This window comes from Streptomyces sp. NPDC048277 (assembly GCF_040652235.1).
Taxonomy (GTDB): domain Bacteria; phylum Actinomycetota; class Actinomycetes; order Streptomycetales; family Streptomycetaceae; genus Streptomyces.
On sequence record NZ_JBEZLQ010000013.1, the window covers coordinates 1 to 57,671 of the forward strand.

The 57,671-nt window shown below is 72.0% G+C and carries 41 protein-coding genes (1 of these 41 running past the window's edge); 10 read left to right on the plus strand and 31 right to left on the minus strand.

Going from position 1 to position 57,671, the window contains the following annotated elements:
- Nucleotides 1-561: 561 nt before the first annotated feature.
- Complete coding sequence (locus AB0D85_RS26770) at nucleotides 562-4,263, plus strand: SCO5717 family growth-regulating ATPase (protein ID WP_362325092.1); 3,702 nt, start codon at nucleotides 562-564, stop codon at nucleotides 4,261-4,263.
- A gap of 68 nt (nucleotides 4,264-4,331) precedes the next feature.
- Here the strand turns inward: AB0D85_RS26770 and AB0D85_RS26775 are convergent, their stop codons facing one another.
- The 9 genes from AB0D85_RS26775 to rimP all read right to left on the minus strand — a co-directional run bounded on the left by AB0D85_RS26775 (nucleotide 4,332) and on the right by rimP (nucleotide 16,424).
- On the minus strand, nucleotides 4,332-5,282 hold the full coding sequence (locus AB0D85_RS26775) for a bifunctional riboflavin kinase/FAD synthetase (protein WP_362325094.1): 951 nt from the start codon (nucleotides 5,280-5,282) through the stop codon (nucleotides 4,332-4,334).
- 120 nt (nucleotides 5,283-5,402) lie between these two features.
- Complete coding sequence (locus AB0D85_RS26780; protein ID WP_362325097.1) at nucleotides 5,403-9,053, minus strand: trypsin-like peptidase domain-containing protein; 3,651 nt, start codon at nucleotides 9,051-9,053, stop codon at nucleotides 5,403-5,405.
- 247 nt (nucleotides 9,054-9,300) lie between these two features.
- A complete protein-coding gene (truB, locus tag AB0D85_RS26785; RefSeq protein WP_362325100.1) occupies nucleotides 9,301-10,206 on the minus strand; it encodes a tRNA pseudouridine(55) synthase TruB in 906 nt (301 codons plus the stop codon).
- Entirely contained in the window at nucleotides 10,203-10,661 is a 459-nt protein-coding gene (gene rbfA, locus AB0D85_RS26790; protein ID WP_362325103.1) for a 30S ribosome-binding factor RbfA, read from the minus strand. Before rbfA ends, truB begins: the two co-directional genes overlap by 4 nt.
- 46 nt (nucleotides 10,662-10,707) lie before the next feature.
- The gene (locus AB0D85_RS26795; RefSeq protein ID WP_046732584.1) at nucleotides 10,708-11,001 is read right to left on the minus strand and encodes a DUF503 domain-containing protein; all 294 of its coding nucleotides are present in this window, start codon (nucleotides 10,999-11,001) and stop codon (nucleotides 10,708-10,710) included.
- A gap of 230 nt (nucleotides 11,002-11,231) precedes the next feature.
- Nucleotides 11,232-14,360 carry a translation initiation factor IF-2 gene (infB, locus tag AB0D85_RS26800; RefSeq protein ID WP_362325107.1) on the minus strand — a complete coding sequence of 1,043 codons (3,129 nt, stop codon included), beginning with the start codon at nucleotides 14,358-14,360 and terminating at the stop codon, nucleotides 11,232-11,234.
- A 154-nt stretch (nucleotides 14,361-14,514) separates the two neighbouring features.
- Entirely contained in the window at nucleotides 14,515-14,784 is a 270-nt protein-coding gene (locus AB0D85_RS26805) for a YlxR family protein (protein ID WP_234536009.1), read from the minus strand.
- A gap of 147 nt (nucleotides 14,785-14,931) precedes the next feature.
- On the minus strand, nucleotides 14,932-15,918 hold the full coding sequence (nusA, locus tag AB0D85_RS26810) for a transcription termination factor NusA (protein ID WP_362325111.1): 987 nt from the start codon (nucleotides 15,916-15,918) through the stop codon (nucleotides 14,932-14,934).
- 2 nt (nucleotides 15,919-15,920) lie between these two features.
- Entirely contained in the window at nucleotides 15,921-16,424 is a 504-nt protein-coding gene (rimP, locus tag AB0D85_RS26815) for a ribosome maturation factor RimP (RefSeq protein WP_362325114.1), read from the minus strand.
- Between the two features lie 228 nt (nucleotides 16,425-16,652).
- Between rimP and AB0D85_RS26820 the strand changes: the two genes are divergently transcribed.
- Genes AB0D85_RS26820 through AB0D85_RS26830 form a run of 3 tightly spaced genes read left to right on the plus strand, consistent with a single transcriptional unit; the run spans nucleotide 16,653 to nucleotide 18,618 of the window.
- Nucleotides 16,653-17,192, plus strand: coding sequence for a hypothetical protein (locus tag AB0D85_RS26820; protein WP_362325117.1), 540 nt, complete (start codon nucleotides 16,653-16,655; stop codon nucleotides 17,190-17,192).
- A complete protein-coding gene (locus AB0D85_RS26825; RefSeq protein WP_362325120.1) occupies nucleotides 17,189-17,686 on the plus strand; it encodes a ferritin-like domain-containing protein in 498 nt (165 codons plus the stop codon). The genes AB0D85_RS26820 and AB0D85_RS26825 overlap by 4 nt, the downstream gene beginning before the upstream one ends.
- Nucleotides 17,687-17,721: 35 nt before the next feature.
- The gene (locus AB0D85_RS26830; RefSeq protein WP_362325123.1) at nucleotides 17,722-18,618 is read left to right on the plus strand and encodes an aminoglycoside phosphotransferase family protein; all 897 of its coding nucleotides are present in this window, start codon (nucleotides 17,722-17,724) and stop codon (nucleotides 18,616-18,618) included.
- Between the two features lie 62 nt (nucleotides 18,619-18,680).
- Here AB0D85_RS26830 and AB0D85_RS26835 read toward each other — a convergent pair whose 3' ends face one another.
- The 4 genes from AB0D85_RS26835 to AB0D85_RS26850 are packed head-to-tail and all read right to left on the minus strand — an operon-like array spanning nucleotide 18,681 to nucleotide 21,640.
- Complete coding sequence (locus tag AB0D85_RS26835) at nucleotides 18,681-18,881, minus strand: ferredoxin (RefSeq protein ID WP_362325126.1); 201 nt, start codon at nucleotides 18,879-18,881, stop codon at nucleotides 18,681-18,683.
- Nucleotide 18,882: 1 nt separating this feature from the next.
- A complete protein-coding gene (locus AB0D85_RS26840; protein ID WP_362325129.1) occupies nucleotides 18,883-20,100 on the minus strand; it encodes an NADH-ubiquinone oxidoreductase-F iron-sulfur binding region domain-containing protein in 1,218 nt (405 codons plus the stop codon).
- Nucleotides 20,100-20,675, minus strand: a complete 576-nt coding sequence (locus AB0D85_RS26845; protein WP_362325132.1) for a ferric reductase-like transmembrane domain-containing protein — start codon at nucleotides 20,673-20,675, stop codon at nucleotides 20,100-20,102. The genes AB0D85_RS26840 and AB0D85_RS26845 overlap by 1 nt, the downstream gene beginning before the upstream one ends.
- A complete protein-coding gene (locus tag AB0D85_RS26850) occupies nucleotides 20,672-21,640 on the minus strand; it encodes an FAD:protein FMN transferase (protein ID WP_362325135.1) in 969 nt (322 codons plus the stop codon). Before AB0D85_RS26850 ends, AB0D85_RS26845 begins: the two co-directional genes overlap by 4 nt.
- Nucleotides 21,641-21,679: 39 nt before the next feature.
- On the opposite strand from AB0D85_RS26850, the gene AB0D85_RS26855 reads away from it, so the two are divergent.
- Complete coding sequence (locus AB0D85_RS26855; protein ID WP_362325138.1) at nucleotides 21,680-22,168, plus strand: hypothetical protein; 489 nt, start codon at nucleotides 21,680-21,682, stop codon at nucleotides 22,166-22,168.
- Nucleotides 22,169-22,265: 97 nt separating this feature from the next.
- On the opposite strand, the gene AB0D85_RS26860 is transcribed toward AB0D85_RS26855, so the two are convergent.
- The 6 genes from AB0D85_RS26860 to dxr form a co-directional block, all read right to left on the minus strand.
- A complete protein-coding gene (locus tag AB0D85_RS26860) occupies nucleotides 22,266-23,972 on the minus strand; it encodes a proline--tRNA ligase (RefSeq protein ID WP_362325141.1) in 1,707 nt (568 codons plus the stop codon).
- A gap of 88 nt (nucleotides 23,973-24,060) precedes the next feature.
- The gene (locus tag AB0D85_RS26865; RefSeq protein ID WP_362325144.1) at nucleotides 24,061-24,591 is read right to left on the minus strand and encodes a GNAT family N-acetyltransferase; all 531 of its coding nucleotides are present in this window, start codon (nucleotides 24,589-24,591) and stop codon (nucleotides 24,061-24,063) included.
- A 42-nt stretch (nucleotides 24,592-24,633) separates the two neighbouring features.
- Nucleotides 24,634-25,482, minus strand: coding sequence for a GNAT family N-acetyltransferase (locus AB0D85_RS26870; protein ID WP_362325147.1), 849 nt, complete (start codon nucleotides 25,480-25,482; stop codon nucleotides 24,634-24,636).
- Nucleotides 25,483-25,926: 444 nt separating this feature from the next.
- On the minus strand, nucleotides 25,927-27,084 hold the full coding sequence (gene ispG, locus AB0D85_RS26875; RefSeq protein ID WP_362325151.1) for a flavodoxin-dependent (E)-4-hydroxy-3-methylbut-2-enyl-diphosphate synthase: 1,158 nt from the start codon (nucleotides 27,082-27,084) through the stop codon (nucleotides 25,927-25,929).
- 170 nt (nucleotides 27,085-27,254) lie between these two features.
- Nucleotides 27,255-28,547 (minus strand): site-2 protease family protein, encoded by a 1,293-nt coding sequence (locus AB0D85_RS26880; protein ID WP_362325860.1) that lies wholly within the window; start codon nucleotides 28,545-28,547, stop codon nucleotides 27,255-27,257.
- Between the two features lie 8 nt (nucleotides 28,548-28,555).
- On the minus strand, nucleotides 28,556-29,827 hold the full coding sequence (dxr, locus tag AB0D85_RS26885) for a 1-deoxy-D-xylulose-5-phosphate reductoisomerase (RefSeq protein WP_362325154.1): 1,272 nt from the start codon (nucleotides 29,825-29,827) through the stop codon (nucleotides 28,556-28,558).
- A 184-nt stretch (nucleotides 29,828-30,011) separates the two neighbouring features.
- On the opposite strand from dxr, the gene AB0D85_RS26890 reads away from it, so the two are divergent.
- Entirely contained in the window at nucleotides 30,012-30,470 is a 459-nt protein-coding gene (locus tag AB0D85_RS26890) for a lamin tail domain-containing protein (protein WP_362325157.1), read from the plus strand.
- 20 nt (nucleotides 30,471-30,490) lie between these two features.
- Here the strand turns inward: AB0D85_RS26890 and AB0D85_RS26895 are convergent, their stop codons facing one another.
- Complete coding sequence (locus AB0D85_RS26895) at nucleotides 30,491-32,425, minus strand: acyl-CoA dehydrogenase family protein (protein WP_362325160.1); 1,935 nt, start codon at nucleotides 32,423-32,425, stop codon at nucleotides 30,491-30,493.
- 146 nt (nucleotides 32,426-32,571) lie between these two features.
- A complete protein-coding gene (locus AB0D85_RS26900; protein ID WP_362325163.1) occupies nucleotides 32,572-33,381 on the minus strand; it encodes an endo-1,4-beta-glucanase in 810 nt (269 codons plus the stop codon).
- A gap of 233 nt (nucleotides 33,382-33,614) precedes the next feature.
- Between AB0D85_RS26900 and AB0D85_RS26905 the strand changes: the two genes are divergently transcribed.
- From AB0D85_RS26905 to AB0D85_RS26915, 3 genes are all read left to right on the plus strand, one after another.
- Nucleotides 33,615-34,628: a LacI family DNA-binding transcriptional regulator gene (locus tag AB0D85_RS26905; RefSeq protein WP_362325166.1), complete on the plus strand. Its 1,014-nt coding sequence runs from the start codon at nucleotides 33,615-33,617 to the stop codon at nucleotides 34,626-34,628.
- 76 nt (nucleotides 34,629-34,704) lie between these two features.
- A complete protein-coding gene (locus AB0D85_RS26910; protein WP_362325169.1) occupies nucleotides 34,705-36,762 on the plus strand; it encodes a glycoside hydrolase family 31 protein in 2,058 nt (685 codons plus the stop codon).
- A 115-nt stretch (nucleotides 36,763-36,877) separates the two neighbouring features.
- Nucleotides 36,878-38,065: a sulfotransferase gene (locus AB0D85_RS26915; RefSeq protein ID WP_362325172.1), complete on the plus strand. Its 1,188-nt coding sequence runs from the start codon at nucleotides 36,878-36,880 to the stop codon at nucleotides 38,063-38,065.
- Between the two features lie 47 nt (nucleotides 38,066-38,112).
- Here the strand turns inward: AB0D85_RS26915 and AB0D85_RS26920 are convergent, their stop codons facing one another.
- From AB0D85_RS26920 to AB0D85_RS26950, 7 genes are all read right to left on the minus strand, one after another.
- Nucleotides 38,113-38,826, minus strand: a complete 714-nt coding sequence (locus tag AB0D85_RS26920) for a hypothetical protein (RefSeq protein WP_362325175.1) — start codon at nucleotides 38,824-38,826, stop codon at nucleotides 38,113-38,115.
- 35 nt (nucleotides 38,827-38,861) lie between these two features.
- Complete coding sequence (locus AB0D85_RS26925) at nucleotides 38,862-41,084, minus strand: glycoside hydrolase N-terminal domain-containing protein (protein ID WP_362325178.1); 2,223 nt, start codon at nucleotides 41,082-41,084, stop codon at nucleotides 38,862-38,864.
- Complete coding sequence (locus tag AB0D85_RS26930) at nucleotides 41,081-43,066, minus strand: beta-galactosidase (protein WP_362325180.1); 1,986 nt, start codon at nucleotides 43,064-43,066, stop codon at nucleotides 41,081-41,083. Before AB0D85_RS26930 ends, AB0D85_RS26925 begins: the two co-directional genes overlap by 4 nt.
- The gene (locus AB0D85_RS26935; RefSeq protein WP_362325183.1) at nucleotides 43,063-45,258 is read right to left on the minus strand and encodes a 1,4-beta-glucanase; all 2,196 of its coding nucleotides are present in this window, start codon (nucleotides 45,256-45,258) and stop codon (nucleotides 43,063-43,065) included. Before AB0D85_RS26935 ends, AB0D85_RS26930 begins: the two co-directional genes overlap by 4 nt.
- Before the next feature lie 276 nt (nucleotides 45,259-45,534).
- Nucleotides 45,535-46,473 (minus strand): carbohydrate ABC transporter permease, encoded by a 939-nt coding sequence (locus AB0D85_RS26940; RefSeq protein WP_362325186.1) that lies wholly within the window; start codon nucleotides 46,471-46,473, stop codon nucleotides 45,535-45,537.
- Nucleotides 46,470-47,507 carry an ABC transporter permease subunit gene (locus AB0D85_RS26945; protein ID WP_362325189.1) on the minus strand — a complete coding sequence of 346 codons (1,038 nt, stop codon included), beginning with the start codon at nucleotides 47,505-47,507 and terminating at the stop codon, nucleotides 46,470-46,472. The genes AB0D85_RS26940 and AB0D85_RS26945 overlap by 4 nt, the downstream gene beginning before the upstream one ends.
- 27 nt (nucleotides 47,508-47,534) lie before the next feature.
- Nucleotides 47,535-49,223, minus strand: a complete 1,689-nt coding sequence (locus tag AB0D85_RS26950) for an extracellular solute-binding protein (RefSeq protein ID WP_362325192.1) — start codon at nucleotides 49,221-49,223, stop codon at nucleotides 47,535-47,537.
- 349 nt (nucleotides 49,224-49,572) lie between these two features.
- Here AB0D85_RS26950 and AB0D85_RS26955 point away from each other — a divergent pair, with 349 nt between their 5' ends.
- Nucleotides 49,573-52,413, plus strand: a complete 2,841-nt coding sequence (locus tag AB0D85_RS26955; protein ID WP_362325195.1) for a glycoside hydrolase family 3 C-terminal domain-containing protein — start codon at nucleotides 49,573-49,575, stop codon at nucleotides 52,411-52,413.
- A 90-nt stretch (nucleotides 52,414-52,503) separates the two neighbouring features.
- Here AB0D85_RS26955 and AB0D85_RS26960 read toward each other — a convergent pair whose 3' ends face one another.
- The 3 genes from AB0D85_RS26960 to AB0D85_RS26970 all read right to left on the minus strand — a co-directional run.
- Entirely contained in the window at nucleotides 52,504-53,952 is a 1,449-nt protein-coding gene (locus AB0D85_RS26960) for an aldehyde dehydrogenase family protein (protein ID WP_362325198.1), read from the minus strand.
- A gap of 142 nt (nucleotides 53,953-54,094) precedes the next feature.
- Nucleotides 54,095-55,660, minus strand: coding sequence for a PucR family transcriptional regulator (locus AB0D85_RS26965; RefSeq protein ID WP_362325201.1), 1,566 nt, complete (start codon nucleotides 55,658-55,660; stop codon nucleotides 54,095-54,097).
- Nucleotides 55,661-55,766: 106 nt separating this feature from the next.
- Nucleotides 55,767-57,671 carry the 3' portion of an ATP-binding protein gene (locus tag AB0D85_RS26970; protein ID WP_362325204.1) on the minus strand. 255 nt of this gene lie beyond the right edge of the window, so 1,905 of the gene's 2,160 nt are visible here — the last part of the coding sequence; its start codon lies off the right edge, out of view; the stop codon is at nucleotides 55,767-55,769.

A 57,671-nucleotide genomic window follows, 5' to 3' on the forward strand; every position in this document is an offset into this window, starting at 1 on the left:
GGACCTGACGAACCAGCCGCAGCGGGGGGCGCGGCCCCGCGGGGCGGCGGGGGCCGCCCCCCCCCGCGCGGGGGGGCGGGCCGCCCCCCCCCCGCCCCCCCCCCCCCCCCCCCACATCCGCACCCCCCTGCGCCCGCCCCGCGCGGGTCAGCTCTTCACGCCGAACGGTCCCTTCCTTGTCTGCTGCACGCCGCGCGTACGGCCGAACTTCCGGGAAGGGTGCGGCGTTTGCCGTGCACACCTGGACCGGGGCCCGAACTGACGTTTCTTGCCTGTTTTATTCACCGATTGTTCGACAACACGAAGGTCGTGCACACCACTTCCGGGCAGGGTGTGACCAGGTGGGCGTCCACCGAGAGCGGACGGGCCTGCCGAGGTGCGGCTCACGGTGATTAGGCTGGGAGGGGGACGCGACGTCAGGACCGTGAACACGGCGTCGGAGTCCCGAGGGGGAGAGCCGGTGGATCGGACTACCTCAAACGAATACGGATGCTGAGAACGACACGACATGGTCGTCGCGCCGGCACGGCATGAGGGTGCTCGACCACACCAGGAGGAACTGTGAGCAGCGATCGGGACGGGATCCGCGGGGGCTGGGCCACACCCGGCGATGACCAGCCCGACGCGGAGTCCCTCAACGAGATCACGGGCGAGTTCACGATCGACTACGCGCCGCCCGCCTGGTACACGCAGAACGCGGCGGGCGGTCCGGGTGCGGCCGACGGTTCCGAGGATCCCGGCGCCTCGGGGCCCGCGGGTGCGTCCGGTCCGGCGGGCGGGCCGGGGGCGGGCGCCGGTGCCCCGGGCTCCGGTACGACGCCTGCGGCCCAGCCGCGTTCACCGTTCCCGCCGGGTGCGCCGATCCCCGGGCTGACTCCCCCTCCGCACGCCCAGCAGGGGCAGCGGGGCGGAACGGCGGGGCCTGGTGCTCCGTTCACTCCGCCGCCCGTGTCCTCTCCGGGGGCGCCGTTCACACCTCCGCCCGCATCGAATCCCGGAGCGCCGTTCACACCTCCGGCTGCGTCAACTCCCGGCGCACCCTTCACACCTCCGGCTGCGTCAACTCCCGGCGCACCCTTCACACCTCCGGCTGCGTCAACTCCCGGCGCACCCTTCACACCTCCGCCCGCGCCGAGTCCCGGTGCACCGTTCACGCCTCCGGCTGCGGCGACGCCGAGTGCTCCGGCGACGGCTGCGCCCGCTTCGACGCCCGGGGCTCCCTTCACTCCGCCTCCGGCGTCAACTCCCGGAGCACCGTTCACTCCTGCGCCCGCGTCAACACCGGGGGCCCCTTTCCCCCCGCCGCCGACCGCGACGCCCGGAGCGCCCTTCCCGCCGCCGCCCGCCTCGACGCCGGGGGCGCCGTTCACGCCGCCGGCTCCGAGCGCGGACGCGGGGGCGCCGGCCGCTCCACCCGCGCCGCCCACTGCGCCGCCGGCTGCGCCTGCCGCGCCGCCCGTGGGCAGCCCGGGCGCCGTGCCCAAGCTGCCGGTCGGTTTCGAGCCGCAGGGTTCTGCCGCCGAGGAGCAGGCGCCGGAGCCCGAGCCGGAGTTGGAGGCGGACAACGGTGACCTGGAGAGCGGGGCGACGATGCGTTTCTCCGCCGTCGCCATGAAGCGGGAGATGACCGAGGCCGCCGAGCAGGCTGTCGCCGACCGGGGCGAGGCCACGGAGCAGGGCCCCGCTGAAGAAGAGGACACGGATGCCGACGTCGTCGCGCTCCCGGTGACCTCCGAGGTCGAGGAAGCGGCGGAGTCGTCCGCACCGGCCGACGTGGACGACTCGGTCCACGTCTCCATCGACGTGATCGGCTCCGAGGACGACGAGAACGGCGGGGCCGAGGGTCCGCGCGACGAGTCCCGCTCCGCCGAAGCCGACGGTGAGGACGAGCCCGACCAGGAAGCCGCCCCGGTGGACGACACCGAGGAGGACCAGCCCCAGGACACGGTCGCCGGCACCGACACCGACAGCGCGGACGACGAGGCGGGCGCCGAGACCGGCGACGCCCTCGGCGCCGTAGCCGACGAGGACACCGCCGCGCCCGAGGACGCGCCCCCCGCGCCCCAGGACGTCGTACCCTCCGCACCACCCGCCCCGCAGGACGCGCCCCCGGCTCCCGAGGACCTCGTGCCCACCGCCTGGGCGCCCCCGCCGACTCCGCCGGCCGCGGTGCCGCCGTTGCCGCCGTCCTACCAGCCCGCGGCGCCCGCACCGGCCGCCCAGTGGCCGGCCCAGTCCGCGCCGCAGGAGCCGGCGCCCGGTCAGCCGCAGCCGACGCACCCGCAGGGCCCGGCCGGTGTGCCCGGGCAGCAGCCGCCGTTCCAGCCGCAGGCGCCGCAGCCCGCGCCCGCCGCCTGGAACCAGCCCGCGCCCCCGCCGCCCGGCCGGCCGTACGCCCCGCAGCAGCCCCCGGCGCCACAGCCCCCCACGCCCGACGCACAGGGCGGCTACGGCTTCCCGCAGCCCGGCGCGCCGGTCCCGCCGCAGGCACCGGACGGTTACGGCTTCCCGCACCCCGGTGCCCAGCCCCCGGCCCCCGACGTACAGGGCGGTTACGGCTATCCCGGCGCCCCCGTGCCCCAGGCGCCCGCGCCCAGTGGCTACGGCTTCCCGCAGCCCGGTGCGCAGCCCCCGGTGCCCCCGGCCCAGCCCGGTGGCTACGGCTTCCCGCAGCCCGGTGCCGCCGTCCCGCCGCAGGCCCCGCAGCCGCAGGCTCCCCAGGACCCGCGCGCCGCCCAGCCCGCCCAGGCCCCTCAGCCCGAGCAGGCACCGCAGCAGGCGCCGCAGGCCCCCCAGCCCCCGGTCGACCCGCGTGCCGGTGCCGCCTGGCCGCAGCCGATCCAGCACGACCAGCGGCAGATGACCAACCCCGGTGCCGCACCGCTGGGTTACACCGCCGCCGTGGAGCTGTCCTCCGACCGGCTGCTCAACAACAAGAAGCAGAAGGCGAAGAGCGGCCGGCCCGCCGCCGCGTCCTCCCGGTTCAAGATCGGCGGTAAGAAGGAGGAGGCCGAGCGGCAGCGGAAGCTGGAGCTGATCCGCACGCCGGTGCTCTCCTGCTACCGGATAGCGGTGATCAGCCTCAAGGGCGGTGTCGGCAAGACGACCACGACCACCGCGCTCGGCTCCACGCTCGCCACCGAGCGCCAGGACAAGATCCTCGCCATCGACGCCAACCCGGACGCCGGCACGCTCGGCCGCCGGGTGCGCCGGGAGACCGGGGCCACCATCCGTGACCTCGTCCAGGCGATCCCGTACCTCAACTCCTACATGGACATCCGGCGGTTCACGTCCCAGGCGCCCTCCGGCCTGGAGATCATCGCCAACGACGTCGACCCGGCCGTCTCGACCACGTTCAACGACGAGGACTACCGGCGCGCGATCGACGTCCTCGGCAAGCAGTACCCGATCATCCTCACCGACTCCGGCACCGGTCTCCTCTACAGCGCCATGCGCGGGGTGCTCGACCTCGCCGACCAGCTGATCATCATCTCGACGCCGTCGGTGGACGGTGCGAGCAGCGCGAGTACGACGCTGGACTGGCTGTCCGCGCACGGGTACTCCGACCTGGTGTCGCGGTCCATCACCGTGATCTCCGGGGTCCGCGAGACCGGCAAGATGATCAAGGTCGAGGACATCGTGCAGCACTTCGAGACGCGCTGCCGGGGTGTCGTGGTCGTCCCCTTCGACGAGCACCTGTCCGCCGGTGCCGAGGTGGACCTCGACATGATGCGGCCGAAGGTGCGCGAGGCGTACTTCAACCTCGCCGCGATGGTCGCCGAGGACTTCGTACGGCACCAGCAGATGCACGGCCTGTGGACGAGCGACGGCAACCCGCCGCCGGTCGCCGCCCCGCCGATGCCGGGCCAGCCGCTGCCCGGCCCGCAGCCCTACGCGCCCGGACAGCCGCAGCCGTACGCACCCGGGCAGCCGTACCCGCAGCAGCCGTATCCGCCCCAGCAGGGACAGCCCCCGCAGCAGGACCTGTACGGCCACCAGGGTCAGCCGCAGCCCGCCGCCCAACCGCCCTACCCGCCGCAGCCGGGACAGCCGTATCCCGCACAGCCGCAGCCACAGCCGGGCTACGGCTATCCGCAGGCCGACGCCGGCGCGCAGCCCCCCGCCGCTCCCCCGGCCCCGCCCGGCGGCGGCTACGGCTTCCCGCAGGCCCCGCAGCCGCCCCACCCCCAGGCACCGGAGCAGGCACCGGGGCAGGCACCTCAGCAGCCGCAGCCCCCGCAGGGACAGCCACCGCAGCAGTGACCGAAACGCCGAAGGGCGGCCGGTGCCTCACCGCACCGGCCGCCCTTCGGCGTATCAAGCTCTGTGGATCAGGCTTCTTCCGCCGCCACCAGCTCCCGGCAGCGCTTGACGTCCTCGGCCATCTGCTCCAGCAGGGCGTCGAGGGAGTCGAACCTGGCCTGGCCGCGGACGTAGGCCAGGAAGTCGACGGCGACGTGCAGGCCGTACAGGTCGAGGCCGACGCGGTCGATGGCGTATGCCTCCACCGTGCGCTCGGTGCCGTCGAACTGGGGGTTCGTGCCGACGGAGATCGCGGCCGGCATCGTCTCGCCCTGGGCGTGCAGGAAACCGGCGTAGACGCCGTCGGCGGGGATGGCGGTGTGCGGGAGCGTCTCGACGTTGGCTGTCGGGAAGCCGAGTTCGCGGCCGCGCTGGGCGCCGCGGACGACCACGCCCTCCACCCGGTGCGGGCGGCCCAGGATCTCGCGGGCGCCCGCCATGTCGCCCTCGGCGACCAGGCGGCGGGTCAGGGTCGAGGAGAACGGCTCGCCGCCGCCCGCCTCGCCGCGCACGTACAGGTCGACGACCTCGACCTCGAAGTCGTACACCTTGCCCTGCTCGGTGAGGAACTCGACGTTGCCCGCGGCCTTGTGGCCGAAGCGGAAGTTCGGGCCCTCGACGACGGCCTTGGCGTGCAGCTTGTCGACCAGGACCTTCACCACGAAGTCGGCGGCCGACAGCTTCGAGAACTCGGTGGTGAAGGGGAGGATCAGCACCGCGTCCACGCCCAGGTCCGCCATCAGCTCGGCGCGGGTGTGGTGCGGGGCGAGCAGCGGCGGGTGGCTGCCGGGGCGGACGACCTCGCTGGGATGCGGGTCGAAGGTGACGACGACGGCCGGGATGCCCAGCTCACGGGCGCGGTCCACGGCATGCCGGATGATCAGCTGGTGACCGCGGTGCACCCCGTCATAGGAACCGATGGTGACGACGCTGCGCCCCCAGTCCTCGGGGATGTCCTCCAAGCCACGCCAGCGCTGCACTGTGTCCGCTCCTCGAACCCGTGTCGGTTGTCCCTCTTACGCAGGTCTAAGGGTGCCATGTTTGCTGCACTCGGCTCACACCGGCACGGTCGCTGTGACCGGGCGCACGCACCCGCCCCCTCATGCGGGCACCCGGACGCCCGCCAGGTTCCCCAGCATCCGCCGGGTGCTCGGCCCCACCACCGCGGCCCATTCCTCCGGGGTGTCGGTGAGCCAGCGGGCCATCAGGGCGGCGAATCCGGGCACATGCCGGCCGAGATCGACCAGTCCGCGGTCGAAACGGGTCGCGCCGTCCGGGGTGCGGACCAGCAGCAGCCCGGTGCGCCGGACCAGCTCACGCATCCCGTCGCCGTCGTCCTCGCGCTGGACGGCGGCCGCGTGCAGCAGCGCGTCGAGGACGCCCGGGTCCCGTTCATGGGCGAGCAGGAACTCCAGCAGTTCCCGGCGCAGCGGGCGTGAGGCGGGGGTGCCGGCCGCGCCGAGCACGGTCGCCAGGGCCGCCCGCACCGGCTCGGGGCCGTTGTCGAGCAGCCCGGTGACCAGCGGCAGGAGGCCGGCGCGGGCCTCGGCTCCCTGGTCGAGACGGCGCTCGACGAACCCGGCCACCTGCCCGGCGAGCTCGGGCCGCAGTGCGGCGGCCTCCAGGACCAGTGCGGTGACCCGCTGGGCGAGGGTGAACGTGGTGACGTCGGCGAGGCTGCGCAGCACCTGTCCGGCGTCCGGTCCGCGCAGCCGGGCGCGGTAGGCCGCCAGGACCTCCTCGGGGTGGGTGGCCAGGGCGGGGACCAGGGCGGCGGGTGCCAGCTGGGGATCGCCGGTGGTGAAGTGCCGTAGTGCCTGCGGGAGATGGCGGGCGCGGGTCGCCGGGTCCCGGACCAGGAGGGCGAGGGCGCCGCCGTGCAGGCTGCAGTCGGCGGGACGGGCGAGCAGGGCGAGCGCGGCGTAACGGAGCAGTTGGCGGTCGGGCTCGCTGCGGACGTGCGGGGCAGCGCGCAGTCCGTGGGCCACGGCGGCCACCCGGCGGGCCGGGCGGTCGTCGTGCGCCCAGCGGTCGACGGCCCGGCACACCGCGGACGGCTCGTCCTCGGCGAGTACGGCGAGCAGTTCGTCGCCCCGGCGGTGCGCGGAGTCGACCAGCACCTCGGTCAGGTCGTCCAGTGCCCGGTGCCGATGGGTGTGCAGCAGCGCCTGCGCCGCGGTCGCCACGGTGGCGTGCGGCATCGCGGGCAACGGCCGCTCGTCGTCGAACCACCGGGTCAGGTACGGCTGTACGGCGGTGGGGTCGGCGGCGAGCAGCCGGGCGACGGCGTCCAGGTAGCGCGGGAGCGTGCCGTCGGCCTTCTCGGCCCCCGCTGGCGTCGGCCGGGCTCCGAAGCGCCCGGGGCCCGTGGTCTCCGGCAGGGGCTCGTCCGTGAGCACCAACCGCCGCAGCAGGTCGAAGCGTTCGGTCTCGGGCAGGGCGAGGGCGGTCCAGAAGTCCGGCCCGAACTCGGCGGGTGCGGTGCGCCGCCGCCCGACGACCCGGTCGGCGAGCAGTCGCAGCACGTCGGTGTACCGAGTGGCGTCGGGCAGCCGCAGCAGGGTCTGGGCGAGCAGCCGCGCGGCCCACCAGGAACCGGGGTCGAGGTCGAGGGCGTGCGCCAACTCCAGGAGCCGTGGGGCGAGTCGGGCCGGTCCGTGCTGGCGGTCGAGGAGCAGCAGGGCCTGGACGACCGGGCCGATCCTGTGGTGCGGGACGGGCGGGGGGTGGGCACCCCGGGGAACGCGGGGGCGGTGGACGAGGGCGTCCAGTGCCTCGTCCAGGTCCAGGTGCATGCCCTGGATCCAGTCGGCGAGCTCCTCGTGGGCGAAGCGGTAGCCGCTGCCGGCGGGCACCAGCAGGCCCTCGGTGAGTACGGCGGAGGCCCAGCCGGAGCCGGCGCCGAGGTGGGCCGGGACGGAGCCCCAGGGGAACACCGACTCGAACGACTCCCGGTCCAGCTCCCCCTGCCCGGGCCCGAGGCTGCGCCGGGCGGCCTCGTGCACCTGGCCGGAGACGCGGGCGGCGAGCCGTCGTACGGCCGTACCGCGCAGGCCGTTCTCGGCGGCCAGCCGGACCGCGATGCGCAGGCACATCAGGTCGAGGTGGGCGGCGAAGACGTCGTGCCGGTCGATCGGGGGCCCGGCCGGGGTGCCCGGGAGGGCGGCGCGGATCTCGGCGAGCAGGCGCAGGGTGAGGGGGTGGCGGGCGTCGCGGTCGGTGAGGACGCCGTCGGGGATGCCGTGGCGGGAGCGGGCGCGGCGGGCTTCGTCGGGGGTGAGGTCGGTCAGCCGGACGCAGGGCGGTTCGCCGGCCCCGTGGAGCAGGTCGGGCGGGAACTCGGTGCCGGCGTGCTCCCAGTACTCCTCGCGGCAGGCCACGAGGAGGCGGGCGCCGGTGTCGCGGAGCCAGTCCGCGGTGCCCGCGGTCCAGGCCGGCAGTCGGTGGGCGAGGACCGGGGGCATCTCCTCGGGGCCGTCCAGCAGGAGGAGGAGCGGGCGTCCGGCTCGGGCGGCGACGCGGGCCAGCCGTTCGACGGTGAGTTCGCCGAGGTCGCCGGGGAGTTGGGAGCGGGAGGCGGCGACGATCCGCACCGCGCGTTCCAGGGTGCGGCGGGCCGCGTCGGCCACGGAGGCGTCGGCGTCCTTGAGGTCGGCGCCGCGTAGCCAGAGGGTGGGAGCGGGGTTCGCTTCGCGGGTGCGGCGGGCGGCCAGGGCGGCGAGTTCTGTGGTGCGGCCGGTGCCGGGGGTGCCGACGAGGGCCAGGACCGTTCCGGGGGTGTTGTCGGTGCGGGTGCCTTCGGCGAAGGCCGACAGCTCCCTTGAGGTTGCTGCTCGTTCCACGGGTTGCACGGGGTCGGTGTGTTCCGCCGAGAGTGCGGCTGCAGGTGCCACTGGGGCTGCGGGTGCGTTGTGGCTGGTCGCGCAGTTCCCCGCGCCCCTTTGGGGCGCTCCAGTGCGGGGCGTTGACATGCGGCCCGCGTAGCCGACCAGGGCACCCTGGGGGCCGTCCTGGGCTACCGATGTGGCTGTCAGTTCCAGGATGCCTGCCAGGTTGAGGTCGATGCCGTAGGACGGGACCGTTGCCGCGTTGCGGGTCAGCAGGGCGGTCAGGGGGGCGCTGTCGGGGTGGTGGAGGGGGACCGCGAAGCCCGCGTCGCGTTGGCCGGACCGGAGGGCCGTGCCGAGGACGGCCAGGACCGCGCCGGTCTCCGCGTCCAGTACCGGGCCGCCGGCCGCTCCGCCGCCCAGGCGCAGGGCGTCGCGGCCCGCCGTGCCGATCGCCAACTCCAGCGCGTCGTCGATGAGATGGAAGCGGTCGGTGGCGGTGTACGTCACCTGGGTCGCGGCCAGTACCCGGGCCTCGCGCCAGCGGTCGGCGGCGATGCGTACATAGGCGCCGGCCGGGATGCGCTCTCGTACGGTGATCGGGAGCGGGTCCACGCCGAGGCCCTCGGTGCGGATCAGGGCCAGGTCGAGGGCCGGCAGCGGGGTGACCGCGTCCGGGCCGACCACACAGGTACGGTCCCCGGCCGCCTGCAGCACGATCCGGGCCAGGCCGTCGACGGCCTCGTGGCTGGTGATGAGCGTCCCGTGGTGGTCGGCCAGGAAGCCGGTGCCGCGCGGGCGTCCGGCGAGGTCGCGGACCCGGACCAGCCGCTCGTCCGGCTCCGGTCCCGTCTCCTGCCGCGCCTCCCGCGTACCGTCCGCCGTTCGGCGACCGCTCCCGGTCCGCGGGCCCCGTCCCGCCATGTTCGAACCTCCCCGCCCGTGCACCCGTGCCCTGTTGTCGACGGTAGGCGCGAAATGATCAGCGGGACAGAGTGGGCTGCGAACGCGCCCCCTTCCGCTCCCCCGGTTCACTCCGAGCGCCTGCTCGGTCGGGTGAATAGCCCGGAGCGGGTGGATACACCCTAGGGGTGGGGGAACCGAGGGGGGACCGTGGAGCGGCGGCGGCGCCAGACCCCGTGGTCGCCGCTCCACGGGCACACCGTGCGGCTCAGCCGAACACGGCGAGGCTCTTGGCCTTGCCCTTCTGCTCCTCGACGAGCGCGAGGAGGCGTCCCTCGGGGTCGAACACCGCGACGGAACCGGCGCCCGCGTACTCCTCGGGCATCTCCAGGCGTACGCCGTTGAGGAGCAGCCGGGCCCGCTTGGCGTCGACGTCCCAGCGCCGGAAGGCGGCATCGGCCGCCTCGGCGATCGGCATCACGGTCAGTTCCCGCTGGAGCTGGTCGAGGGTGCGCGCGGAGTCCAGCTTGTACGGTCCGACGCGCGTCCGGCGCAGTGCGGTGAGGTGGCCGCCGACGCCCAGGTCCGCGCCCAGGTCGCGGGCGAGGGCGCGGATGTAGGTGCCGGAGGAGCAGACGACCGAGACGACCAGGTCGAGGACGGGGGTGCCGTCCTCGGCGACGGCGTCCCGGACGTCGTACACGGCGAAGGAGGAGACGGTCACCGGGCGGGCCGGGATCTCGAACTCCTCGCCCTCGCGGGCGCGCTTGTACGACCGTACGCCGTCGATCTTGATGGCGCTGACCTTGGACGGCACCTGCATGATGGTGCCGGTCAGTTTGGCGATGCCGGTGTCGATGGCCTCGCGGGTGACCTTGGAGGCGTCGGTGGACGAGGCGATCTCGCCCTCGGCGTCGTCCGTGAGCGTGTTCTGCCCGAGGCGGACGGTCCCCAGGTACTCCTTCTCCGTGAGGGCGAGGTGCCCGAGGAGCTTGGTCGCCCGCTCGATGCCGAGGACGAGGACGCCCGTGGCCATGGGGTCGAGGGTGCCGGCGTGCCCGACGCGCCGGGTGCGGGCGATGCCCCGCATCTTGGCGACGACGTCGTGCGAGGTGAAGCCCGACGGCTTGTCGACGATGACAAGGCCGTCGGGCGGGGTGGGCTTGCTGGTCATTCGGTGGCGTCGTCCGTCTCGTCGGCGGTGTCTTCGCCCGGCTTCTTGTACGGGTCGGCGTCGCCGGCGTAGTCGGCGCCCGCGGAGGCCTCACGGACCTTCGCGTCGGACTGGCGCGCCCGGTCGAGGAGGTCCTCGATGTTCCGGGCGGTGTCCGGGAGGGCGTCCGCGACGAAGGCGAGGGTCGGCGTGAACTTCACGCCGGCGGCCCGGCCGACCTCGGACCGGAGAATGCCCTTGGCGCTCTCCAGACCGGCGGCGGCCGCCTTCCGCTCCTCCTCGTCGCCGTACACCGTGTAGAAGACGGTCGCCTCCCTGAGGTCACCCGTGACCCGGGTGTCCGTGATGGTGACGTGGGTGCCGAGCCGCGGGTCCTTGATCCCGCGCTGCAGCTTCTGGGCCACCACCTCTCGGATGAGGTCCGCCAGCCTTTTCGCCCGCGCGTTGTCGGCCACTGCTCCGTCTCCCGTTCTTTCCTCTTGTCGTTCTCAAGTCTCAGGTCTAGTCGTCGTCGCCGTGGAAGCGCCGTCGGACGGACAGCAGTTCCACCTCGGGGCGGCCGGCGACCAGCCGTTCGCACCGGTCGAGCACGTCCGTCAGGTGCGCGGCGTCGCCGGAGACCATGGCAAGGCCGATACCGGCCCTGCGGTGAAGGTCCAGGTGGTCCACCTCGGCCGCGCTCACGGCGTACTTCCGCTGGAGTTCGGCGACGATCGGGCGGACGACGGAGCGCTTCTCCTTGAGCGAGTGGATGTCGCCGAGGAGGAGGTCGAAGGACAGGGTCCCCACGTACATGTATGTATCCGGTTAACCCGCCGGTACGGGATCGATGGCCTTGCCAAGACCGTACCCCGACCCGGCCGGAGGCTCGACGGGGTTTTACCCCGCCGTGCACCGCGGTGCCTGGCACGGGGCGCCACCCCGGACCCCGCCAGGGGCGGAGCCCATGGCGGTTCCTGTCGGCCGGCGGGAAAAGTGCCGGCCGACGGTACCGAAGTACCGTCGGCCGGCACCCACCGCAGGGCTTACACCCGCGGCTTCTCGCGCATCTCGTACGTCGCGATGACGTCGTCGATCTTGATGTCGTTGAAGTTTCCGAGGTTGATACCACCCTCGTAGCCTTCGCGGATCTCGGTGACGTCGTCCTTGAAGCGGCGCAGGCCCTCGATGTTGAGGTTCTCCGCGATGACCTTGCCGTCGCGGACGAGGCGGGCCTTCGTGTTGCGCTTGACCTCGCCCGAGCGGATGAGGACACCGGCGATGTTGCCCAGCTTGGACGACTTGAAGACCTCGCGGATCTCCGCCGTACCGAGCTCGACCTCCTCGTACTCCGGCTTGAGCATGCCCTTCAGGGCCGCCTCGATCTCCTCGATCGCCTGGTAGATGACCGAGTAGTACCGGACGTCCACACCCTCGCGCTCGGCCATCTGCGCCGCGCGGCCGGCCGCGCGGACGTTGAAGCCGATCACGATGGCGTCGGAGCCCATCGCCAGGTCGATGTCGGACTCCGTGACCGCACCGACGCCGCGGTGCAGGACGCGGATGTCGACCTCTTCGCCGACGTCCAGCTGGAGCAGGGAGGACTCCAGGGCCTCGACGGAACCAGAAGCGTCACCCTTGATGATGAGGTTGAGCTGCTGGATCTCGCCGGCCTTGAGCACCTTGTCCAGGTCCTCCAGGGACACGCGGCGCGTGCGCTTCGCGAAGGCCGCGTTGCGCTCGCGCGCCGCACGCTTCTCCGCGATCTGGCGGGCCGTACGGTCCTCCTCGACCACGAGGAAGTTGTCGCCGGCGCCCGGGACGTTGGTCAGACCCAGGACCTGGACCGGCGTGGAGGGGCCGGCCTCGGCGACGTTGTTGCCGTTGTCGTCGAGCATGGCGCGGACGCGACCGTAGGCGTCGCCCACGACCATCGTGTCGCCGACCCGCAGCGTGCCTCGCTGGACGAGGACCGTCGCCACGGCACCGCGGCCGCGGTCGAGGCGGGACTCGATGGAGATACCCTGCGCGTCCTGGTGCGGGTTGGCCCGCAGGTCGAGCGAGGCGTCCGCGGTGAGGACCACGGCCTCCAGCAGCGAGTCGATGTGCAGACCCTGCTTGGCGGAGATGTCGACGAACATCGTGTCGCCGCCGTACTCCTCGGCCACCAGGCCGTACTCGGTCAGCTGACCGCGCACCTTGGTCGGGTCGGCGCCCTCGACGTCGATCTTGTTGACCGCGACGACGATCGGGACGTCGGCCGCCTTGGCGTGGTTGAGCGCCTCGACCGTCTGCGGCATGACGCCGTCGTTGGCCGCGACGACCAGGATCGCGATGTCCGTCGACCGGGCACCACGGGCACGCATGGCGGTGAACGCCTCGTGACCCGGGGTGTCGATGAAGGTGATCGCGCGGTCCTCGTCGTTGACCTGCGTCGAGACCTGGTAGGCACCGATGTGCTGGGTGATGCCGCCGGCCTCGCCCGCGATGACGTTCGTCTTGCGGATGGCGTCGAGCAGTCGGGTCTTACCGTGGTCGACGTGACCCATGACGGTGACGACCGGCGGGCGGACCACCAGGTCCTCCTCGTCGCCCTCGTCCTCGCCGAACTCGATGTCGAAGGACTCGAGCAGCTCGCGGTCCTCCTCCTCCGGGCTGACGATCTGAACCTGGTAGTTCATCTCGCCGGCGAGGAGCTGGAGCGTCTCGTCGGAGACGGACTGCGTGGCCGTGACCATCTCGCCGAGGTTCATCATGACCGCGACGAGGGACGCCGGGTTGGCGTTGATCTTCTCCGCGAAGTCGGTGAGCGACGCGCCGCGGGAGAGACGGATGGTCTCGCCGCCGCCGCGCGGCAGCATCACGCCGCCGACGCTCGGGGCCTGCATGGCCTCGTACTCCTGGCGACGCTGCCGCTTCGACTTGCGACCGCGACGCGCCGGACCGCCGGGACGGCCGAAGGCGCCCTGCGTGCCACCACGGCCGCCGGGACCGCCGGGACGACCGCCGAAGCCGGGACGACCGCCGCCGCCACCACCGGGACCGCCGCCGAAGCCGCCGCCACCGCCGCCGGGGCCACCGCCACCGGGACGACCGGCGAAGCCGCCGCCACCACCGGGACGGGCGCCGCCACCGGCACCGCCGGGACGACCGGCGAAGCCGCCGCCACCACCGGGACGACCGGCGCCGCCACCGGGACGACCCGCACCGCCGGGACCGCGACCGCCGCCACCGGGGCCGGGACGCGGGCCGGCAGCGGGACGCTGCGGCATCATGCCGGGGTTCGGGCGCGGACCCGCGGAGCCGCCACCGGGACGCGGACCGCCCTGCGGGCGGGGCATGCCGGACGGGCTCGGACGGGAACCGCCGGGAGCCTGGGGACGCGGACCGCCGCCCTGGGCGCCGGGCGCCTGCGGACGGGGACCGGCGCCGGGGGCACCGGGGCCACCCGGGCGCGGACCGCCCTGCGGGCGCGGGGCCTGCGGACGGGCCATGCCGGTGGAGCCACCGGACGTGAAGGGGTTGTTGCCCGGACGCGGACCGGCCGGACGGGCACCGCCCGGACGCTGGCCCTGGCCACCGGGGCGCGGGGCACCCTGACCCGGACGGGCATCACGCTGACCGGGGGCCGGACGGCCACCGGGGCGCGGGGCACCCTGACCCGGACGCGGACCCTGGCCACCGGGACGCGGACCCTGCGCGGCGGCCGGGCTCGGCGCCGCGGCGGCCGGAGGCGCCGGCGGGGCCGTGAACTCGGGCGCGGCCGGAGCCGGACGCGGGGCGGGCCGGGGACCCGGACGCGGGCCGGAGGCGGCCGGCGCGGGGGTGACCGGAGCCGGGGCGGCGGGTGCCGCGGCGGCGGGCGCCACCGGAGCCGCGGGCGCGGCCGGGGCGGCAGGCTGCGGGGCAGCCGGACGAGGGGCACCCGGCTTCGGGGCACCCGGACGGGCCGACTGCGCCGGAGAGGGCGCGCCGGGCTTGGGGGCCGCCTTGCGCGGGGCGGGCTTGCCGCTGCCGCCGCCCTGGAGGGCGTCGGTCAGCTTGCGTACAACGGGCGCTTCGATGGTCGAAGACGCCGAACGGACGAATTCACCGAGTTCCTGGAGCTTGGCCATGACGACCTTGCTCTCAACCCCGAACTCCTTGGCGAGTTCGTATACCCGGACCTTAGCCACTTCGCTCCTTTTAGGTCCGGGTGCGTCCGGACCGTCGCTACTTCATGGGCGTACTCATCGCGTGCTCATCGAGTGCTCATCGCAATCTCGACCTACTTCCAACTCGCGGGGTACCAGAGCCGCACGGACGTTCCGCGCGACGCTTCTTACGGTGTTACTGCTCGACGTACCGGCGCAACGCCTTTACGTCGAGCGGGCCCGGGGCGCGCAGCGCCCGCGGGAGTGCCCGGCGGCGTACCGCCTGGTCCAGACAGACCTGGACGGGGTGTACATATGCACCCCGGCCGGGCAGCGTACCGCGAGGATCGGGGACACATTCGTCCTCGACCGCCACGATCCGCAGCAGTTCGGTCTTGGCCGCTCGCTGCCTGCACCCCACACAGGTGCGCTCAGGGCATGCGCGGGCACGCGTCCGGCCAGACACCGCTAAGTCTACCTCCCCGCACCGACCTCACCCCTTCGGGGCAAAGATCGAACGGCCGTTGTCGTAATCCAAGCGACCTGCGGCTTGGAACTATTCCCCTCGTCCGAGTGAACCCGGGACGAGGAGCGGCGTCATCCGCCCGGTGATCTACTCGGACACCTGTTCGGTGTCCGGTCGGATGTCGATGCGCCAGCCGGTGAGCCGGGCGGCGAGACGGGCGTTCTGTCCCTCTTTGCCGATCGCCAGCGACAGCTGGTAGTCCGGCACGGTCACCCGGGCGGAGCGGGACGCCAGGTCCACGACCTCGACCTTGGAGACGCGGGCCGGGGACAGCGCGTTCGCCACCATCTCGGCCGGGTCGTCCGACCAGTCGACGATGTCGATCTTCTCGCCGTTCAGCTCGCCCATGACGTTGCGGACCCGGCCGCCCATGGGGCCGATACAGGCGCCCTTGGCGTTCAGACCCGAACGGGTGGAGCGGACCGCGATCTTCGTCCGGTGACCGGCCTCGCGGGCGATGGCGGCGATCTCGACCGACCCGTCGGCGATCTCCGGCACCTCCAGCGCGAAGAGCTTCTTCACTAGGTTCGGGTGCGTGCGGGACAGCGTCACGGACGGCCCGCGGACACCCTTCGCCACCCGGACGACGTACGACCGCAGCCGCAGACCGTGCTGGTACGTCTCGCCGGGCACCTGCTCCTGCACCGGCAGGATGGCCTCCAGCTTGCCGATGTCGACGAGCACGTTCTTCGGGTCGCGGCCCTGCTGGACCACACCGGTGACGATGTCGCCCTCGCGCCCGGCGTACTCACCGAGCGTGGCGTCGTCCTCGGCGTCCCGCAGCCGCTGCAGGATCACCTGCTTGGCGGTGGTGGCGGCGATCCGCCCGAAGCCCGACGGGGTGTCGTCGAACTCGCGCGGCTCCTGCCCCTCCTCCAGGTCCTCGGGGTCCTCCTTCGCCCACACGGTCACATGCCCGGTCTCCCGGTTGAGCTCCACGCGCGCGTGTCGGCGGCTTCCCTCGGTGCGGTGGTAGGCGATGAGGAGGGCCGACTCGATCGCCTCGACCAGCAGGTCGAAGGAGATCTCCTTCTCCCGAACCAAGCCCCGCAGGGCACTCATGTCGATGTCCACGGCTACGCCTCCTCTTCCTTCTCGTTCTTGTCCTTGCGGTTGAACTCGACCTGGACGCGCGCCCTGTCGATGTCGGCGAAGGCGAGTCTGCGGGTGGTGGCCTTGCGGCCCTTGACGCCGGGCACCTCCAGGTCGAGGCCCTCGTCGTCGACGTCCAGGATTCTCGCGACCAGTTCCCCGCCCTCGGTCAGCTGGAACCTCACCAGGCGCTCCACGGCCCGCACATAGTGCCGGTGCTCCTTGAGGGGTCGCTCCGCGCCCGGGGTGCCGACCTCGAGGGTGTACTCCGCCTCGCCCATCGCGTCGGTCTCGTCGAGCTTCGCCGAGAGCTCACGGCTCACATCGGCGATCTGGTCCAGGTCCGCTCCGGCGTCGGAGTCGACGACGACGCGCAGCACTCGCTTGCGTCCGACGGAGTCCACGGCGATCTCTTCCAGATCCAGGCCCTGGGAGGTGACGAGCGGTTCCAGGAGCTCTCGCAGCCTCTCGCTCTGGGTGGTGCTCATCCGGGTGACTCCTCGGCCGCGTGTGCTGTTGTGGGATGGGTCGCGTGTCTGGTCAAAGGGTATCGGGTCGTGAGGTGTGTTGCCGTCCACCTGGGTACGGGCGGTGCCGATGAGTGGCGTCGGACAGGTGCGCGGGTACGGTGATCACGGGCGGGTCCGTCCCTGCCCTTTTCCTTGCGCTTTCCCTTTCGTTTTTCTTCGTATCCAGCCCCCCCGAGGACGTCTGCAGTGTCGTTCCCCCCGCCGTCGCGTACCCCCTCGGGAGTACGCAGAAGGAGCCTGATCGTTTCGGCGGCCTCGGTCGCCGTGCTGGCGGGCTGCTCCACCCGCCCCGACTCCGCCGGCAGCGGCGGCAGCCCGTCGGTCTCCGCACGGGCACGCGCGCGTGCGGCCCGGGACAGCCGGGGCCTGCTCCGGCAGTACGACGCCGTCCTCGCCGCCCATCCGACGCTCGCGGAGCGGCTGCGGCCGCTGCGGGCACAGGTGGCGGCGCACGCCGCGGCGTTCGAGGAGGGCGCGGCTTCGCCCACACCGACAGGGTCCGCAACGGGATCGGCGACCGCCTCGCCGTCCGTGTCGGCCTCCTCCCCCGCGGTCCCGGCCGACGAGAAGTCCGCGCTCGCCTCCCTGGCCACCGCCGAGCGGACCCTCGCCGACCAGCGGGCCAAGGCGCTGCTGGACGTACCGGGCGAGCTGGCGCGGCTGCTGGCCGGGGTGGCGGCGGCCGGGGCCGGACACGCGTACCTGCTGACGGAGGGTGGCAAGTGAGCGACAAGGCCGAGGCCGGGGTGCTGACCGCGCTCCAGGCGGCGCTGGCGGCGGAGCACGCGGCGGTGTACGGGTACGGCGTCGTCGGCGGCCGGATCGGTGCGCAGCGGCAGGCCGAGGCACGCTCGGCGTACGACGCGCACCGGGCCCGCCGGGACGCGCTGGTCCGCGAGGTACGGGACCTGGGCGGTCGGCCCGTGGCCGCGAGTGCCGCGTACGCGCTGCCGTTCGCGGTGACCGACTCGGCGACGGCCGTACGGCTCGCCGCCGAGTTGGAGGAGCGGGTGGCCGACGTCTACTCCGACCTGGTCCGGGCGTCCTCCGGCGAGCGGCGCGGGTCGGCGGCCGGGGCGCTGCGGGAGGCCGCGGTGCGGGCGGTGCGGTGGAGCGGGGAGAGCGTAGCCTTCCCTGGGCTCGCCGAACGGGCGGCCGCGACGGCGGGGGCGGGAGTGGCCGGTGGGTCGGCCTCGCCTTCGGCTTCGGCAACTCCCTAGAGCAGGATTCAGAGCAGGAAGGGAACGACTCGCGTATGGCTTTCGAACCGCCGCGGCGCCTGGTGAAGGCGCTCGGTGAGACGGCGCCGGACGGTGACGAGTGGCTGGCGAAGCTGCCGGGAGCGGTGGAACAGGCCGTCGCGCTACGCGAGTTGACCGTGGAGCGGGTTCAGGTGCCGGGCGGCCGCAGCAGTGTCGTCCTGTTGGTACGGCGGGTGGACGGCACACCGGCCGTACTGAAGCTGGCCCCTCGACGGGCCCGGCCGGAGAGCGAGGCCGCCGCACTGGCGCACTGGGGCGGGCTGGGCGCGGTGCAGCTGCTGGAGGCCGACGCGGCCGCCGGGGTGCTGCTGCTGGAGCGGCTGCATCCGGAGGTCTCGGTACGGTCGCTGCCCGAGGCGAAGGCGCTCCTGGAGGCGGCGGGGACGCTGCGACGGCTCTGGGTGGAGCCGCCGCAGGGGCCGGTCTTCGAGACCGTGGCGGAGCGCACGGGCCGGCAGGCGGCGGCGATGGCCCGGGCGGCCGGCGACGCCGACGTGGCGCCGTTGGTGGAGGCGGCGATCGCGGCTCGGGAGGAGTTGCTGGTCTCACCGCCCGAGCGGCGGCTGCTGCACGGCACGTTCCGGCAGAGCAAGGTGCTGGCCGGGGAGCGGCTGCCGTGGCTGGCCGTGGGGCCGGATCCCGTGGTCGGGGAGTGTGCGTTCGATCTGGCGCGGCTCGTACGGGACCGGGTCGAGGATCTGATCGCGTCCCCCTCCGGGGCGTCCATCACGCGGCGGCGGATCAAGCGGCTCGCGGAGTCCCTGGAGGTCGACCAGGAGCGGCTGCGGGGGTGGACGCTGTTCCGTGCGGTCGAGTCGGGTGTGCGGGCGCGGCGTGTGGGGCGGCCGAGGGATGCGGAGCTGTTGCTCGAATTCGCCGGGTGGGTCTGACGGTTTTGGGTGCGGGTGCGTGGGGGCTGGGCGCGCAGTTCCCCGCGCCCCTGAAGGGGCGCTCAGCCCTCCCTCAGTTTCAAGGCCAGGACCGGGCAGTCCGCCGCCGCTCTGCGCGCCCGTTTCCTTGTGCGGGGTGGGATGGGGCGGCCGTCGACCAGTGGGTAGCCCCATTCGTCCAGGGTGATGTGTTCCGGGAGGAGTTCCGCGCACAGGCCGTGGCCCTGGCAGGACGTCCAGTCGATGTCTATGTGCTGTTCCATGTCAGATCCTCTCGGTCGGTACGGGGAGCAGCGGGGTGCGGTCGGTCGCGGTGCAGTGGCCGTGCGCGTGGGCGTCGAGTTCCGTCGTGAACGTCGTGAGGGCGCTGCGGACCAGGCGGATCGTGCCGTCGGGGTGGTGGCAGGCGCCTCTGCCCTCCACCAGGCCCGCCCAGCGGGAGATGTCCGTGCGGGTGGTGCCCTGGGGGCCCGGCGTGGCCAGGGTCTGGAAGGCCGCGGCCATGCGCGGGAGGCCGTTGAGGCAGGGGCCGCACTGGCCCGCCGACTGCAGCGCCAGGTAGCGCAGGACGCGGGCGGTTTCGGTCAGGCCGCAGCGGTCGGCGGGGAGGGCGGCCAGGACGCCCGCTCCCAGGTACGCGGAGGACAGGGGGACCCGGGCGGCCTCCGCGGCCGGGATCCAGGTGCCGTGGTAGCCGCCGATCAGGGCGGCGGACGCGCCCTCCAGCGGGAGGAGCCGGCCGACCGTCATGCCGAACGGGGCTTCCACGACCCGGGCTTCGCGGCCCGGGACATGCAGGGTGCACAGGATGCTGCCGGGTTCGGCGGGGGTACCCGCCGAGCGGAACCACTCCGCGCCGTAGCGGGCTATCAGGGCCAGGTGGGCCAGGGTCTCGACGTTCTGGACCAGGGTGGGGGCGCGGCGCACCCCGCGTTCGCGGACCGGCGGGTTCGGGTGGGTGGGGCGGGCCGGGCCGCCGGAGAGGTACTGGACGAGGGCCGAGGCCTGGCCGGAGAGGAAGCGGGCGGGCAGTCGTACGACCTGCACCCGTACCGGATCACGGCGCTGGGCGATGGCCGACTCCAGGTAGGAGGCGCCGTCCTCGACGGCGAGGTAGGCCTCCTCCGCGCCGATCGCCTCGGCCGCCAACTGCAGCCCGTCCAGGACCAGATGGGGTGAGAGGTGCAGAAGGGTCTTGTCCTTGTGGCTGGCCGGTTCGCTCTCCGCGCCGTTCGCGACGACGACCGGTGCGCGCTCGGTGCGGCGGGCCGCGTCGGCGACCGCGACGAACTTGCGGTACGCCGGGAAGCCCGCCCCGCCCCGTCCGGTGAGGCCGGATTCGGCGAGCGTGCGCAGGAGGGCGGCCGGAGCGCCGTACGCGAGGGGGCCGTAGCGCTGTTCGTGCGTGGCGAGGTCGGCCGGGGTGCCGCCGGGGGCCAGCAGGCGTGGGGACATGTAGACATCCGTGAAGAGCGTGGTCATCAGTGGGCCCCTTCGGTGTGCAGGAGTGCGGCGGGGGTCTGGCGGGAGGTACGGACGGCCTGCGCGGTGCGCAGGGCGAAGGCGGTGATCACCGTCGCCACGCAGGCCACGGTCAGCCAGGTCATCCAGTCGGTGCCGGCGTCCGTGCCGATGCCGATGCCGTGGACGAGGGCGACCGGCCAGGAGGCGTACGCCAGCCAGTGCACGGCCCGCCAGGCGCGGTGGCCGAGTCGGTCGCGCAGGAGGCTGGTGACCAGGACCGCGAGCATCAGGTCGAAGGCGACCGTGCCCAGGCCGAGCCAGAGCGGCTGGTAGTCGGAGACGAAGGGGACGAGGGCGTCGAGGACCGTGATGTTGACGTAGCTGTCGATGACCGCCACCGCGATGTGCAGGGCCAGGAAGGCGGTCGCGGACAGGGAGAGGGTGCGGTGGAGGGTGACCGTGCCGAAGCGGGGCAGACCGGGGAGGCGGGTGCGCAGGCGGACGGCGATGCCGAGCAGGACGACGACCGTGAAGAGGACCAGGCAGACGGCGCCGGTGGCCCGGTTGGCGTACCAGAGGGTCTCGGAGGTCATGCCGCCGCCTCCAGGGCCGCGAGGGGGGCGGGCCAGCCGGGGGTCGTGACGACCGTGCCGTTGTGCGCCACCAGGCGGGCGGGGAGGCCGAGGCGGGTCAGCCAGCGTTCCGCGCCCGCGCCCTTGACCAGGGCCGCCGTGGTCGCCGCGTTGGCGTCGGCGCAGCTCACTGCGGCCACCGAGACCGTGCGCCACGGGGAGCGGACCGGCAGGCCGGTGCGCGGATCGACGATGTGGTGGAGGTCGTAGCCGCCGCGCTGCCAGCGGCGGGCGGTGGTACCGGAGGTGGCGAGGCCGCCGGAGCGCAGCCCGACGGTGTCGTACGACCCCTGCGCGGGCGTCTCCCCGACCGGCCCGGTGATGTCCTGGACGCGGATCTGCCAGCCGCCCGCCGGGGGCTCGCCGGCGACTGCCGTGTCGCCGCCGAGGCTCACCAGCACGCCGCAGCCGGCCGCGTCGGCCAGCATCTTCGCGGCCCGGTCGGCGGCCCAGGCCTTGGCGGTGGCGCCCAGGTCGAGGCGGACGCCCTCGGGGACGGTGACCGTGCCGGTCTCCCGGTCGAGGGTGACCCTGCGCCAGCCGGGGGCGCGGCGGACGCGCAGGGAGACCGGGCGGTCGTCCTCGCGGACGAGGGTGAAGTCGCGGTCGTAGCCGATCGCGTCCATCGCCGAGCCGACCGTGGGGTCCACCGCGCCGTCCGTCGCCTCGGCCGCGCGCAGGGCGACGGCGAGGGCCTCGGCGAGCAGCGGGCTGACCCGGACCGGACGGCCGTGGGCGGTGTCGAGGGCGGCCAGTTCGGAGTCGGCGCGGAACCGGCTGCAGGCCGCGTCCACCTCGGCGAGCTGACGGGCGAGGAGCAGGTTGCACGAGTCCAGCAGGGCGGTGTCGGTGACGACCAGACGGACGGTGGTGCCCAGGGCGCGCCATTCGGTGGCGGCCGTGGTGCGGAGGGCGGTGGTGGTCATGACGCCCCCGAGGTGGAGTCGGAGGAGCCGCTGCCGGAGGTGAGTCCGTCGGAGGAGGACTGGAGGTCCGAGGAGGAGTTCGAGGAACTCGAAGAACTCGACGAACTCGACGAGCTGGAGGAGCTTGTGGAGCTGGACGGGCTGGAGGAGCTGGACGAGTCGGACGACTTGGAGGTCGAGGTCGAGGACGAGGAGCTGTCCGTGCTCGTCGAGCCGGAGCTGTTCCCGGAGGAGCTGGTGCTGCTCGACGTCGTACCGCTGCCGCTCGCCGTCGTCTCGGCGTCCGACTGCATCGTGCCGACCAGGGCGAACACCCCGGCCGCCGCGGCGAGCGTGACCGCCGCCGCCAGGGCCGCTGTGCGCCGGGTGCCCCGGCGGACCGCAGCGGCCGCGCCCCGCTCCCCCTGCCGATCCCCCGGCCGATCTCCTTGCCGCGTGCCCTGCACTCTCTCGGTCATGACCGATCCCCTCCTGCGTGACTCTCTGTCACGCATTACGTTCGGGTATCGGCCTGAGAGAAGTCTGTGAGGCTCCCATATGGATCGGAAGAACTGTCTGAGACGTTCCTGAAAAGACGCGGGGGCCGCCGGTGGGTCACCGGCGGCCCCCGCAGAGGGAGTTGAAATCAGTTGGCGGTCAGGCGGGTGATCGCCTCGTCGACCGTCAGCTCCTCGCGCTCGCCCGACTTGCGGTCCTTGAGCTCCAGGACACCCTCGCCGGAGCGGCGGCCCGCGACCAGGATCTGCGGTACGCCGATGAGCTCCGCGTCCGTGAACTTCACGCCCGGGGAGACCCCGGCCCTGTCGTCGACCAGGACGCGCAGGCCGGCCGCCCGCAGCTTCTCGGAGACCTCCAGGGCGAGTTCGGTCTGCAGGGCCTTGCCCGCGGCGACGACGTGCACATCGGCCGGGGCGACCTCGCGGGGCCAGACCAGGCCGTGCTCGTCGGCGGTCTGCTCGGCGAGGGCGGCGACGGCACGGGAGACGCCGATGCCGTAGGAACCCATGGTGACGCGGACCGGCTTGCCGTTCTGGCCGAGGACGTCGAGCTTGAGGGCGTCGGCGTACTTGCGGCCCAGCTGGAAGATGTGGCCGATCTCGATGGCGCGGTCCAGCTTCAGGCCGGTGCCGCACTTCGGGCACGGGTCGCCGTCCTTCACCACGACGACGTCGACGAACTCGTCGACCTCGAAGTCACGGCCGGACACCACGTTCTTCGCGTGCATGCCCTCCTTGTTGGCGCCGGTGATCCAGGCGGTGCCGGGGGCCACCCGCGGGTCGGCGATGTACTTCAGCTTCTCGCCGAGGCCCTGCGGGCCGACGTAGCCGCGGACCAGGTCGGGACGGCCCGCGAAGTCGGACTCGGTGACCAGCTCGACGGCGGCCGGGGCGAAGTGCGCCTCGACCTTGTCCATGTCGACCTCGCGGTCGCCCGGGACACCGACGGCCACGATCTCGCCGTCGACCTTCACCAGGAGGTTCTTCAGGGTGTCCGAGGCCTGGACACCGAGGTGCGCGGCGAGGGTCTCGATGGTCGGGGTGTCCGGGGTCGGGATCTCCTCGAGCGCGGGCACACCGGTGGCGTCCACCGGCTTCAGCTCGTACGTGATCGCCTCGGTGTTCGCCGCGAAGTCGCAGTTCGGGCAGTCGGCGAAGGTGTCCTCGCCGGCCTCGGCCGGGGCCAGGAACTCCTCCGACTTCGAGCCGCCCATGGCGCCGGCGGTGGCCGCGCAGATGCGGTAGTCGAGGCCGAGGCGCTCGAAGATCCGCTGGTAGGCCTGGCGGTGCAGGGCGTAGGAGTGGGCGAGGCCGTCGTCGTCCAGGTCGAAGGAGTAGGAGTCCTTCATGAGGAACTCGCGGCCGCGCAGGATGCCGGCGCGCGGGCGGGCCTCGTCCCGGTACTTGTTCTGGATCTGGTAGAGGATGACGGGCAGGTCCTTGTACGACGACGCCTGGTCCTTCACCAGCAGGGTGAAGATCTCCTCGTGGGTGGGGCCGAGGAGGTAGTCGCCGCCCTTGCGGTCCTGGAGGCGGAACAGCTCGGCGCCGTACTCCTCCCAGCGGCCGGTCGCCTCGTACGGCTCCCGGGGCAGGATGGCCGGGAGCAGCACCTCCTGGGCGCCGATCGCGTCCATCTCCTCGCGGACGACCCGCTCGATGTTGGACAGCACCTTCAGGCCGAGCGGCAGCCACGACCAGATCCCGGCCGCCGTACGGCGGACGTAGCCCGCGCGGACGAGAAGCTTGTGGCTGAGGACCTCGGCGTCCGCCGGGTCGTCACGCAGCGTCTTCGCCAGCAACTGGGACATGCGTTGGACCGGTGCGTTCGCCATGGTTCTCGTACTCCTGCCGGGAAAGGTTGATGGCTAGGAGGTTAGCCGGGCTTGCTGTGCCGGTGGAAATCCGTTAACGGCGGCCGGATCATCTGCGGCGCAGCGGCAGGGGGGCGCCCATGACGGCGTACGGCTTCGGGGCGCTGGGGAAGTGGACCTGGCGGGCGAGGTCGACGTAGCCGAGGGAGTGGTAGAGGCCGCGGGCCGGGCTGTCGGTGTCGATCGCGGAGAGGATCGAACGGGGCTCGGCGGCGCTGTCGGTGATCAACGTGATCAGGCGGCGGCCGATACCGCGGTTCTGGTAGCGGGGGTGCACATGCAGCTCGGTGATGACGAAGGAACTGTCGAGCCAGTCGGCGTGGCCCTGGGCGCGGAGGTAGGGCTCAACGACGGTGGACCACCAGTGGGTGCGGCTGTTCGGCATGCCGTAGACGAAGCCGACGAGGTGGCCTTCGGCCGTCGCGCCGAGGGCCCTTGCCCCGGGGTACTGCATGTGCCGCAGGACGATCTGACGGCGGACCGCTACCTCGTCGGGGCCCAGGCCGAAGGCGATCGCCTGGACTGCCAGGGCCTCGTCTACATGGGAGGGGAGGTCCAGGGGGCCGATCACGAGGTCCATGAGGGGGAGGGTACAGGGGCTTCCGGTTGTCGTAGCGAACGGTCAGAACAGAACGCTCATGAACGCGCCGACCTCCTGGAAGCCCACCCTCAAGTACGTCCTTCTCGCCGCCGTGTTGAAGTCGTTGACGTAGAGGCTGACCACCGGGGCCACGTCCGCCAGTGCGTAGCGGAGGACCGCTGCCATCCCCGGGGCCGCCAGGCCCCTGCCCCGGTACTCGGGGGCCACCCAGACGCCCTGGATCTGGCAGGCCTCCGCCGTCGCCGCGCCGATCTCCGCCTTGAAGACCACCTTGCCGTTCTCGTCGAGCCGGGCGAACGAGCGCCCGGAGCCTACGAGTTCGGCCACCCTCGCCTGGTAGAGGAGGCCACCGTCGCCGGCCATCGGGGAGACGCCCACCTCCTCCGTGAACATCGCCACGCACGCCGGCATGATCGCTTCCATCTCGTCCTTGCGGATGCGGCGGACGTAGGGATCGGGGGCGATGTCGGCGGGCATGCGCTCGGTGACCATCAGGGGCTGGTGGCCGCGGACCTCTCGGGCCGGGCCCCAGTGCGGTTCCAGGAGGCGCCACAGCTGGGCGGTGGACTCGGAGGGGCCCACGATCGAGGAGCAGCGGCGGCCGGCCCGGCGGGCCCGGTCGGCGAAGGCCCGGATCGCGCGCGGGGTGGCGCAGATCGGAACGAGGTTGGCGCCGGCGTAGCAGAGGGACGTGAGCATGCCGTCCTCGTACCAGCCCCACATCTCGCCGCCGAGGCGCCAGGGGTCGAGGCCGGCCACCTGGACGCGTGAGGTCACGAAGGCGTTCGTGACCGGCTCGCGGTCGAGTACGGCGAGCGCGGCGTCCAGGTCACTCGGTTCGAGCACCCGTGAGGTGGTCTGCGTCAACACGTGCGGGGCCTCACGCTGAGGAGTTCTGCTGATCTCCGCACTGTACCTGCGGAGGCTGAGCCGTGCTGCCTCGTGTGGGTTGCCGCTGGCTTGTAGGTTGCCGTCTGCTGCAGTCCCCTTGCCCCTGGGGGCTGCCGCCCCCAGGCCCCCGCTGTCAAGCGCCCATGAGCTCGGGAGGGGTTGCCCGGTCGCGCGTACCGGTCGTGTGTGGCTGGCCGCGCAGTTCCCCGCGCCCCTTTCGGGGCGCTCGTCCTGGGCGACAGCCGCACATCGAAACAGGCCCGCGGCCCTTGCGGGGTGCTAGCCCCGGCGGGAGCGAAGAGGCTCAGCTTCCTGTCGAAGCGAAGCCGCGGGCCGGATCAGAGGGGTGCAGCCCCTTGGGGATGGGATGGGTAGGGGCGGCGGGGGCGGAAACAACCTTCCCCCGGCGCCCGGGGACTGTGCTCAGCCCGCGACTGCGATCGTCGGCTCGCCCGACGCCACGCCCTCCGCCTCCATCTGTTCGGCCAGCTTCATGGCCTCCTCGATGAGGGTTTCGACGATCTTGGACTCCGGGACCGTCTTGATGACCTCGCCCTTGACGAAGATCTGGCCCTTGCCGTTGCCGGAGGCGACGCCGAGGTCGGCCTCGCGGGCCTCGCCGGGGCCGTTGACGACGCAGCCCATGACCGCGACGCGGAGGGGGACCTCCATGCCGGTGAGGCCGGCCGTGACCTCTTCGGCGAGCTTGTAGACGTCGACCTGGGCGCGGCCGCAGGACGGGCAGGAGACGATCTCCAGGCCGCGCTGCTTGAGGTTGAGGGACTCCAGGATCTGGTTGCCGACCTTGACCTCCTCGACCGGAGGCGCGGAGAGGGAGACGCGGATCGTGTCGCCGATGCCCTGGGACAGGAGCGCGCCGAAGGCGACGGCCGACTTGATCGTGCCCTGGAAGGCCGGGCCCGCCTCCGTGACGCCGAGGTGGAGCGGGTAGTCGCACTGGGCGGCGAGCTGGCGGTACGCCTCGATCATCACGACCGGGTCGTTGTGCTTGACGGAGATCTTGATCTCCCGGAAGTCGTGCTCCTCGAAGAGGGACGCCTCCCACAGGGCCGACTCGACCAGGGCCTCGGGCGTCGCCTTGCCGTACTTCTGGAGCAGCCGGCGGTCCAGGGAGCCGGCGTTCACGCCGATGCGGATCGGGGTGCCGTGGTCCTTCGCGGCCGCCGCGATCTCCTTGACCTTGTCGTCGAACTGCTTGATGTTGCCCGGGTTGACGCGGACGGCGGCGCAGCCCGCCTCGATCGCGGCGAAGACGTACTTCGGCTGGAAGTGGATGTCCGCGATCACCGGGATCTGCGACTTGCGGGCGATGGTCGCGAGGGCGTCCGCGTCGTCCTGGGTCGGGCAGGCGACCCGGACGATCTGGCAGCCGGACGCCGTCAGCTCGGCGATCTGCTGGAGGGTCGCGCCGATGTCGGACGTGCGGGTCGTGGTCATCGACTGGACCGAGACCGGGGCGTCTCCGCCGACCGCCACGGAGCCGACCTGGATCTGCCGGCTCTTCCGGCGCTCGGCGAGCTTGGTCGGAACGGACGGCATGCCGAGAGAAATCGCAGTCATCTGCTGTGCAACCCCAAGTCGTGGATCTAGGTCCAGGTCCCGTCCGAAGCGGGTTCCAGGCTTCGAGATTACGGCACCGGCACAGGGGCGAGCACATCCCCCACCCGTAAACCCACTCAATGGAAGCGGCCCGGAACAGAGTGTTCCGGGCCGCTTCGAACGTCGTATGGCTACGAGATTTTCACCGGGTTAACCACGTCGGCGATCAGGACGAGGATCGTGAAGCAGACGAACACCCCCGCCACCACATAAGCCACCGGCATCAGCTTCGCCACGTCGAACGGGCCGGGGTCCGGGCGGCGGAGGACCCTTGCCAGGTTGCGGCGCAGGGACTCCCACAGGGCACCGGCGATGTGGCCGCCGTCCAGCGGGAGCAGCGGGAGCATGTTGAAGAGGAACAGGGAGAGGTTGAAGCCCGCCACCAGCATCAGTGCCATGGCCAGCTGCTGGGTGGGCGGGATGTCCAGGGTGAAGATCTCGCCGCCGACGCGGGCCGCGCCGACCACGCCCATCGGGGAGTCCGGCTGGCGGGGGGCGCCGTCGAAGGCCGCGTCCCACAGGGCCGGGATCTTGCCGGGCAGGCCCGCGATGGAGTCGACGGCCTCGCCGAGGCGGTCGCCCATCCAGGTCACCGACTCGCCGAAGTCCTGGTGGACGATGCCGGTCGCGGCGCTGAAGCCGAGGAAGCCGGCGGTGACGTACTGGCCCTGGACGATCTGGCCGCTGGAGTCCTTCTTGGCGACCTGGTTGGTGGCGATCTTCGCGTGCAGGGTGACGTCCTGGCCCTTGCGGTCGACGACGATCGCGACGTCCTTGCCGGGGGTGGCGCGGATCAGGTCGGAGAGCTGGTTCCAGCTGGTGGTGGCCACCCCGTTGAAGGAGAGGATCTTGTCGCCCGCCTTGAGGCCCGCGGCGGCGGCCGGGGAGGCCGCGTCGGTCTTCTTGCAGGTGTCGCGGTTCTGGCTCTGCGCGATCACGCACTGGGAGACCGTGCTGACCGTGGTGGTCTGCTGGCTGATGCCGAAGCCCATCAGGACGGTGAGGAAGAGGGCGACGGCGAGGACCAGGTTCATGAAGGGGCCCGCGAACATCACGATCACGCGCTTCCAGGGAGCGCGCGTGTAGAAGAGGCGGCTCTCGTCGCCCTCCTGGAGTTCCTCGAAGGCGGCCGAGCGGGCGTCCTCGATCATGCTGCGCCAGGGCGAGGTGGAGCGGGCGGTGACCCGGCCGTCCGCGCCGGGCGGGAACATGCCGATCATGCGGATGTAGCCGCCGGCCGGGATGGCCTTGATGCCGTACTCCGTGTCGCCCTTGCGCCGCGACCAGATGGTCGGGCCGAAGCCGACCATGTACTGCGGGACGCGGATGCCGAAGAGCTTGGCGGTGGAGAGGTGGCCCAGCTCGTGCCAGGCGATCGAGACCAGCAGGCCGATCACGAAGACGACTATGCCGAGGATCATCATCAGGGCTGTCATGCACGCGCCTCCGCGGTCGCCTTCTGTGCTGTCAGTTCCCGGGCCCGGGCCCGTGCCCAGGTCTCCGCTTCGAGGACGTCCGACACGGTGAGCGAAGTTCCCGTACGCGGGCTGCCGTGCTCCTCGACCACCCGGGTGACGGTCTCCATGATCCCGTTGAAGGGAAGCAGACCGGTCCGGAAGGCCTCGACGCACTCCTCGTTGGCCGCATTGAACACCGCCGGGGCGGTGCCCGCGAGCTCTCCGACGTGCCGGGCGAGGTTCACGGACGGGAAGGCCTCGTTGTCCAGCGGGAAGAACTCCCAGGTGGACGCCTTGCTCCAGTCGAAGGCGGGCGCCGCGTCCGGGACCCGTTCGGGCCAGCCGAGACCGATGGCGATCGGCCCACGCATGTCGGGGGGCGTCGCCTGCGCGATCGTGGATCCGTCCGTGAACTCAACCATCGAGTGGACATACGACTGCGGGTGTACGACCACCTCAATGCGATCGAAGGGAATGTCGTAGAGGAGGTGCGCCTCGATCACTTCCAGCCCCTTGTTCACCAGGGTCGCGGAGTTGATCGTGATGACCGGTCCCATCGCCCAGGTGGGGTGGGCGAGCGCGTCCTCGACGGTGACGTCGGCCAGCTCGGCCTTCGTACGGCCGCGGAAGGGGCCGCCGGAGGCGGTCACGACCAGTTTCCGGACGTCGGCCCTGGTCCCCGCCGCCAGCGACTGGAAGAGCGCCGCGTGCTCGGAGTCGACCGGGATGATCTGGCCCGGCTTGGCCAGTGCCCTGACCAGCGGGCCGCCGACGATCAGCGACTCCTTGTTGGCGAGCGCGAGGGTGCGGCCCGCCTCCAGGGCGGCGAGGGTCGGCGCGAGGCCGATGGAGCCGGTGATGCCGTTGAGGACGGTGTGGCACTCGGAGGCGGCGACGTGCGTGGCCGCGTCGGGGCCGGCGAGGATCTCGGGGAGCGGTTCACCGGTGCCGTACAGGCCCGTCAGCGCCTCGCGCAGCGCCGGTACGACGTCCTCGCGGGCGACCGCGACGGTCCGCACCCGCAGCCGGTGCGCCTGCTCGGCGAGGAGGGCGACCCGGCCGCCGTTGGCGGACAGGGCGGTGACCCGGAAGCGGTCGGGGTTGCGCAGCACGAGGTCGATGGCCTGGGTGCCGATGGATCCGGTGGAGCCGAGGATCACCACGTCCTTCGGGCCGTCGCCCGGGAGCGGGTCGTAGACGAGGTGCGGGTCCGCGAGGGGTGCCGGACTGGCGGGACTGTCGGTCATCCCCCCATTGTTGCCGCAACCGGCGGCCCGGAGGACAGCGCGTCCCTCGCGCGGGTGCCTTATCAGTTCTTGGCGCCGTATGACGCGGAATTCCCTTTGTGAGGTTCACGTGAAGATCATGTGATAACACTTCTGTCGAGCCGTCGGATGAACGGCTCAATTCGGATCCAGGGGGGATCTCTTCATGCGTACTCCGCGGATACGTGCTGCCCTGCCCGCGCTCGCGGGCGCCGCGCTGCTCACCGGCACCGTGCTCAGCACCCCGGCCCAGGCGGCCGGCGGTGTGACCATCTACCACGTCTGGTTCGACAGCCCGGGCAGCGACAACCGCTCCAACGCCAGCCTCAACGCCGAGTGGGTGCAGATCAAGAACACCGGCGGCTCGGCCGTCTCGCTCAAGGGCTGGATCCTGAAGGACGCCTCCAACCACCGGTACGTCTTCAAGGACGTCAGGATCGGCGCCCGCAAGACGATGAAGGTGCACACGGGCCGGGGCACGGACACCGCGTCGGACAAGTTCCAGAACCGCCGTGCCTACGTGTGGAACAACACCAGTGACACGGCGACGCTGACCAGGGCGAGTGGCGCCAAGGTCGACTCCTGCTCCTGGACGACGCGGGATCCGAGCGACAAGTACTGCTGAAACGCTACTGCGCTGAATCGCTACTTCAGGGGGCGGCGGACGTTGTCCTGCTGCGAGGGTCCGGGGGTCGCGTCGGCGATCCACGGGCCGTCGCCCGACGGGTCGACGACCCCCTGCTCCAGCCACTCGTAGGAGCCGCCGAGGACGCCCTTGACGACCTTGCGGTCCAGGTCGTCGGTGTTCGACCACAGGCGGGTGAACAGCTCGTCGACGCGGATGCGGGCCTGCCGGCAGAACGCGTCGGCGAGCTGGTAGGCCTCGCGGCCGTGCTCGCCCTGGCTGCGCAGCAGCTCGGCACGGACGCAGGCCGCGCTCATCGCGAACAGCTCGGCGCCGATGTCCACGATCCGGCCCAGGAAGCCCTGCTTGGTCTCCATCCGGCCCTGCCAGCGGGACATGGCGTAGAAGGTGGAGCGGGCGAGTTTGCGGGCATGGCGCTCGACGTAGCGCAGATGCGGGGCGAGATCCACGCCGTGTTTGAAGTCGCCGTACGACGTCGGGAGCTGGCCCGGACCCGCGACCAGCTTCGGCAGCCACTTGGCATAGAAGACGCCCGCGTTGGCGCCCGCCTTCGCCTTGTCCTGGAGGGACTTGTCGGGGTCGATGAGGTCGCCGGCGACCGAGAGGTGGGCGTCCACGGCCTCACGGGCGATCAGCAGGTGCATGATCTCCGTGGAGCCCTCGAAGATGCGGTTGATCCGCAGGTCGCGCAGGATCTGCTCGGCCGGGACCGCCCGTTCGCCGCGTGCCTCGAGGGACGCCGCCGTCTCGAAGCCTCGGCCGCCGCGGATCTGGACCAGCTCGTCCGCCATCAGACAGCCCATCTCGCTGCCGTAGAGCTTGGCGAGGGCGGCCTCGATGCGGATGTCGTTGCGGTTCTCGTCGGCCATCTGGGAGGACAGGTCGACGACCGCCTCCAGCGCGAAGGTGGTCGCCGCGATGAAGCTGATCTTGGAGCCGACCGCCTCGTGCAGCGCGACCGGCTTGCCCCACTGCTCACGGGCCGCCGACCACTCCCGGGCGATCTTCAGGCACCACTTGCCGGCGCCCACGCACATCGCGGGCAGGGAGAGCCGGCCGGTGTTGAGGGTGGTGAGCGCGATCTTGAGGCCCGAGCCCTCGGGGCCGATGCGGTTGGCCGCCGGGACCCGGACCCGGTGGAAGCGGGTCACGCCGTTCTCGATGCCGCGCAGGCCCATGAAGGCGTTGCGGTTCTCGACGGTGATGCCCGGCGAGTCCGCCTCGACGACGAAGGCCGTGATACCGCCCTTGCCGTCCTCGGACTTCGGGACCCGGGCCATGACCACGAGCAGGTCGGCGACCACGCCGTTGGTCGTCCACAGCTTCACGCCGTCGAGGACGTAGTCGTCCCCGTCCCGTACGGCGGTGGTGGCGAGGCGCGCCGGGTCCGAGCCGACGTCCGGCTCGGTGAGCAGGAACGCCGAGATGTCGGTGCGGGCGCAGCGGGGCAGGAAGGCGTCCTTCTGCTCCTGGGTGCCGAAGATCTTGAGCGGCTGCGGTACGCCGATGGATTGGTGGGCGGAGAGCAGCGCGCCGACCGCCGGGTTCGCGGAGCCGACCAGGGCGAGGGCCTTGTTGTAGTAGACCTGGGTGAGGCCGAGGCCGCCGTACTTGGGGTCGATCTTCATGCCGAGGGCGCCGATCTCCTTGAGACCGGCGATGACCTCGTCGGGGATGCGCGCGTCGCGCTCGATGACCGCGGAGTCGATCTTCGACTCGCAGAACTCGCGCAGCTTCGCGAGGAACTCCTCGCCGCGCTGTACGTCCTCGTCCGCGGGGAGCGGATGAGGGTGGATGAGGTCGAGCCGGAAGCGCCCGAGGAACAGTTCCTTGGCGAAGCTGGGCTTGCGCCAGTTCTGTTCCCGGGCGGCCTCCGCCACCTGGCGGGCCTCCCGCTCGGTGACGGTGGGTTTCTTGGTGGTGGGGGCGGACATTGAGGCTCACCTCGCCACAAAAGGGGACTTTGAGGACCGTTCGTTACCGACCAGTGCTACTGGATCGTTGGTACCCGAAACGGGCCGCCCCCACCAGTCCTCGCGGTCCGATCGGTGGACGGTCCGACCGTCCCGACGGTCGTCTCTCAGCCGATGTCGACGGAGTACGACTTGGTGTCAAGGCGCCCCGAGCCCTTGAAGACCTCGGTGCCGGCCTCGATGCCGGAGACGTACTTGTCGTTGCTCAGCAGTTTGCGGCGGACCAGGGCCTGGGTGAAGTCGTCCAGGTCGAGCGTGGCGCTGGTGGTGTTGGCGCGGCGGACGAAGGAGTAGACGTTCCAGCCGATGTTGCCCTGGTAGATGTCCCACATCGCGCCGTCGAGGCTGACGCTGCCGTACTTGGTGCCCAGCGGGCCCGCGCCGCCCTGGCGGTTGAGCCAGACCATGATCTCGTCGGTGGGCTGGTCCTGCCAGTCCGCGGTGCTCTTGTTGTGCAGCCAGAGGTCGTAGGCCACGTCCGTGGTCCCCGGGTCGGAACTGAGGGTGAAGCTCCACTTCGCGGTGACCTTCTTGCGGTCGCCGACCCGGACGGGCAGGCCGGTGGCGGCCTTGTCGACCTTCCAGCCCCAGTGCCAGCCGAGGACCGTGCTCGCGTACGACTTCACGTCCGCGTCGGTGCCCTTGCTGTTGTTCGCCCAGGTGTACGACGTCCCCCAGGAGACCGTCGAGCCCGACTGGGAGTTGTCCCAGACGCACTGGGTGCCGGTGCCCTTGTCCTGGCCCCAGAGGTTGTTGTTGACGTAGTACTTGCCGAGCGTGATCGTGTCGAAGGCGGTGCACTTCTTGCTCGACTCGCCGGCCTGCGCCACGCCGACGCCGACGGCGGCCGCGAGGGCGACCGAGGCGGCGAGCAGCGTCTTCGCCTTCTTGGACAGGCGCGGTCTGCGGTGTTGCATCGAGGGGTCCTTCCGGGGGACGGTTCGGAGTACGACCCGTCTGACGGCCGTACGACCTCTTTGTCGCCGCCACCCCTTCGAAAGGTTGCCGACTCCGGGCTCCGAATTGGTTGTCGAAGCGCTTCGACAGCCTATGGACACCCACCCCCACTGGGGCTACTGTCGAACCACCCTCACTCGCCCTTGTCAGCAATGCGCACTGTCGAAGCGCTTCACAAAGCTTGGAGAGCTGGATGGTCACCCTCGCCGAGGTCGCCCAGCACGCCGGAGTCTCGGCGAGCACGGTGAGCTATGTCCTCAGCGGCAAGCGGTCCATCTCCACCACCACCCGGCAACGGGTCGAGCAGAGCATCCGGGAGCTGGGCTACCACCCGAACGCGGGCGCCCGCGCCCTGGCCAGCAGCCGGTCGAACATCATCGCGCTGATGATCCCGCTCCGTACGGACATGTACGTGCCGGTGATGATGGAGATCGCGATCGCGGTGGCCACCACGGCCCGCATCCACGGCTACGACGTCCTGCTGCTCACGGGCGAGGAGGGTCCGGACGCGGTCCGCCGGGTCACCGGCAGCGGACTGGCCGACGCCATGATCCTGATGGACGTGGAGCTGGAGGACGAGCGGCTGCCCCTGCTGCGCCAGACCGACCAGCCCTCCGTGCTCATCGGCCTGCCCGCCTCCACCTCCGGGCTGACCTGCGTCGATCTCGACTTCGGGGCGACCGGGGCGCTGTGTGTGGAACACCTCGGGAAGCTCGGTCACCGTGACATCGCTGTCATCGGCGAGGCCCCCGCGGTCTATGAGCGGCACACCGGATTCGCCGAGCGCACCCTCGACGGACTCCGGTCCCGCGCACGGGAGTTGGGCCTTCGGGTGCTGCACCGGCCGTGCGAGGGCGGGTACGACGCGATGGCCGCCACCCTGGCCCGGATCTTCGACGAGCGCCCGGGCACCACGGGCTTCGTCGTCCAGAACGAGTCCGCGGTGGAGCCGCTGCTCGCGCTGCTGCGCCAGCAGGGCCGGGCCGTGCCCGAGGACGTGTCCGTGGTCGCGATCTGCCCGGACCAGGTCGCCGTCCAGGCCTCGGTGCGGCTGACCTCGGTCGCCATCCCCGCCCAGGAGATGGGCCGGCACGCCGTGGAGCACCTGGTCGCCAAGCTGGACGGCCGGGGCAGTGACGAAGTCGTGCTGATCGCACCCGAGTTGACCGTACGGGCGAGCACGGGACCGGCGCCGGCCGGGTCCTGAACCCTTCTTCTTCCGGCTCATCTGCCCTGCCCTGCCGGGGCACCCCCCTGTCTGCACTCCTTCAGGAGCACGTGACATGAATCAGCCTGCCGAAAACCAGTCCGCGGACGACCAGCCCAAGGTCAGCCTCGCGCAGTCCTCCCCCACCGTCGGCACCTTCCGCGAGCGGGACGGCGCGCTGGAGTGGAGCGGGCGCCAGGAGACGCTGCGGATCGAGCCGTGGGGACCGGACGCGGTCCGGGTGCGTGCCCGGCTCGGCGGTCCGGTCCTCGACGGTCTGCCGGGCGCGCTGCTCGACGAGCGCCCATCCGCCGAGTCGACCGTCAAGATCGGTGACGGGGAAGGGTGGTTGACGGTCGGCGCGCTGACCGTCGAGGTGTCCGCCGAGGGCCTGGTCCGGTTCCTGCGCACCGACGACCTCTCGGAGATCCTCGCCGAGGAACGCGCCCACTTCTGGTGGCCCGGCCCGCGCCTCTACACGGCGGTCGGCAACGGCTACCACCGCCTGGAGCAGCGGTTCGCCGCCTACGAGGGCGAGAAGCTGTTCGGCCTGGGCCAGCACCAGCACGGCCGCCTGGACCAGAAGGGCCTGGTCCTCGACCTGGTCCAGCGCAACGCCGAGGTCTCGATCCCGGTGCTGGTCTCCAGCCGCGGCTACACCCTGCTCTGGAACAACCCGGCGATCGGCCGGGTGGAGCTGGCCGGCAACGGCACCCGCTGGGTGGCCGACTCGGCCCGCCAGCTCGACTACTGGATCACGGCCGGCACTCCGGCGGACGGGCAGCGCAACTACAGTGCGGCGACCGGGCGTTCGCCGATGCTGCCGGAGTGGGCGGCCGGCTTCTGGCAGTGCAAGCTGCGCTACCGCACCCAGGACGAACTCCTCGCCGTGGCCCGGGAGTACAAGCGCCGCGGCCTGCCCATCTCGGCGATCGTCTGCGACTTCTTCCACTGGACCCACCTGGGCGAGTGGAAGTTCGACCCGAAGGAGTGGCCGGACCCGGCCGCCATGGTCCGCGAGCTGGAAGAGCTGGGCATCAAGCTGGTGGTCAGCGTCTGGCCTTCGGTCTCCCCCCTGTCCGAGAACCACCCGGTCATGGAGCAGCGCGGCTACTTCATCGGCACCCAGTACGGCCCGATGGCGCACGCCGACTGGCCGGACAAGGAGGTGGCGTCGACCGTCCAGGTGGCCTTCTACGACGCCACCAACCCGGACGCCCGGGATTTCGTGTGGTCGAAGGTCAAGGAGAACTACCTGGACCCGTACGGCATCACGGCCTTCTGGCTGGACGCCTGCGAGCCCGAGATCAAGCCCGGCTTCCAGGAGAACCTGCGCTACTGGACGGGCCCCGGCCTGGAGGTCGGCAACAGCTACCCCGCCGAGAACTCCCGCACCTTCTACGAGGGCCTGCGCGCGGAGGGCGAGGAGGAGATCGTCACCCTCAACCGCTCGGCGTGGGCGGGCAGTCAGCGCTACGGGGCCGCCGTGTGGTCGGGTGACGTCCCCACCGACTTCGCCTCCCTGCGCCGCCAGATCGCGGCCGGCCTCAACACCGCGCTGTCCGGCATCCCGTGGTGGAACACGGACATCGGCGGCTTCCACGGCGGCGACCCGGACGACCCGGCGTACCGGGAGGTGATGGTCCGCTGGTTCCAGTTCGGCGCGCTGTCCCCGCTGATGCGCCTGCACGGCTTCCGCGACCCGGGCATGCCGCTGGGCCCCGACATGACGGGCGGCCCGAACGAGGTGTGGTCGTACGGCGAGGAGGCCTGCGCGATCCTGGAGAAGTACCTGCGGCTGCGCGAGCGCCTCAGGCCGTACGTCCTGGAGGTCATGCGGGAGGCCCACGAGGAGGGCCTGCCGGTGCTGCGGCCGCTGTTCCTGGAGTTCCCGGAGGACCAGGCGGCCTGGGCGGTCGACGACGCGTACCTGTTCGGCCGGGACCTCCTGGTGGCCCCGGTGCTGACGGCGGGGGCGACGGCGCGGACGACGTATCTGCCCGCGGGTGCCCGGTGGACGGACGCGTGGACGGGTGAGTCGTACGAGGGCGGTACGGCGGTGACGGTGGACGCGCCGCTGGATCGTATTCCGCTGTTCCTGCGGGACGGGGCGGAACTGCCGGTGACGGAGTAGTCCCGGCGGGTGGCGGTTACCAGCCGGTTAATGTCTCAACTCGGCGGTGTGGTGGGGCAGTTGGAGGGGGTAGTAGGTATCCCCTCCCTGTCCCCCCACGAAGGGTTCCGCTGCCGTGTCCTTGGGCCCGCTCTCCCTCACGCTCGCGAATCTGCTCCTCAGACCCTCCTCCCGCTCCCGCCGCACACCGGACCGTGCCTTCGAGCACCTGCTCGACACGGCCGGGCGGACGGAGGGCGACGAGGGGTTCACCGACGACTTCCGTCACCTGCTGCGATGTTGGTCGGGCGCCGAGCGCCTCACCCCGGTCGGCTGGCTGTCCGCGCGCGGCCATGTCGGCCGCCATCTCGTCAACCGGACGCGCATCCGCCGGCTGCTCGCCGAGCACCCCGGCATCGAGCAGGAGCCGATCGAGCGACCGGTGTTCGTGGTGGGCCTGCCCCGCACCGCCACCACCCTCACGCACGGCGTGCTGTCCCTCTCCGAGGACCACCGCTGCCCGCTCCTCTGGGAGTTGCTGACCCCGGACCTCGAACCCGGGCACGGGGACCGGCAGAAGGCGATCGCGGCCGCCCGTCGCCTGGTCGGCGGGATCAACCTGTTCGCCCCGCACTTCCGCCATATCCACGCGCTGCGCCCCGAGGGCCCGGAGGAGTGCACCTTCGCGCTGCCGCACACCGTGATGCCGCTGTCCCAGGCGATGATCCCCGAGTACCTGCCCTGGCACGAGACGCATGACTTCGAGGCCGACTACCGGTACCTCAAGCAGATCTACCAGGTGCTCCAGTACGGCCGCCCGCGCCGCCGTTGGGTGCTGAAGTCGCCGCTGCACCTGGAGAACCTGGACGCGCTGCGCGCGGTCTTCCCGGACGCCACCATCGTGTGGACGCACCGCGATCCGGCCACCGCCGTGGCCTCGTTCTGCAGCCTGGTCGAGCACGGCATGGCGGTGAACACCCGCCCCCTCGACCTGGAGTGGATCGGCGCCACCTGGCTGGAGCTGCTGGCCCGCTCGGCGTCCCGCGGCCTCGCCGCCCGTGCGGCCATTCCGCGCGAGTCCCTCGTCGACGTGCCGTACTCCTGGCTGGGCGCCGACCCGGCGGCCGGCGCCCCGAAGCTCTACGCGGCCGTCGGCGCCCGCTGGACCGAGGCCGACGCGGCCCGTCTCCCGGCGGCCGCCGCCCGCCCCAGGGGCACCCGCGTCCACAGCTACGACCTGGCCCGCTACGGCCTGAGCCGGGCCGACGTCGACGCGGCCTTCGCCGGCTACAACGCGCTGCGCGCGGAGGTCGACCGGGCCTGACCGCGAGGGGGTCGGCCCCGCACCGCACGCGGGGCCGACCCGGTTGCTCAACTGCTGCTGACGCTCTCGCTGTTGACGGTGAAGTCCAGCCCGCCGGACGAGGACGTGATCTCGAAGCCGAACTGGAAGTCACCGATGGTGACGTTCCCGAACCAGCCCTTGGTGTCCTTGATCCACTTCAGGATCGGCAGGACGTTGACGGTGCCGGAGGAGGAGTTCGAGGTGCGCACGAACGAGAAGACGTCGTTCGAGCCGTTGTTGCCCTTGTAGACGGTCCAGGTGTGGCCGCCCAGGGTCAGCGTGCCCTGCGAGGTGCCGAGCGGGCCGACGGCACCGGTGTAGTTCATCCAGAGCATGATCTCGTACTTGTAGCCCGTGTCCCAGATGTCGTACGACGTGTTGTACGCGCCGGACGACGGGACCGTGACGTTGTAGCTGCTGGAGAGCGAGGACAGCGAGGTGATCGACTTGCTGATCACCGCCTTGGCGTTCGGGTAGGACTTGATGCCGCTGGTGTTGGGGTGGTTGGCCCAGACCCCCCAGTTGGTGCCGGAGTTGGCCCAGATGCACTGGCTGCCGGCGCCGGAACCCCAGATGTTGTTGTAGAGGGTGTAGCCGTTCAGCGTGGTGTTGCCCCACTGGTCGCAGGAGCTCCAGACGGCGGCCGAGGCGGGGGCCGAGGCGAGGCCGACGGTGGCACTGAGGGCGAGCGCGGGGGCGATCAGGGCCTTGGCGACCCTGCGGAGCGTGCGTGTTGCCATGCTGTCCCTTCCAGGGGTGGGGGGAATTGCGGTGGCTACCACGTCCCCAGAGTGAGGACGTGGTCTTCTCCGGCGACCAGGTCGAGCGGCTGGGCGCCGGAGGAAGTCCACAGGTCGATACGGAGCGTCCGGTGCGGCTTCAGGACGGCACGCGCACCGTCCGGGGTCCAGGAAAGGTCGAGTTCGGCTCCGAAGCGGGTGCGGATGCCGTGGAGCCGGCCCTGTGCGAGGGCGGCCGGGAGCGCGGGGAGCAGGACCAGGCGGCCCGGGGTCGACTGGACGAGGGCCTCGATCAGCACGGCGGGCAGGGCGTGCGCCGCGTCGGCGTTGTAGACGTCGCGGTCCGGATAGTGGGAGCTCATCAGGGAGGCGTGGAAGAAGTCGCCGTCCAGGACCCGGGCGAGCGCGGCGGCGACCCGTTCGCCGTCCCGCAGCCGGGCCGCGATGAGCGCGTGGTGGAGGTGTCCGTGCGCCGAGTCGTTCTCGGCGCCGCGCAGTTCGAGCGCCCGGTGGGCTGCGGCCGCGAGCTCCGGGGTGTCGTACGGGGTGATCTCGTCGAGCGGCCAGACGCCGTACAGGTGGCTGAGGTGGCGGTGGTCGTAGCTGTCGTCGAGGCCGGGCCAGGCCCATTCGGCGAGGGCCCCGTCGGCGTTGATCCGGTGCGGGGGCAGCCGGTCGGCGAGGGCGCGCCAGCGGTCGGCGTCCGGTCCGGGGTGGTAGTCGGCGGCCGTGCGCAGGGCGTGCCGGGCGGCGGAGAGGTCCATCGCCGCGTTGAGCGCACCCCAACTGGCGCCCGCGGGCCGGTTCTCGGGCGAGTACGAGGGAACGATCACGATCCGGCCGTCCGTGTCGGTCCGGGTGAGGAAGTCCTCGTAGAACGCGGCGACTTCGGCGAGCACCGCCGCCGTACGCGGATCGCGCCCGCCGCGGATCTCGTCGTGGTCGACGAGCGGCTTGAGCAGCCAGTCGGCGCCGGCGGTCCACAGGTGCAGGGGGTACTCACGGCTGAAGTGGTACGACAGCCCGGACTCCCCGTCGCTGTGCGCGGGCGCGACCGCGCCCCGGGCGCCGAACACCGTACGGGCGTTCTCCCGCCAGTCGTGGAGCTGACGCCGCATCAGTTCTGCGCAGGCCTCGGTCACCTCGGGGAGGGCGGCGGCGGGCGCCGAGGCCGTCTGGAGGTTCACATTGGCGTCGTTGGTGAAGGCGCCGGACCAGGCGGTGTCCCAGTCGCCGGTCCACAGACCGGTCAGACGGGGCGGGTTGAGGCCGGAGGCGGAGAGCAGGTGGTAGCGGCCGGCGGCGAAGAGCCGCTCCAGCAGGGCCGCCTGCGACGGCCGCTTGACCAACTCGGAGCCCGGTAGAGCGCGTTCGGCCGGGTCGGCGGCCAGGTCGAGGGTGACGCGGTTGTAGGCGGTGCGGTGCAGGTCGAGGTGGCGGGCGAGGAGGGAGTCGTACGACTGCCCGTCCGCGAGGAGTTCGCGCAGCTCCCGTGTCTCGGCGCTCACGTCGAGTTCGCCGGTGTGGCGGCGGATGCGGGTGAGGAGGAGGACGTCGGTCGCGCCGGTGATCCGGACGCCGGGCGGGGTGAGCTCGGCGGTGCCGCCGGTGACGGCGACGAGGGTGACGCCGGTGTAGGCGCGGTCGCTGTCCGGGTAGCGGGCGCGGAGGGTGAGCAGGGCGCCCTCGGGGGTGCGGAGGGCGCCGTGGCCGACGCCCAGGGTCCGTGGGACGCCGGGGAGTCGGTGATCGAGGGAGATGTCGAGGTCGGCGGTGGTGGTGATCCGCTGGACGATCACGTCGTCCGCGCGGGAGACGAAGAGACGGCTCGTCCAGTCGTCGGTGGTGGCGGTGACCTCGCCGGTGGTGAAGTCGACTTGTCGCTGATAGCCGTCGGCGCCGCCGGGTGATCTGCGTCGTAGCCGGATCTGGAAGGCGGGGTGGAAGGGCTGGACCCACTGGAGGGGGCGGCCGTCGGTGAAGGTCTCGGCGGCTTTGAGGTCCCCGGCGAGCAACCGGTCCTGGACGTCGGCGAGTTCGGCTGCCAGGCGGGGCGGACGGGCGTGTTCGCCGCCGTTCGGGCGGACGAGGGTGTGCTGGGTGACGATGACGCGGTCGGCGTTCGGATCGCCGAACACAAGGGTGCCATGGCGGCCGTTGCCGCTGAGGAAGGCGTCCTCCCAGCGGCCGGCCGGGACTGGCTCCCAGGTGCCGTGGACGGGGCCGGTGGCCGTCGTGGCGGGGCCGGTGGCCGTCATGGCTTGAGCACCGCCACTCCGTACCGGTCGAGAACGACCTCGTCGGTCACGGTGGAACCGGTCAGCAGGTCCCGGTGTGTGCCGGGCACAGGGACCTTCACCGCCTCACGCGCGTGGTTGAACAGGAACAGCAGCTCGCCCCGGCGGACCGCCTCGACCCCCGTGGGCAGCCCGTCGAGCACCGGGCGGACCCCCGCCGCGGCGGCGATCCGGCCGAGCAGTTCGCGGAGTGCCTCCGGTTCCGGGAGGGTGGAGACGTACCAGGCGCGCCCGTTGCGCAGCACGGCGGGCAGTCCGTCGAGTTCGCCGCCCCGGTAGGGCACCGTCTCGGAGACTCCGGGCGCGGCCTCGATCTCCTCCGACCACAGGGTCCCGCGGAAGCCCTCGCACTCGACGGTCTCCCCCGTGTCCAGCGGCCACCACTCGTGCAGGGTGCGGATGCCGAACAGCTCGCGCAGCCGGGCGTCCATGCCGCCGGGGCGGATCCGGTCGTCCTCGTCGGCGATGCCGGTGAGGAAGCCGCTGACGAGGGTGCCGCCGCCGCGGACGTAGCCGAGGAGGTTGTCGACGGCGGTGTCGGTGAGGAGGTAGAGCTGGGGGACGACCACCAGCTTGTAGGAGGACAGGTCGTGTTCGGGGTGGGCGAAGTCGGTGGTGAGGTTGGCCTCCCAGAGGGCGCGGTGCCAGGCGTGCAGCACGTCGGGGAGGTCCACCTCGGTGGAGAGGCGGCCCTCGTGGGCGCCGGCCCACCAGGAGTGCCAGTCGTGGAGAACGGCGATGTCGGCACTGATATGACGGTCGGTCACCTCGGGGCCTATTTTTGCCAGTTCGGCGCCGAGCTGTTTGACCTCCTGGTAGGTACGGCCCTCCTCCCCCGCGTGGCTGACCATCCCGGAGTGGAACTTCTCCGCGCCCTGCCTGGACTGCCGCCACTGGAAGTAGCAGACGGCGTCCGCGCCACGGGCCACGGCCTGGAGGGACCACTGGCGGTTGAGGCCGCGGGGTTTGGGGTGGTTCACCCCGCGCCAGTTGACCGGTCCGGCGGCCTGTTCCATGAGCATCCAGGGGCCGTGGGCCTGGGAGCGGGTGAGGTCGTGGACGAGCGCGCCGTGCTGCGCGCCCAGCGGATCACGCGGATCGGGGTAGAGGTCGACGGAGACGACGTCCTCCTCGGCCGCCCAGCGCCAGGCGTCCTGGCCGATCCACAGCGGCATGAAGTTGGTGGTCACCGGGATGTGCGGGGTGTGCCGGGCGACGATGTCACGTTCGGCCGTGTAGCACTCCAGGAGCATGTCGGAGGTGAAGCGGCGGAAGTCCAGCACCTGGGCGGGGTTCTTCAGATAGTGGGCGTGGCGCGCGGGCAGGATGCCGTCCCAGGTGTCGTAGCCCTGGCTCCAGAAGGCCGTGCCCCAGGCGGAGTTGAGGGCGTCGAGGGTGCCGTAGCGCTCGCGCAGCCAGCGGCGGAAGGCGGCGGCGGCCTCGTCGCCGTGGTCGAAGGTGCAGTACTCGTTGTTGATGTGCCACATGGTGAGGGCGGGGTGGCCGCCGTAGCGGGCGGCGAGGTCCTCGGTGATGGCGGCGGCGTAGCGGCGGTAGGTGGCGCTGGAGTGCGAGAAGTGCTGGCGGCCGCCCCACCACTCGGTGTGGCCGTCGGCGTCCCGGGGCAGGGTGTCCGGGTGCAGCCGGCCCATCCAGGGCGGCGGGGAGGAGGTCGGGGTGGCGAGGACGACCCCGATGCCGTTCTCGTGCATCAGGTCCATGAGCCGGTCCAGCCAGCCGAAGTCCCGCTCCCCCGGCCGGGGTTCGAGCTTCGCCCAGGAGAAGACGCCCATGGTCACGGAGTTGACGCGGGCGGCCTTCATCAGCCGGACGTCCTCGTGCCAGGTCTCCTCGGGCCACTGCTCCGGGTTGTAGTCGCCGCCGAAGAGGATGCGGCCGCGGGTGGCGTCGGAGAGCCCCGGGGGCCTTCTCCCGGCTGTCATCGGACCGGCTCCCCGTACTGGATTCCGCGCCCGTTGGTGGCCAGGTAGACCCGCCCGTACACACGTGGGTCACCGGTGACGGCCTGCCCGATCCAGCCCCACTGGTGCCGGTCGTCGTTGATACGGACCCAGGTCGCGGCCTCGTCGTCGGAGCGGTACACGGCGGTGATGGCCTCGGTGGAGCCGACCAGGTAGACCGCCGGGTAGTCGGCGCCGGGTGCCGCCTTGCCGAAGCCGAGGGTGTAGGCGGCCCAGCAGTTGCCGACCTTGGTGAAGCTCGCACCCCCGTCGACGGACCGGTACAGCCCGTTCCACTTGACGCTCAGCCACAGGTCACCGGACCGGCCCGGGGCCGCGACCAGCTGGAACTGGCTGTCTCCGGCGGGCAGCCCGGTTGCACGCGCCGTGAACGAAAGGCCACTGTCAGTGCTGGCCTGTAGCGTTCCTGTGTCGGTGTCGTACGCGTAGAGGAGCGTCGGGTCGGCCGGGTCGGCGACCGGCGTGGCGCCCTTCGGGAAGGAGGAGATCTCGGTCCAGGTGGCGCCGTTGTCGTCCGACCGGTGGGCGGGGTACTTGGTCCCGTCCCAGTGCACGAAGGACCACAGCAGGGCGCTGCCGTCGGCGTTGGCGGCGATCGGCCCCGGTGCGTCGTGGGCGAGGGAGGGCTGGGCTGCGAAGGGCGCCCAGGTCCGGCCCCCGTCGTTCGAGTACGCGCCGTTGCCGTTGTCGCCCCAGCCGGTGCGTACGACGTACGCCGGCCTTCCCGCGGCCTGTGCGAGTCCCGTCGCCGACCCGAACACGGGGTTCGTGGCCATCCCGCGGGACGGAGACGCGGTCAGCCGCTCGTGGTACATCACGCCGATGTCCCCCGAGCCGCTCAGCAGGTGCGCCTCCCCGACCGGGGGCGACACCAGCCGAACCACGGACGTCTCCTCCAGGCCGCGGATCCGCGGGGCCCAGTGGACGAGGTCGCGGGTGCCGTAGAGGGTGGCGCCGGTGCCGTAGAGGATGTGCTTCGAGTCGTACGGGTCGACGGCGACGGCCTGGATCCACCACCCGAACTTGGGCTGGTCGCCGCCCCACTTCAGAAAGGGGGTCTCTGACACGTCGAAGACGGCGGAGTCCTTGAGGGAAGTCCAGGTGCGGCCGCCGTCGGTGGTCCGGTAGAGGGTGTCGACGGCCGCCCAGCGGTTGTTGGTGGAGACGACGACGGTGCCGGGGCGACGGGCGTCGACGGCGACCCCGCCGTAGCCGAAGGTGTCGCTGCCGGCGGGCGCCGCCGGGGTGACGTCCGTCCACCGGCCGGTGGCGACGGCCAGTTTGTGCACGCTTCCGTCCGCCTGGCCGTTGGGGCCGGGGGCGTCGGCGTACGTCACGTACAGCTCGCGGGCGTGGCAGTCGTAGGCGGCGCGCACCGGGATCTTGGCGGCGGTGCCGGTGGGCTGGTCCGGGACGGCCTCCCAGGCCGCCCCGTCGGTGGTGCGGTACAGGTTGACGGCGGTCGCGCCGCCGTCGCCGTCCGCCCAGCCGGCGTAGACGGCGCGGCCGGCGGCGACGAGGAGGCTGACGCCCTGGCCGGAGGCGGTGGGGGCGGGCGGGAAGCCGGTGGCCGCCGCCCAGGTGGCGCCTCGGTCGGTCGACTTGAGGAGTCCGTCGTGCCGGGTGCCCAGCCACAGGGTGTCGCTGTCCCGCGGGTCGACGAGGAGGCGCTCGCCCATGCCCCGGCCGTCCTCGTTGGCGCCGAGCTTCACGGTGAGGTCGGTGCGGGTCCAGGTGGCGCCGCGGTCCTCCGAGCGCAGGATCGCGCCGTTGCCGGCCCAGGACTGGGCGTAGGTGCCGAGGGCGAGGTAGAGCCGGTCGGGGTGCGCGGGGTCGATGGCGAGGGCCTCGACACCGAGGAGGTTCCAGTCGTCCCAGCCGAGGTGGTCGATGAGGGGGGTCCAGCGGGCGGCGGGGGCGTCCCAGCGGTAGGCGCCGCCGATGTCGGTGCGGGCGTAGGCGAGGTGGGGGGTGGTGGGGTGGAAGAGGACACCGGTGACGAAGCCGGTGCCGCCGATCACTGCGTTGCGCCAGCGGTACGCCTGCGGCTGGGGCTCGGCCGCGTGGGCGTTGCCGCTGAGGGCGGGGAGAGCGGTGAGGGAGGTTGCGGCTGCGGTGGCGGCGAGGACGGTTCTGCGGCTCAGGGTGGGCATGGGGAACCTTCGGTGGGCGTGGGTGGGTTGGTGGTCCGGGGCTGGGGCCGGGCGAGGGTGGGTCCGCTTACCGGCGCTGGCAGGGTGCCTCCCCCAGCCTTCGGCCGGGGGGACCCCCAGCGCCCACCCGTGCCGCCCCAGCGGCACGACTGCCCGCGGCTGGAGAGAAGCGGCTGGGGAACGCCCCTTCAGGGGCGCGGGGAACTGCGCGACCAGCCCCCACGCACCCGCAGTCGCCGACGCTCCCCCGCCGCCCCCTTCGGAACGCGCTGTCGGCTACCCCTTCACCGCTCCCGTCAGCATCCCCTTCTTGAAGTGCTTCTGGACGAACGGCGACAGGACCGCCACCGGCAGCAGCGCCATCACCATCACCGCCATCTGCACCGCCAGCCCCGACAGTTCGCCCGTCTTGATCGCCTGGGCGAGGCCCACCGGAGCCTCCTGCTTCTGGACCAACTGGATCATGACGTTCTGCAGCGGCATCTTGTCCTGGTCGTTGAGGTACAGGGACGCGTTGAACCACGCGCTCCAGTACCCGACCGCGTAGAAGAGCGTGATGACCGCGAGGACCGCACGGGACAGCGGCATGACGATCTGCCACAGGATCCGGAAGTCCCCGGCGCCGTCGATGCGCGCGCTGTCGATCAGTTCCTGCGAGATGCCCATGAAGAACCCGCGCAGGACGAGGATGTTGAAGACGCTCACCGCGCTCGGAAGGATCAGGGCGAGGTAGCTGTCGGTCAGGCCCAGGGACTGGACCAGCAGGTACGTCGGGATCAGGCCCGCGCTGAAGAACATCGTCGCGAGCAGCAGCATCAGGAACCAGCGGTGGCCGAGCGAGCCGATGCGCGAGAGGCCGTAGGCGCACAGGACCGACACGGCCATCGAGAACAGCGTGCCGACGAGGGTGATGAGGATGCTGATGATCGTGGCCCGGGTGACCTGGCCGCCGCTCAGCAGTTCCTTGTAGGCGACGAACGTGATGCCCTTCGGGATCATCACCAGTCCGCCCGCCTCGTCGATCGTCTTGCGTGAGGACAGGCTAGTGACGACCACGATCCAGAGCGGGAAGAGAATGCCCAGGCAGGCCAGGCCGAGGACCAGGCCCTTGCCCGCGAGGCCCGCCTTGCTGGGTTCCTCCTCCCACACCGGGCGGGGCGGAGCGGCCCACCGGGACGTTTCCCGTACGGGCGGCTTGTCGATGACGGCGGTCATTTCTTGTACACCCCCTGCTCGCCCATGAGATGGGCCACCTTGTTCGCGGCGAGGACCAGGCCGAGGCTGACCACGCCCTTGATGAGGCCGGCGGCTGCCGCGTAGCCGAAGTCCTGGTTGCGGACGCCGTTCCACCAGACGAAGGTGTCGAGGACCTCCGCGGCTCCGGGTCCGACGGCGGAGCGTTGGAGGAGGATCTGTTCGAAGCCGACGGTCAGCGCGTCGCCCACCCGCAGCACCAGCAGCAGGGCGATCACCGGGCGCAGGGCGGGGAGCGTGACGTGCCACATGCGGCGCCAGCGGCCCGCTCCGTCCATCGCCGCAGCCTCGTAGAGGTCCGGGCTCACGGACGCCAGCGCCGCCAGGAAGACGATGATGCCCCAGCCCGCGTCCTTCCAGACGCCCTCCGCCGTGACCAGGAACTTGAAGGTCGACGGGTCGGACATGATGTCGAGGCCGTTGTAGCCGTGCTGGCGCAGCAGCTGCGAGAGCAGGCCCGCGCCGCCGAAGATCTGCTGGAAGACGGAGATGACCAGCACCCATGAGAAGAAGTGCGGGAGGTACAGGATCGCCTGCGACAGTGCCCGTACCCGGGGCCGGACCACGCTGTTGATGACCAGCGCGAGGGCGATCGGGATCGGGAAGAACAGCACGAGTTGCAGGAAGAACAGCACCAGGGTGTTCTTCACCGCGTTCCAGAACGCCGAGTCCGCGAAGATCTGCTGGAAGTTCTCCAGGCCCACCCAGGCGCTGTGCAGCATGGAGACGATGCCGTTGTCGCTGACGTAGGGGTCGTAGTCCTGGAAGGCGACGATGTTGCCGAGGATCGGCAGGTAGTTGAAGACCAGGAGCAGCAGGACCGCCGGCAGCGTCATCAGGATCAGTACGCGGTCGCGTCTGAATCTGAGGCGCAGGCTCAGCTTTCCGGCCTTCTCCTTCTTCCCGGTTCCGGTGGTGTCGTCGGACGCCACCGGAGTCCTCCCCGCCTTGTCGTCTGCCTCGGCCCTGCTGCGAGGCACCGTGCTGTGGGACACGGCCGTTCTCCTTGCCTCAGTGCCTGGTCAGCTCGCCGAACCGGTCTCGTCGAGCAGCTTCTTGTACCAGTCGCGCAGCTTGTCGCCGCCCTTGCTCTTCCAGTCGGCGACGGCCTGCTGCATGTCGCTGATCTTCTTGCGGCCGCGGGTGATGTCGTCTTCCAGCTGCTCGAAGTCGTTCATGAGGTTGGTGTAGCGCGACGGCTCGGTGATCATCTGGCCGAAGAAGCTGGACTTCTTGGTGAAGGAGCCCATCCGCTGCTGCCACTCGACCTGGGCCTTGGCGACCTCGGGGAAGTCGGGGTGGGCGATGGTGGAGGCGGGGCTGGCGACCATGACGTAGGCGTTGAGGACCTCGTTGTTGCCCTGGGTGGTCTTGGTGGGCACGCCGTTCTTGACGGTGTAGTCGGTGCCCTCGGGGCCGTACTCGGTGAGCATGTACTCCTTGGTGCCGTACGGCGCGGCGGTGACGTTGGCGACGGCCAGCACGTCGCGGATCACGGACTCCGAGGCCTTCTTGTTGATGAAGGAGAAGATGCCGGCGGGTTGTTCGGCCCAGACCTGCGGGTTGCCGCCGTCGTGGGCGTAGACGTCCATGCCCCAGATCTTGTAGTCCGGGTTCTGGGTGGCCTGTTCGGCGGTGCGGCTCCACCACTGGCTGATGTCCTGGGCGTAGATCAGGAACTCGGCGGCCGCGAACTTGGGGCCCGGGTCGGGGGCGTTCTTGCCCAGCATGGCGTCGGGGTGCACGACCCCGGCGGCGAAGAGCTTGCGGGTCCACTCCAGCGCTTCGAGGTACTCCTGGGTCTCGATGCGGTTGACCATCTTGCCGTCGACGAGGTTCCAGCCGAGCGGCTTCTCGCTGCCGGAGAGCACGCTGAACATCTGCCAGGCGGTCCACTTCATGTCCATGCAGGCCCAGCGCTTGGCCTTGGCGTTGGTGATCTCCTTGGCCAGGGAGAGGAACTCGTCCGCCGAGCGCGGGACTTCGTACCCCTTCTTGTCGAAGATGTCCTTGCGGTAGAGGGGCACGATGTTGGTCACGTACGAGGAGGGCATCGGCAGCCCGCGCAGCTTGCCGCCGAAGATGCAGCGCCGCCAGGCGTCGGTGGGGATGGCGGCCAGGTTCGGGTAGTCCTTGACCTTGTCGCCCGACAGGTAGGGCCCGAGGTCGGCGAACTTGCTGATGATGGCGGTGGGTATCTTGCCGCCCATGTTCCAGTTCGGGATGACCACGACGTCCGGCACGTCGCTGGAGGCGAGGACCGCGCCCAGCTTCTGGTCGTAGGTGTTGCCGTCCTGGTTCTGCCAGACGACGTCTACGCCGATCAGGTCGTTCATCGCCTTGTAGTAGGCGTTGTCCTGCTTCGGCGGGGAGCCCCAGAACGGGGACATGATGGTGACCTTGCCGCCCTTGCCGAGCTTCTTGGGCACCGAGGTCTTCAGGGTGGCCAGGTCCAGCTTGCCGGTGAAGCCGATCGAGGAGCCGTTCTTCGACGGGATGTCCGGGGTCACCACGTTGTTCGCGACGTAGGACGGCAGCAGCTTCTTCGCGTCCTTCCCCGAGGAGGAGCCCCCTCCCGACCCGCTGTCCGACGCCCCGCAGGCGGCGAGCAGCGGCATTCCGCCCGCCACCGCCGCGGTCGCGACTGCCGTGGAGGCGAGGAAAGTTCTCCGGCTCGGCCCGGAGGGGGCGGAAGCGGCGTTCGGCGTCATTGCGTCAACCCTTCATGGCGCACCAGGACACCCGGCGGTGGCCGTCGGCTGCGGTGTCTCGAGTGGAACTGGCTGAGCTGAAGCGGTCCTCCGACCAATGTCCGGTCGATGCGGTGCGTCCCGGGGGCGGACCGGCTAGTCGAAGCGCTTCGATGTTGCTGCGAGGTTAAGTGAACACCCGGGGGTGCACAAGGGTCGCTTCCAAGATTCCTCCGAGGTATCGGGGATGACCTCTTCTTATGCGCCGCTTGAAATTGCGGTGAGCATCCCTTGACACCCACCCCTGCGTCGAATGAGCATCGAAGCGCTTCGAAAGGGCCTCGCCGCTCCATCGCAAGGGGAACCGCACGTGACCGCACAAACGCCGCCTACGCCGCCTTTCCGCGATCCGCACCTGCCGTTCGCGAAGCGCATCGACGACCTGCTGACACGGCTCACCCTGGACGAGAAGGTCTCCTTCCTGCACCAGTTCGCGCCCGCCGTCGACCGTCTGGGCATCGCCGCGTTCCGCACCGGGCAGGAGGCCCTGCACGGGGTCGCCTGGATGGGCCCGGCGACGGTGTTCCCGCAGGCGGTGGGTCTCGGCGCGACCTGGAACACCGATCTCGTACGACGGGTCGGCGAGGCCGTGTCCAAGGAGGTGCGGGCGATGCGCGCCCGCGACGACCGCGTCGGCCTCAACGTCTGGGCCCCGACGGTCAACCTGCTGCGCCACCCCCTCTGGGGCCGTAACGAGGAGGGCTACTCCGAGGACCCGAAGCTGACCTCCGCCATCGCCACCGCCTATACGCACGGCCTGCGCGGCGACCATCCGGTGTACTGGCGCACGGCCCCCGTCCTGAAGCACTGGCTGGCCCACAACAACGAGACGGACCGCGCCACGTCCTCCTCCTCGGTCCGCCCGCGCGTGCTGCACGAGTACGACCTGCGCGCGTTCAAGGAGACCGTGGAGGCGGGCGCGGTGGCCGGGGTGATGCCCGCGTACAACCTGATCAACGGCCGCCCCAACCACGTCTCCCCGTATCTGCGCGAGCACCTGCGCACCTGGACCGACGAGGACCTGCTGGTCTGCTCGGACGCCGGCGCGCCCAGCAACCTGGTCGACCACGAGCACTACTTCGACACGCACGAGGAGGCCACCGCGGCCGCCCTCCTCGCCGGCGTCGACAGTTTCACCGACCACGGCACGGACGGCTCGCAGATCGTCGCGCGGGTCGAGGGAGCCCTGGAGCAGGGCCTGTTGACGGAGGCCGACATCGACACGGCGGTCCGCCGCCAGTTGTCCGTCCGCTTCCGGCTGGGCGAGTTCGACCCGCACGACGATCCCCACGCGGACTCCGCCGAGTTCGACACCCCGGCGCACCGCGCCCTCGCCCAGGAGGCGGCGGAACAGGCCGTCGTACTCCTGAAGAACGACGACGATCTGCTGCCGCTCGCGCCCGACAGCCGGGTGGCCGTGGTCGGGTTGCTCGCCGACGAGTGCAAACTCGACTGGTACAGCGGTACGTTGATCCACCGCTCGACTCCCCTGGAGGGCCTGTACGAGCGGTTCGGGGCGAAGCGTGTGGAGTTCGCGGAGGGTGTGGACCGGGTCCGGCTGAAGCTCGCGGACGGCACCTTCCTGCACGTACCGGCCGCTCCCGAGGCCGGTGACGAGGTGCGCGGCGCGGAAGGCGCCCTGGACCCGGCGCTGCTGGCGGGCCGGACGGACCTTCCCCCGCTCACCGCCGACGCCACCGGCACCGAGTTCGCCCTCGTCGACTGGGGCGAGGGGGTGCTGACGCTGCGCGCCCCGGACGGCCGCTACCTCTCGGTCGCCGACGACGGCTTCGTCCGGGCCGCCGCGGACCAGCCCGGCGGCTGGGTCGTCCAGGAGACGTTCCGCCTGGAACCCCACGAGAACGGTCACCTCCTCCGGCATCTCGGCTCGGGTCGCCATGTCTCGGTCGCCGCCGACGGTGTGAAGGTTGCCGCCGGGAACGCCTCGATCTTCGAACTGATCATCGTCGAGCGGGGTGCGGACGCCGTCGCCAGGGTCGCCGCCGCGGCCGACGTGGTGCTGGTGGTCGCGGGCAACGACCCGCACCTCAACGGCCGCGAGACCGAGGACCGTACGACCCTGGCCCTGCCCCCGCAGCAGGAACGGCTGCTGCGGGCCGCCCGCGCCGCGAACCCGCGCACGGTGCTGGCACTGGTCTCGGCGTACCCCTACGCGGTGGACACGGCCCGACTCCCCGCCGTGCTCTGGACGGCCCACGGCGGCCAGGCGGCCGGCACCGCCCTCGCCCGTGTCCTCGCCGGTGACGTCTCCCCCGCGGGCCGCCTCCCGCAGACCTGGTACGCGGCCGACGCCGACCTTCCCGACCTGCTCGACTACGACATCCTCGGCGCCCGCCAGACGTACCTCTACTTCGAGGGCACCCCGCTCTTCCCGTTCGGCCACGGGCTGTCCTACGCGTCCTTCTCCTACACGGACCTCACGACCGAGGTGACGGACGGAGCCCTCCGTGTCTCCTTCACGGTCGCCAACACCGGCGACGTGACGGCGGACGAGGTGGCCCAGCTCTACACGCGGGCCGTCGAGCCGTCGTCGGTCCGTCCGCGCCGCGAGCTCCTGGCCCACCGCCGTCTCACCCTGGCCCCCGGCGAACGCACCGGGCTGACCTTCGAAGTCCCGCTCTCCGCCTTCGAGTTCTGGGACGTGGCCCGGGGCGGCCGACGCCTGGAGCACGGTCCCTACGACGTGCTGGTCGGCGCGTCCAGCGAGGACATCCGCCTCCGTACGACGCTGGTCCTGGACGGCGAGGTCGCGGCACCCCGGCCTGCCGCCGAACGCGGCCTGGCAGCGGCCGACTTCGACGAGCAGTCGGGCATCGCGATCGTGGACCGCACGAAGACCGAGGGCGACGCGGTCACGCCGAAGGGCGACGGCTCCGGTGAACTCGTCTACCGGGACTGCGACTTCGGCCAGGGAGTGACGGAGGTGTCCGCCCGGTTGTCGGGCGCGGGCACCCTGGAACTCGCCCTGGACGGCGGCCCGTTGCTGGCGGTGCTGACGCTCACGGAACCGACCCGGGACCTGTACACGTACACCTCGCTCACCGCCGGCATCGTCGCCGAGGGCGTCCACGACGTCCGCCTCAGGCTGCGCGGCCCGCTGCGGCTCGCGCACGTCGGCTTCTCCGGTTGAGGGTCCGGAGCGGCCGGCACGGAGAACGGCCGCAGCCCCCGCACAGCGGGCTGCGGCCGTTCTTTCGCTCCCCTACCCGTCCGTGGCAGGTCAGAGGGCGAGGCCGGTGAGGACCAGGACGCGCTCGTAGGTGTAGTCGTCCATCGCGAACTTGACGCCCTCGCGGCCGACGCCGGACTGCTTGGCGCCGCCGTACGGCATCTGGTCGGCGCGGTAGGAGGGGACGTCGCCGACGATCACGCCGCCGACCTCCAGCGCGCGGTGGGCGCGGAAGGCGGCCTGGACGTCGTGGGTGAACACGCCCGCCTGGAGGCCGTACTTGGATTCGTTGACGGCGGCGAAGGCCTCGGCCTCGCCGTTCACCTTCTGCACGGTGAGGACGGGACCGAAGATCTCCTCGCAGGCGACGTCGGTGTCGGCCGGGACGTCGGTGAGGACAGTCGGCGCGAAGGTCGCTCCGTCGCGGTCACCGCCGGTGAGCAGGGTGGCGCCGGCCTCGATGGCCTCCTTCACCCAGACCTCGACGCGCTCGGCGGCGGCCTCGCTGACCAGCGGGCCGACGTCGGTCCTGTCGTCGGCGGGGTCGCCGGTGACCTGGGCCTCGACGGCGGCGACGATGCGCGGGAGCAGGCGGTCGTAGACGGAGGCGTCGGCGATGACCCGCTGCACGGATATGCAGGACTGGCCGCCCTGGTAGTTGGAGAAGGTCGCGATACGGGTCGCGGCCCAGTCCAGGTCGGCGTCGCTCGCGTAGTCGCCGAGGACGACGGCCGCGCCGTTGCCGCCCAGCTCCAGGGTGCAGTGCTTGCGGGGCACCGAGTCCATGATCGAGTAGCCGACCTTCTCGGAACCGGTGAAGGAGATGACCGGGAGGCGCTCGTCCTGGACGAGGGCGGGCATGTGGTCGTTGGCCACCGGGAGGACGGACCAGGAACCGGCCGGGAGGCCCGTCGTCTCGGCGAACAGGTCACCGATGATCAGGCCGGAGAGGGGGGTGGCGGGGGCCGGCTTCAGGATGATCGGCACGCCGGCCGCGATCGCCGGGGCGATCTTGTGGGCGCACAGGTTGAGCGGGAAGTTGAACGGCGCGATGCCGAGGACGACGCCCTTCGGGAAGCGGCGGGTGAGCGCGAGGCGGCCCTGGCCGCCGAGGTCGGTGTCCAGGCGCTGGGCCTCGCCGCTGTTGAAGCGCCGGGCCTCTTCGGCGGCGAACCGGAACACGGACACGGCGCGGCCGACCTCGCCGCGCGCCCACTTGATCGGCTTGCCGTTCTCGGCGGAGATCAGCCGGGCTATCTCCTCGGTGCGCTCGACGAGGCGCCGGCTGACGTGGTCGAGGGCGGCGGCGCGGATGTGGGCCGGGGTGGCGGCGAAGTCGTCCCGTACGGCGTACGCGGCGGCGACGGCTTCCTCGACCTGGGCGTCGGTGGGGACGCCGACCTTGCCGACGATACGGCCGTCCCACGGGTTGGTGACGTCGAAGGTGTCCTCGCCGGTGACCTGGCGGCCGGCGAGCCAGAAGGCGTGCGTGGAGGTCATGAGGATCCCGGCCTTTCCGCGTATGGGATGGGTACTTGGCTTTCGTGGTCCACGGTAGGCGTGGGAGCGGGAAGCGGCGCTTGTCCGGGGTGTAGTGGTGAGCGGCGGGGGTGCGCCGGTTCGGCGCAGTGACTGAGCGGTCTCAGTCCGTCGACGTCGCCTTCAGGGCCAGCCACAGCTCCATCCGTACGTCCGGGTCGTCCAGGGAGCGGCCGAGGATCTCCTCCACCCTGCGCATCCGGTAGCGGAGCGTGTGGCGGTGGACGCCCAGGTCGGCCGCCGCCGCGTCCCACTGGCCGTGCCGGGAGAGCCACGCCCGCAGGGAGGCCACCAGGTCGCCCCGGCCCGTCGCGTCGTGCTCGTGCAGCGCCCGGAGCAGGCCGTCGGCGAACGCCTTCACCGCGTCGTCGGCGAGGAGCGGCAGCACCGACCCCGATGCCAGCTGCTCGTGCTCCACCAGGACGCGGCCCCGCCGCCGGGCCACCGACTGCGCCTGCTCGGCCTGCTTGTACGCGGCCGCCGCCGCGATCGGGCCGGACGGGGCGGAGAGGCCCACGACCAGGTCGTCGTCGTCCCCGGCGCCCTGCTCCGTCGCCGCCCGCGCGGCCTCCCGCGCCGCCGCGTACTCCATGCCCGCCGCCACCGCCGCGCCCCCGTCGGCGGCCAGCGCCACCAGCCGCTCCCCCTCGGGCACCACCAGCACGGCCTCCCCGGCACGCGCCGCGGCCGACTCGACCGCCTCCGTGAGAGCGGCCAGTTGCTCGTCTCCCGCGTCCGCGACGATCATCCGGAACGGCGCGTCGAGCAGCCCGCCGTACAGGTCCCCGGCGACCCCCCTCGCATGGTCCGGCTGCCCGGCGAGCAGCATGCGCAGCACCGCCGCCCCGACCCGCTGCTCGGCCGCGTGGAGAGAACGGGAACGTTCCGTCGTCAGGGTCAGCAGGGCGATGGCCGAGTGGACGGCGTAGCGCTCGGCCGTGCCCAGGGCCGAGGCGGTGCCGACGGCCAGGGCCGCCCTCGGGCGGCGGCCGGTCCCCAGCGAGTGGAGCTCCACCCGGTCCTCGTTGTCCGGGCCGCCCACCACCGACGAGGCCGGCGCCGGGCGCTCCCGCAGGCGTTCCACCTCCGGGGTCAGGCGGGCCGCCCTGCGGCCCGCCCACTCCGGTGCCGTGGCCACCACCGCGCCCGACGCGTCGTACAGCGCCGCCCAGCCGTCCACCTGTGCGGCGAGCGCGGTCAGCAGGCCCTCCGGGCCGGCGTTCAGGGCCTGCCTGGTGAGTTCGCGCTGGGCGGCGAAGCCCGCGGTCACGGCGCGGTACTGGTCGGCCGCGATGGCCGCCGAGACCGCCTTGCTGATGGCGAGGAAGGGAGTGCGGCGCGGTACCTCCAGCAGGGGCAGGCCCTCCTGTTCGGCCGCGTCGACCAGGGCCTTGGGGATCTCGTCGTAGTTGACCCCGACCGCGAAACCGAGGCCCACCACACCCGCTCCCACCAGGCGTTTCACATAGCGCCGCATGGCTTCCGGGTCCTCCGCGTCCAGTTTCAGCGCGGTGATCAGGAGCAGTTCCCCGCCCTCCATGTACGGCACGGGGTCGGCGAGTTCGCTGACATGGGCCCAGCGCACGGGCACGTCGAGGCGGTCCTCGCCCGCGCGCACGGTCAGTTTGAGCGCGGAGTGGTGGACGAGCGAGGCGAGCGTGGGTGGCATGCGGCCGTTCTTCTCTTCGCGGAGATCTGCACGGAGACTTTGGCCGTCTCGTATGAACGGCCTCTATCGATTCTGCCTCACTGTACGGTCGAGTGGACCACCGCGTTCAGACGCGTGCGCCGCCCCTCAGATCCACCAGCAGCGGCGGCGCGTGTTCGCCCTTGACGGTCGTCAGGGAGAGGACCGCATGGCCCGCCGGCACTCCGTGCGCCAGTTCGGAGGCCGACCAGCGCTCCCGCTCCACCTGCCGGACGGTGACCGCGCGGGCCGTGGGCGCCTTGCCGGTGATGACCCGGCGTACGACGTGCAGCGCCTTGCCCGCCGGGGTCTCCGCGATGATCTGGCGGTCGGTGACGTCCCGGGCCTCGGTCCACTCCTTGCCCCAGACCTCGGCGAAGTCCTGGCCGTCCCAGGGGGTGAGGCCGGCGAAGGCCATACGGCAGCCGGTGGCGCCGAGCAGGGGGCCGCGGAGCGGGCGGGGTACGTCGTCCAGCGTACGCAGGGTCAGCGCCACGCCCGCGTTGGCCGAGCGCAGGCGCTGGACCGCGCGTACCGCCTCCGGCGTCACCACACCGGTCGCGTCGTCCAGGAGCAGGCAGGCGAACAGCGAACGGTCGTCCCGTACCGTCACGCTCGCCGTGAACTGGGCGAGCACCAGGCGGGCCAGGATGCGGGAGGCGTCCGCGTGACCGCGTTCGGGCAGGTCGATGCGGACCCGGACCGGGTGGTCGAGGGCCTTGAGGGAGAACGGGCGGGACTGGCCGGAGGTGTCGAAGAAGCCGGCGAAGGCCGGGCGGTCGAGCAGGGCGATGCGGTCGGCCAGGACCGCGCCCACGTCCCCGGGGTGGCCCATCTGCCGTTCCCGCGCGTCGAGTTCCCGGAGCAGGGACTCGTGCCCGGTGACCGTGAGCGCCTTGCGGAGCGCGGCGAGCGGGCCGGCGGCGCCGTCGAGGAGCTGGCGGAGTTCGGGGACGGAGGGGAAGCGGCCGTGGACCGCCTTGAACGGGCCGAGCAGCTGGGCGAGGACGGTGGTGGAGCGGCGGCTGTCGCTGCCGGGGTGCGGGTCGGCGAGGTCGCCGGCGAGGGCCTCGGCGAGTATGGCGGCGGCCTCGTCGGGGTCGGTGGTGCCGCCGTACAGGTCGAGGTCGTAGACGGACTCGGGGTGGGCGATGCGGACGACGACGTCGTAGGAGTCGGCGGGTCCGAGCCCGGCGCCGGCCGCGCCGACGACGACCACGGAGGCGCGTCCGGCGAGCGCGTGCAGGCACAGCGACTCGGCGAGGGGGCGGACGAGCGTGCCGGTCTTGCCGGAGCCGGCCGGGCCGACGGCGAGCAGGGAGGTGCCGAGCAGCTCGGGGCCGAGGGCGAGGCCGGTGCCCCGGTAGTGGTACGGGTTACGGGGGTCGTCGACCGTCGTACCGAGCCGGACCTGGCCCGTGACCAGGTCGTGCGGGGCGTGCCGGGCGGGCAGGTCGCGCTCGCCGGAGGGATGCAGACAGGCGGCGGCGCCGTCCTTGACCACGGCGGCGGTGAAGGTGGCCATGCTGTGCCGGCCGCTGCGCACGCCCTGCCAGGCGCGGGCGATCCGGGCGTGGTCCACGTCCCGCATCAGCCCGGTCCGCGCCTCGGCGGCGAGCCGCCCGGCGGCCTCGGCGGCCCCGGCCTGGCGGAGGTGGGGGAACTCGGCGGGGTCCTGCTCGGGCGCGGGCGGCCGTTCGGCAGCGGGGGCGGCCTGGGCCCAGGCGGGCGGGCCGTAGCGGCGCCAGACCTCGCCCCAGCGGCCGAGGCGGCCGACGACGAGCATGATCGCGAGGGCGATCAGGGTGTAGTAGCCGTACCAGAGGAAGGCGTTGCCGACGGCGTTGTCGCTGTGCCGCCAGGAGTCCGGGGTGAACAGATCCAGCGGCACGACCCACCAGCCGCCCAGGTAACCGTTCCACAGCAGCGACCAGACCAGCCAGCCGACCAGGAACGCGATCAGCGCGCCGCTCAGCAGCTGCCGGGCCGGGAT

What these genes read in the sequence shown, in the direction of transcription:
- AB0D85_RS26780 (WP_362325097.1), bottom strand. Translation starts at nt 9,053, where the DNA reads ATGGCGGGACGGGGCCCGCGGACCGGGAGCGGTCGCCGAACGGCGGAC.
- truB (WP_362325100.1), bottom strand. Translation starts at nt 10,206, where the DNA reads ATGACCAGCAAGCCCACCCCGCCCGACGGCCTTGTCATCGTCGACAAG.
- AB0D85_RS26795 (WP_046732584.1), bottom strand. Translation starts at nt 11,001, where the DNA reads ATGTACGTGGGGACCCTGTCCTTCGACCTCCTCCTCGGCGACATCCAC.
- rimP (WP_362325114.1), bottom strand. Translation starts at nt 16,424, where the DNA reads ATGAGCACCACCCAGAGCGAGAGGCTGCGAGAGCTCCTGGAACCGCTC.
- AB0D85_RS26830 (WP_362325123.1), top strand. Translation starts at nt 17,722, where the DNA reads ATGGCTTTCGAACCGCCGCGGCGCCTGGTGAAGGCGCTCGGTGAGACG.
- AB0D85_RS26835 (WP_362325126.1), bottom strand. Translation starts at nt 18,881, where the DNA reads ATGGAACAGCACATAGACATCGACTGGACGTCCTGCCAGGGCCACGGC.
- AB0D85_RS26840 (WP_362325129.1), bottom strand. Translation starts at nt 20,100, where the DNA reads ATGACCACGCTCTTCACGGATGTCTACATGTCCCCACGCCTGCTGGCC.
- AB0D85_RS26845 (WP_362325132.1), bottom strand. Translation starts at nt 20,675, where the DNA reads ATGACCTCCGAGACCCTCTGGTACGCCAACCGGGCCACCGGCGCCGTC.
- AB0D85_RS26850 (WP_362325135.1), bottom strand. Translation starts at nt 21,640, where the DNA reads ATGACCACCACCGCCCTCCGCACCACGGCCGCCACCGAATGGCGCGCC.
- AB0D85_RS26860 (WP_362325141.1), bottom strand. Translation starts at nt 23,972, where the DNA reads ATGGCGAACGCACCGGTCCAACGCATGTCCCAGTTGCTGGCGAAGACG.
- AB0D85_RS26865 (WP_362325144.1), bottom strand. Translation starts at nt 24,591, where the DNA reads ATGGACCTCGTGATCGGCCCCCTGGACCTCCCCTCCCATGTAGACGAG.
- ispG (WP_362325151.1), bottom strand. Translation starts at nt 27,084, where the DNA reads ATGACTGCGATTTCTCTCGGCATGCCGTCCGTTCCGACCAAGCTCGCC.
- AB0D85_RS26880 (WP_362325860.1), bottom strand. Translation starts at nt 28,547, where the DNA reads ATGATGATCCTCGGCATAGTCGTCTTCGTGATCGGCCTGCTGGTCTCG.
- dxr (WP_362325154.1), bottom strand. Translation starts at nt 29,827, where the DNA reads ATGACCGACAGTCCCGCCAGTCCGGCACCCCTCGCGGACCCGCACCTC.
- AB0D85_RS26890 (WP_362325157.1), top strand. Translation starts at nt 30,012, where the DNA reads ATGCGTACTCCGCGGATACGTGCTGCCCTGCCCGCGCTCGCGGGCGCC.
- AB0D85_RS26895 (WP_362325160.1), bottom strand. Translation starts at nt 32,425, where the DNA reads ATGTCCGCCCCCACCACCAAGAAACCCACCGTCACCGAGCGGGAGGCC.
- AB0D85_RS26900 (WP_362325163.1), bottom strand. Translation starts at nt 33,381, where the DNA reads ATGCAACACCGCAGACCGCGCCTGTCCAAGAAGGCGAAGACGCTGCTC.
- AB0D85_RS26905 (WP_362325166.1), top strand. Translation starts at nt 33,615, where the DNA reads ATGGTCACCCTCGCCGAGGTCGCCCAGCACGCCGGAGTCTCGGCGAGC.
- AB0D85_RS26910 (WP_362325169.1), top strand. Translation starts at nt 34,705, where the DNA reads ATGAATCAGCCTGCCGAAAACCAGTCCGCGGACGACCAGCCCAAGGTC.
- AB0D85_RS26920 (WP_362325175.1), bottom strand. Translation starts at nt 38,826, where the DNA reads ATGGCAACACGCACGCTCCGCAGGGTCGCCAAGGCCCTGATCGCCCCC.
- AB0D85_RS26925 (WP_362325178.1), bottom strand. Translation starts at nt 41,084, where the DNA reads ATGACGGCCACCGGCCCCGCCACGACGGCCACCGGCCCCGTCCACGGC.
- AB0D85_RS26930 (WP_362325180.1), bottom strand. Translation starts at nt 43,066, where the DNA reads ATGACAGCCGGGAGAAGGCCCCCGGGGCTCTCCGACGCCACCCGCGGC.
- AB0D85_RS26935 (WP_362325183.1), bottom strand. Translation starts at nt 45,258, where the DNA reads ATGCCCACCCTGAGCCGCAGAACCGTCCTCGCCGCCACCGCAGCCGCA.
- AB0D85_RS26940 (WP_362325186.1), bottom strand. Translation starts at nt 46,473, where the DNA reads ATGACCGCCGTCATCGACAAGCCGCCCGTACGGGAAACGTCCCGGTGG.
- AB0D85_RS26950 (WP_362325192.1), bottom strand. Translation starts at nt 49,223, where the DNA reads ATGACGCCGAACGCCGCTTCCGCCCCCTCCGGGCCGAGCCGGAGAACT.
- AB0D85_RS26960 (WP_362325198.1), bottom strand. Translation starts at nt 53,952, where the DNA reads ATGACCTCCACGCACGCCTTCTGGCTCGCCGGCCGCCAGGTCACCGGC.
- AB0D85_RS26965 (WP_362325201.1), bottom strand. Translation starts at nt 55,660, where the DNA reads ATGCCACCCACGCTCGCCTCGCTCGTCCACCACTCCGCGCTCAAACTG.